The 57,472-nt window shown below is 66.9% G+C and carries 46 protein-coding genes and 1 tRNA gene (2 of these 47 only partly in view); 22 read left to right on the top strand and 25 right to left on the bottom strand.

The features are described from left to right. Nucleotides 1–1,317: the 5' portion of an ABC-F family ATP-binding cassette domain-containing protein gene (locus BIZ42_RS05320; protein ID WP_070425778.1), read on the bottom strand. The gene continues 540 nt to the left of window position 1, outside the view; only the first 1,317 of its 1,857 coding nucleotides appear in the window; its start codon is at nt 1,315–1,317; the stop codon falls past the left edge of the window. A 344-nt stretch (nt 1,318–1,661) separates the two neighbouring features. Between BIZ42_RS05320 and BIZ42_RS05325 the strand changes: the two genes are divergently transcribed. Together BIZ42_RS05325 and ybaL are read left to right on the top strand one after the other, a co-directional pair. Continuing rightward, nucleotides 1,662–4,055: a TonB-dependent receptor gene (locus BIZ42_RS05325; protein WP_026070238.1), complete on the top strand. Its 2,394-nt coding sequence runs from the start codon at nt 1,662–1,664 to the stop codon at nt 4,053–4,055. A 259-nt stretch (nt 4,056–4,314) separates the two neighbouring features. Next, a complete protein-coding gene (gene ybaL / locus BIZ42_RS05330) occupies nt 4,315–6,018 on the top strand; it encodes a YbaL family putative K(+) efflux transporter (RefSeq protein WP_019186130.1) in 1,704 nt (567 codons plus the stop codon). Nucleotides 6,019–6,024: 6 nt separating this feature from the next. Here the strand turns inward: ybaL and BIZ42_RS05335 are convergent, their stop codons facing one another. The 4 genes from BIZ42_RS05335 to BIZ42_RS05350 form a co-directional block, all read right to left on the bottom strand. Continuing rightward, on the bottom strand, nt 6,025–6,906 hold the full coding sequence (locus BIZ42_RS05335; RefSeq protein ID WP_070425779.1) for an AraC family transcriptional regulator: 882 nt from the start codon (nt 6,904–6,906) through the stop codon (nt 6,025–6,027). Between the two features lie 249 nt (nt 6,907–7,155). Beyond that, nucleotides 7,156–8,457 (bottom strand): aminotransferase class I/II-fold pyridoxal phosphate-dependent enzyme, encoded by a 1,302-nt coding sequence (locus BIZ42_RS05340; protein ID WP_070425780.1) that lies wholly within the window; start codon nt 8,455–8,457, stop codon nt 7,156–7,158. A 124-nt stretch (nt 8,458–8,581) separates the two neighbouring features. Next, nucleotides 8,582–11,167: an ATP-dependent chaperone ClpB gene (clpB, locus tag BIZ42_RS05345; RefSeq protein WP_046273851.1), complete on the bottom strand. Its 2,586-nt coding sequence runs from the start codon at nt 11,165–11,167 to the stop codon at nt 8,582–8,584. Nucleotides 11,168–11,272: 105 nt separating this feature from the next. Beyond that, nucleotides 11,273–12,589: a retropepsin-like aspartic protease gene (locus BIZ42_RS05350; RefSeq protein WP_083279793.1), complete on the bottom strand. Its 1,317-nt coding sequence runs from the start codon at nt 12,587–12,589 to the stop codon at nt 11,273–11,275. Between the two features lie 114 nt (nt 12,590–12,703). On the opposite strand from BIZ42_RS05350, the gene BIZ42_RS05355 reads away from it, so the two are divergent. Beyond that, a complete protein-coding gene (locus tag BIZ42_RS05355; protein ID WP_070425782.1) occupies nt 12,704–13,414 on the top strand; it encodes a glutathione S-transferase in 711 nt (236 codons plus the stop codon). A 187-nt stretch (nt 13,415–13,601) separates the two neighbouring features. Here BIZ42_RS05355 and BIZ42_RS05360 read toward each other — a convergent pair whose 3' ends face one another. The 4 genes from BIZ42_RS05360 to BIZ42_RS05375 form a co-directional block, all read right to left on the bottom strand. Continuing rightward, nucleotides 13,602–15,200, bottom strand: a complete 1,599-nt coding sequence (locus tag BIZ42_RS05360) for a hypothetical protein (RefSeq protein WP_070425783.1) — start codon at nt 15,198–15,200, stop codon at nt 13,602–13,604. A 204-nt stretch (nt 15,201–15,404) separates the two neighbouring features. Continuing rightward, nucleotides 15,405–17,126, bottom strand: a complete 1,722-nt coding sequence (locus tag BIZ42_RS05365) for a thiamine pyrophosphate-dependent enzyme (RefSeq protein ID WP_070425784.1) — start codon at nt 17,124–17,126, stop codon at nt 15,405–15,407. An 84-nt stretch (nt 17,127–17,210) separates the two neighbouring features. Further along, nucleotides 17,211–18,071, bottom strand: a complete 861-nt coding sequence (locus tag BIZ42_RS05370; RefSeq protein ID WP_070425785.1) for a hypothetical protein — start codon at nt 18,069–18,071, stop codon at nt 17,211–17,213. A 35-nt stretch (nt 18,072–18,106) separates the two neighbouring features. After that, on the bottom strand, nt 18,107–18,589 hold the full coding sequence (locus BIZ42_RS05375) for a DUF3574 domain-containing protein (protein WP_070425786.1): 483 nt from the start codon (nt 18,587–18,589) through the stop codon (nt 18,107–18,109). A 255-nt stretch (nt 18,590–18,844) separates the two neighbouring features. Between BIZ42_RS05375 and BIZ42_RS05380 the strand changes: the two genes are divergently transcribed. The 4 genes from BIZ42_RS05380 (at nt 18,845) to otsA (ending at nt 25,455) form a co-directional block, all read left to right on the top strand. Beyond that, nucleotides 18,845–21,295: a TonB-dependent receptor gene (locus BIZ42_RS05380; protein ID WP_070425787.1), complete on the top strand. Its 2,451-nt coding sequence runs from the start codon at nt 18,845–18,847 to the stop codon at nt 21,293–21,295. 172 nt (nt 21,296–21,467) lie between these two features. Further along, nucleotides 21,468–22,226, top strand: a complete 759-nt coding sequence (gene otsB / locus BIZ42_RS05385) for a trehalose-phosphatase (protein WP_070427450.1) — start codon at nt 21,468–21,470, stop codon at nt 22,224–22,226. A gap of 86 nt (nt 22,227–22,312) precedes the next feature. Beyond that, the gene (locus tag BIZ42_RS05390) at nt 22,313–24,094 is read left to right on the top strand and encodes a glycoside hydrolase family 15 protein (protein WP_019183950.1); all 1,782 of its coding nucleotides are present in this window, start codon (nt 22,313–22,315) and stop codon (nt 24,092–24,094) included. Continuing rightward, nucleotides 24,091–25,455, top strand: a complete 1,365-nt coding sequence (otsA, locus tag BIZ42_RS05395) for an alpha,alpha-trehalose-phosphate synthase (UDP-forming) (protein WP_019183949.1) — start codon at nt 24,091–24,093, stop codon at nt 25,453–25,455. Before BIZ42_RS05390 ends, otsA begins: the two co-directional genes overlap by 4 nt. A gap of 71 nt (nt 25,456–25,526) precedes the next feature. Here otsA and pgeF read toward each other — a convergent pair whose 3' ends face one another. Together pgeF and rluD are read right to left on the bottom strand one after the other, a co-directional pair. Next, the gene (gene pgeF / locus BIZ42_RS05400; protein WP_070425788.1) at nt 25,527–26,306 is read right to left on the bottom strand and encodes a peptidoglycan editing factor PgeF; all 780 of its coding nucleotides are present in this window, start codon (nt 26,304–26,306) and stop codon (nt 25,527–25,529) included. Then, on the bottom strand, nt 26,306–27,301 hold the full coding sequence (rluD, locus tag BIZ42_RS05405) for a 23S rRNA pseudouridine(1911/1915/1917) synthase RluD (RefSeq protein ID WP_019183947.1): 996 nt from the start codon (nt 27,299–27,301) through the stop codon (nt 26,306–26,308). Before rluD ends, pgeF begins: the two co-directional genes overlap by 1 nt. Nucleotides 27,302–27,417: 116 nt before the next feature. Here rluD and BIZ42_RS05410 point away from each other — a divergent pair, with 116 nt between their 5' ends. Next, nucleotides 27,418–28,302 (top strand): outer membrane protein assembly factor BamD, encoded by an 885-nt coding sequence (locus BIZ42_RS05410; protein WP_026069896.1) that lies wholly within the window; start codon nt 27,418–27,420, stop codon nt 28,300–28,302. A gap of 140 nt (nt 28,303–28,442) precedes the next feature. After that, a complete protein-coding gene (locus BIZ42_RS05415; RefSeq protein ID WP_070425789.1) occupies nt 28,443–29,654 on the top strand; it encodes a lipase family protein in 1,212 nt (403 codons plus the stop codon). 26 nt (nt 29,655–29,680) lie between these two features. Here BIZ42_RS05415 and BIZ42_RS05420 read toward each other — a convergent pair whose 3' ends face one another. The 3 genes from BIZ42_RS05420 to sucC all read right to left on the bottom strand — a co-directional run bounded on the left by BIZ42_RS05420 (nt 29,681) and on the right by sucC (nt 33,719). Further along, on the bottom strand, nt 29,681–31,315 hold the full coding sequence (locus tag BIZ42_RS05420) for an NAD+ synthase (protein ID WP_019183944.1): 1,635 nt from the start codon (nt 31,313–31,315) through the stop codon (nt 29,681–29,683). 337 nt (nt 31,316–31,652) lie between these two features. Next, nucleotides 31,653–32,528, bottom strand: a complete 876-nt coding sequence (gene sucD, locus BIZ42_RS05425) for a succinate--CoA ligase subunit alpha (protein ID WP_019183943.1) — start codon at nt 32,526–32,528, stop codon at nt 31,653–31,655. A 21-nt stretch (nt 32,529–32,549) separates the two neighbouring features. After that, nucleotides 32,550–33,719: an ADP-forming succinate--CoA ligase subunit beta gene (gene sucC / locus BIZ42_RS05430; RefSeq protein WP_070425790.1), complete on the bottom strand. Its 1,170-nt coding sequence runs from the start codon at nt 33,717–33,719 to the stop codon at nt 32,550–32,552. Between the two features lie 333 nt (nt 33,720–34,052). On the opposite strand from sucC, the gene BIZ42_RS05435 reads away from it, so the two are divergent. Then, a complete protein-coding gene (locus tag BIZ42_RS05435) occupies nt 34,053–35,666 on the top strand; it encodes an ATP-binding protein (RefSeq protein WP_070425791.1) in 1,614 nt (537 codons plus the stop codon). Between the two features lie 70 nt (nt 35,667–35,736). Beyond that, nucleotides 35,737–37,122, top strand: coding sequence for a sigma-54 dependent transcriptional regulator (locus tag BIZ42_RS05440; protein WP_046273839.1), 1,386 nt, complete (start codon nt 35,737–35,739; stop codon nt 37,120–37,122). Nucleotides 37,123–37,214: 92 nt separating this feature from the next. Here the strand turns inward: BIZ42_RS05440 and pilB are convergent, their stop codons facing one another. Both pilB and BIZ42_RS19975 read right to left on the bottom strand, forming a co-directional pair. Beyond that, a complete protein-coding gene (gene pilB, locus BIZ42_RS05445; RefSeq protein ID WP_019183939.1) occupies nt 37,215–38,945 on the bottom strand; it encodes a type IV-A pilus assembly ATPase PilB in 1,731 nt (576 codons plus the stop codon). Between the two features lie 136 nt (nt 38,946–39,081). Next, complete coding sequence (locus BIZ42_RS19975) at nt 39,082–39,459, bottom strand: prepilin-type N-terminal cleavage/methylation domain-containing protein (protein WP_070425792.1); 378 nt, start codon at nt 39,457–39,459, stop codon at nt 39,082–39,084. Between the two features lie 361 nt (nt 39,460–39,820). Here BIZ42_RS19975 and BIZ42_RS05455 point away from each other — a divergent pair, with 361 nt between their 5' ends. Genes BIZ42_RS05455 through coaE form a run of 3 tightly spaced genes read left to right on the top strand, consistent with a single transcriptional unit; the run spans nt 39,821 to nt 42,573 of the window. Further along, complete coding sequence (locus BIZ42_RS05455; RefSeq protein ID WP_070427451.1) at nt 39,821–41,080, top strand: type II secretion system F family protein; 1,260 nt, start codon at nt 39,821–39,823, stop codon at nt 41,078–41,080. Between the two features lie 7 nt (nt 41,081–41,087). Then, nucleotides 41,088–41,951: an A24 family peptidase gene (locus BIZ42_RS05460; RefSeq protein WP_046273837.1), complete on the top strand. Its 864-nt coding sequence runs from the start codon at nt 41,088–41,090 to the stop codon at nt 41,949–41,951. 10 nt (nt 41,952–41,961) lie between these two features. Continuing rightward, nucleotides 41,962–42,573, top strand: a complete 612-nt coding sequence (gene coaE / locus BIZ42_RS05465; RefSeq protein ID WP_070425793.1) for a dephospho-CoA kinase — start codon at nt 41,962–41,964, stop codon at nt 42,571–42,573. A gap of 58 nt (nt 42,574–42,631) precedes the next feature. On the opposite strand, the gene BIZ42_RS05470 is transcribed toward coaE, so the two are convergent. The 7 genes from BIZ42_RS05470 to BIZ42_RS05500 all read right to left on the bottom strand — a co-directional run bounded on the left by BIZ42_RS05470 (nt 42,632) and on the right by BIZ42_RS05500 (nt 49,284). Next, complete coding sequence (locus BIZ42_RS05470; protein WP_172838036.1) at nt 42,632–43,954, bottom strand: HAMP domain-containing sensor histidine kinase; 1,323 nt, start codon at nt 43,952–43,954, stop codon at nt 42,632–42,634. A 4-nt stretch (nt 43,955–43,958) separates the two neighbouring features. Further along, entirely contained in the window at nt 43,959–44,636 is a 678-nt protein-coding gene (locus BIZ42_RS05475) for a response regulator transcription factor (RefSeq protein WP_019183933.1), read from the bottom strand. A 153-nt stretch (nt 44,637–44,789) separates the two neighbouring features. Beyond that, a complete protein-coding gene (locus BIZ42_RS05480) occupies nt 44,790–45,278 on the bottom strand; it encodes a hypothetical protein (RefSeq protein WP_237393560.1) in 489 nt (162 codons plus the stop codon). A gap of 250 nt (nt 45,279–45,528) precedes the next feature. Then, entirely contained in the window at nt 45,529–46,422 is an 894-nt protein-coding gene (rimK, locus tag BIZ42_RS05485) for a 30S ribosomal protein S6--L-glutamate ligase (RefSeq protein ID WP_019183931.1), read from the bottom strand. Between the two features lie 146 nt (nt 46,423–46,568). Beyond that, a complete protein-coding gene (locus tag BIZ42_RS05490; protein ID WP_070425795.1) occupies nt 46,569–46,964 on the bottom strand; it encodes an SgcJ/EcaC family oxidoreductase in 396 nt (131 codons plus the stop codon). 292 nt (nt 46,965–47,256) lie between these two features. Further along, nucleotides 47,257–47,330: transfer RNA gene (locus tag BIZ42_RS05495), tRNA-Gly, on the bottom strand. Between the two features lie 124 nt (nt 47,331–47,454). Further along, on the bottom strand, nt 47,455–49,284 hold the full coding sequence (locus BIZ42_RS05500; RefSeq protein WP_019183929.1) for an autotransporter domain-containing esterase: 1,830 nt from the start codon (nt 49,282–49,284) through the stop codon (nt 47,455–47,457). Between the two features lie 206 nt (nt 49,285–49,490). Between BIZ42_RS05500 and thiS the strand changes: the two genes are divergently transcribed. Genes thiS through BIZ42_RS05520 form a run of 4 tightly spaced genes read left to right on the top strand, consistent with a single transcriptional unit; the run spans nt 49,491 to nt 53,130 of the window. Then, nucleotides 49,491–49,691, top strand: a complete 201-nt coding sequence (gene thiS, locus BIZ42_RS05505) for a sulfur carrier protein ThiS (protein ID WP_019183928.1) — start codon at nt 49,491–49,493, stop codon at nt 49,689–49,691. A gap of 38 nt (nt 49,692–49,729) precedes the next feature. After that, entirely contained in the window at nt 49,730–50,524 is a 795-nt protein-coding gene (locus BIZ42_RS05510; RefSeq protein WP_070425796.1) for a thiazole synthase, read from the top strand. Next, the gene (gene trmB, locus BIZ42_RS05515) at nt 50,524–51,258 is read left to right on the top strand and encodes a tRNA (guanosine(46)-N7)-methyltransferase TrmB (RefSeq protein WP_070425797.1); all 735 of its coding nucleotides are present in this window, start codon (nt 50,524–50,526) and stop codon (nt 51,256–51,258) included. Before BIZ42_RS05510 ends, trmB begins: the two co-directional genes overlap by 1 nt. 24 nt (nt 51,259–51,282) lie before the next feature. Then, a complete protein-coding gene (locus tag BIZ42_RS05520) occupies nt 51,283–53,130 on the top strand; it encodes an SLC13 family permease (RefSeq protein ID WP_019183925.1) in 1,848 nt (615 codons plus the stop codon). Between the two features lie 42 nt (nt 53,131–53,172). Here BIZ42_RS05520 and BIZ42_RS05525 read toward each other — a convergent pair whose 3' ends face one another. Then, a complete protein-coding gene (locus BIZ42_RS05525; protein WP_070427453.1) occupies nt 53,173–53,520 on the bottom strand; it encodes a Rieske (2Fe-2S) protein in 348 nt (115 codons plus the stop codon). A gap of 179 nt (nt 53,521–53,699) precedes the next feature. On the opposite strand from BIZ42_RS05525, the gene BIZ42_RS05530 reads away from it, so the two are divergent. The 4 genes from BIZ42_RS05530 to BIZ42_RS05545 all read left to right on the top strand — a co-directional run bounded on the left by BIZ42_RS05530 (nt 53,700) and on the right by BIZ42_RS05545 (nt 56,850). Next, on the top strand, nt 53,700–53,975 hold the full coding sequence (locus BIZ42_RS05530; RefSeq protein ID WP_019183923.1) for a hypothetical protein: 276 nt from the start codon (nt 53,700–53,702) through the stop codon (nt 53,973–53,975). Nucleotides 53,976–54,092: 117 nt separating this feature from the next. Beyond that, nucleotides 54,093–54,800, top strand: a complete 708-nt coding sequence (locus BIZ42_RS05535) for a fumarylacetoacetate hydrolase family protein (protein ID WP_070425798.1) — start codon at nt 54,093–54,095, stop codon at nt 54,798–54,800. A gap of 57 nt (nt 54,801–54,857) precedes the next feature. Further along, a complete protein-coding gene (gene mscL, locus BIZ42_RS05540; protein WP_019183921.1) occupies nt 54,858–55,271 on the top strand; it encodes a large-conductance mechanosensitive channel protein MscL in 414 nt (137 codons plus the stop codon). 157 nt (nt 55,272–55,428) lie between these two features. Then, on the top strand, nt 55,429–56,850 hold the full coding sequence (locus BIZ42_RS05545) for a M28 family peptidase (RefSeq protein ID WP_070425799.1): 1,422 nt from the start codon (nt 55,429–55,431) through the stop codon (nt 56,848–56,850). A 52-nt stretch (nt 56,851–56,902) separates the two neighbouring features. Here the strand turns inward: BIZ42_RS05545 and BIZ42_RS05550 are convergent, their stop codons facing one another. Continuing rightward, nucleotides 56,903–57,472: the 3' portion of an alanine/glycine:cation symporter family protein gene (locus BIZ42_RS05550; protein ID WP_070425800.1), read on the bottom strand. 915 nt of this gene lie beyond the right edge of the window; 570 of the gene's 1,485 nt are visible here — the last part of the coding sequence; the start codon falls outside the window, past its right edge; it ends in the stop codon at nt 56,903–56,905.

The following is a 57,472-nucleotide window of genomic DNA, read 5'->3' on the forward strand; positions in this document are numbered from 1 at the left end:
GCGCGCGCGTTCGCCACCGGAGAAGCCATCCACCGGTTCGAAGGCGCGGTCACCGGCGAAGTTCCACTTGCCGAGGAAATCGCGGAAGGACTGGTTCGGCGCGTCCGGGGCAAGGTCGCGGAAGTGCTCCATCGGCGACTGCCCTTCGTGCAGCGATTCCACCGTGTGCTGGGCGAAGTAACCGATGCGCAGGTCCGGATGCGCGGCACGCTCACCACTGATCGGGTCCAGCTCACCCACCAGGGTCTTCACCAGCGTGGTCTTGCCGGCGCCGTTCGGGCCGAGCAGACCGATGCGCTGGCCCGCCTCCAGGCCGAAGCCCACGTTGTGCAGGATCACCGAATCGGCGCCGTAACCGGCCTCGACATGGTTCAGGCGGATCAGCGAGAACGGCAGCTTGGCCGGCGGGGCGAATTCGATGCGGAATTCGCGCTCGGCGCGCACGGCCTCGGTGCCGGCCAGCTTGGCCAGGCGCTTCATGCGGCTCTGCGCCTGGGCGGCCTTGCTGGCCTGCGCCTTGAAGCGGTCGATGAAGCTCTGCAGATGCGCGCGCTCGGCCTGTTCCTTCTCGTGGGCGAGCTGCTGCTGGCGCAGCTGTTCGGCGCGCTGGCGCTCGAAATCGGTGTAACCGCCAACGTACAGCTTGGCGCCGCCACCGTGCAGGTGCAGGGTGTGGGTGGCCACGTTGTCCAGGAACTCGCGGTCATGCGAGATCAGCAGCAGGGTGCCCGGGTACTTGAGCAGCCACTGCTCCAGCCAGAACACCGCGTCCAGATCCAGATGGTTGGTCGGTTCGTCCAGCAGCAGCAGGTCGCTGGGCATCATCAGCGCGCGTGCCAGGTTCAGGCGCACGCGCCAGCCGCCGGAGAACGAGGAGACCGCACGCGAGTGCGTCTCGGCCGGGAAGCCCAGGCCATGCAGCAGCTTGCCGGCGCGCGCTTCGGCGTCATAGGCGCCGATCTCGGCCATGCGCTGGTGGGCGGTGGCAACGGCTTCCCAGTCTTCACGTGCCGCGGCCGCAGCCTCTTCACGCATGACGGCGGCCACCTCGGTGTCGCCTTCCAGCACGAACTGCAGCGCCGGGTCGGGCAGCGACGGGGTTTCCTGGGCCACGCTGGCGATGCGGATCTTGCCGGGCAGATCGACGTCGCCCTTGTCCGCCTCCAGCTCACCCTTCACGGCGGCGAACAGGCTGGACTTGCCGGCCCCGTTGCGGCCGACCACGCCCACGCGGTACCCCGCGTGCAGGGTCAGGTCGACATTGGACAACAGCAGCCGCTCGCCACGGCGCAAGGCGAAGTTACGAAGGGAGATCATCTTGGGGGTCCATATAACGGAATGGAATGTGCTCGTGAGCACCTTTCCTGCGACGTAATTCTAGCGTTAACGAATACTTGACGGGCCCCGGGATGCGCGGCAGGCCTCGTTTCTCTCTCCCACGACCCTGCCCGCGCTTCCCCGGGACCCTCCTGTCGAATCCCCTGCCTCACGTAAATGGTTGCTGCTGCAACGTTTTTTGCGAAAACGGCAAACATTTGACAAGCGATGAATATCCCGTTAATCCGTCTATTGCGCACCGCAACAACCGCCTTCGCAGACCCGATCCTCGATGTCGTGATGTCGCTTTGGTGCAGCACCGCCACTACCGGAGCCACATCCTGATGAACCGCAAGACCAGTACGCTCGCCGCCGCCGTAGCTGTCGCGCTCGGTATGTCCAGCTTCGCCGCTACCGCCCAGGATGCACCCGCCCGCACGGCGGCCAACACCCTGGACACCATCATCGTCACCGGCACCCGCGTGGCCGACCGCACCGTGGCCGAGTCGCAGTCGCCGATCGACATCATCACCCCCGAGGCGCTGCAGTCCACCGGCACCACCGAACTGGCCACGGCCCTGGCCCGCGCCCTGCCCTCGCTGAACTTCCCGCGCCCGGCCCTGACCGACGGCACCAGCGGCATCCGCCCGGCGCAGCTGCGCGGCCTCTCCCCTGACCAGGTGCTGGTGCTGGTCAACGGCAAGCGCCGCCACACCTCGGCCCAGATCAACGTCAACGGCAGCATCGGCCGCGGCTCCTCGGCGGTGGACATCAACGCGATTCCGATCGCCTCGATCGAACGCGTGGAAGTGCTGCGCGACGGCGCCTCGGCGCAGTACGGCTCGGACGCCATCGCCGGCGTGATCAACATCGTGCTCAAGGGATCGTCCTCCGGCGGCAGTCTGGCGCTGGATGCCGGCCAGTACTCGGCCGGTGACGGCAACAAGTACCAGCTCTCCGGCGATACCGGCATCGGCTTCGCCGACGGCCGTGGCAGCGTGCACGTGGCCGGCCAGATCATCCAGCAGGACGAAAGCAACCGCGCCGGTCCCTACCAGGGCACCACGCCGAACACGAGCAACTTCCCCAGCATCGGCCAGACCACCTTCGTGGTCGGCGATCCGCAGGTGGATGCGACCGCCGCCTCGGCCAACGCCAGCTTCCAGTTCAGCGACCACGTCTCGGCCTACGCCACGGCGATGGCCAGCAACCGTGACATCACCTCGTTCGCGTTCTACCGCTCGCGCAACCACCTCAGCCAGGGCGCGCTGCTGGCGCAGACCTACCCGGACGGGTTCGTGCCGGAGATCAACCAGTACTCCAAGGACCGCTCGCTGGTCGCCGGCGTCAAGGGCGATACGGACAGCGGCTGGAACTGGGATGTCAGCTACAACTACGGCGCCAACAAGATCGATTTCCACACCCGCAACAGCATCAACTACGCGCTCGGCGTAAACAGCCCGCGCTCGTTCTACGACGGCGCGCTGGAGTACACCCAGAACATCGTCAATGCCGATGTGACCAAGACCCTGGACTGGGGCCTGGCCTACCCGGTCACGCTGTCCTTCGGCGGTGAGTACCGCAAGGAGAAGTGGGAGCAATCGGCCGGTGAACTGAATTCCTACACCGGCAGCGGTGCGCAGGGCTTCGGCGGCTTCACCCCGCTCAACGCCGTGGACGCCGACCGCGACAACTACGCCGTCTACGCCGGCCTGGAAGCCGACCTCAGCGACAAGTTCTCCGCCGGTGTCACCGGCCGCTACGAGGACTACTCGGACTTCGGCGACAAGTTCTCCGGCAAGCTCTCCGCCCGCTATGCCTTCACCGACAAGGTTGCCCTGCGCGCCACGGCGTCCAGCGGCTTCCGCGCGCCGTCGCTGGCCCAGCAGAGCTACCAGGCGGTGACCAGCACGATCGTCAACGGCGTGTTCGTCGAACGCGGCACCTTCCCGACCACCAGCCCGGCCGCGCAGGCGCTGGGCGCCAGCCCGCTGAAGGCCGAGAGCTCGACCTCCTACAGCCTGGGCCTGGTGCTGCAGCCGGTGGACCGGCTGTACCTGACCGTGGATGCGTACCAGATCGACATCGATGACCGCATCGTGCTGTCCACCAACATCACCACCAATGACGCCGCCAATGCGCTGCTGTCCAACCTGGGGCTGCCGGGCGTCACGGCGTTCTCTTACTTCACCAACGGCGTGGACACCCGCACCCGCGGCGTGGATGCGGTCTCCAGCTACACCATCCCCTTCGCGGCCAGTTCGCTGGAACTGACCGCGGCCTACAGCTACAACGAGACCGAGGTGAAGAAGTTCATCGCCTCGCCGGCGGTGTTCGGCGCGCTGGGCATCACCCAGTCGCTGATCGGCCGCGATGAGATCGGCCGCATCGAAGACAGCTACCCGCGCGACAAGACCATCCTCAGCGGCACGTGGCGTTCGGACCGCTGGGACCTCAACCTGGCCGCCACGCGCTACGGCTCGTTCACCGTGCGCAACTCGGCCACCGCCCTGCGTGACCAGACCTACGACGCCTCGTGGGTGCTCGATGCCTCGGCCAGCTACAAGCCCAGCGAGAACTGGACCCTGACCCTGGGTGCGGACAACATCCTGGACGAGTACCCCGACCGCACCGTGGACCTGCAGAACTCCACCTGGGGCATGCTGCCGTACAGCAACTACTCGCCCTACGGGTTCAATGGTGCCTACGTGTACGGCCGCGTGACCTACAAGTGGTAACAGGGTAGTGCCGGCCGCTGGCCGGCACCACCGAACATCGCGGTCACCGCCTGAAAAACGCACATGCCCCGGTCCCCCGGGGCATGTGCGTTTGGGCCGCCGAAATGCCGGGATCTGCGCATTCATCGCAGCGCGCCTTCGCTGTCCCGGACAGCACATGACCTGACCACGGGGACATAGCAGCATTGCGAGCAAGGATGTTTGCCCGGACCGGCCGCATCGGTGAAAATCGGGGCACCCCCCATCTTTGCGAGCCCCGATGCACCATGACACCGACCTGATCAACATCGTTGCCGTTGGCCTTGGGCTCGCCTTCATCTTCGGCGCGCTGGCCAACAAGCTGCGTTTGTCTCCCCTGGTCGGTTATCTGATTGCAGGCATCTGCGTAGGCCCGTTCACCCCCGGCTTCGTTGCCGACCAGGCCCTGGCCAACCAGCTGGCCGAGATCGGCGTGATGCTGCTGATGTTCGGGGTCGGTCTGCATTTCTCGCTGAAAGACCTGATGGAGGTCAAAGCGATCGCCATCCCGGGTGCGATCGGCCAGATCCTGGTCGCCACGCTGCTCGGCTGGGGCCTGGCCGCGTTGATGGGCTGGCCGGTGATCTACGGCGTGGTGTTCGGTTTCTCGCTGGCCACCGCCAGTACCGTGGTGCTGCTGCGCGCGATGGAAGAACGGCGCCTGCTGGAAACCACGCGCGGCAAGATCGCGATCGGCTGGCTGATCGTGGAAGACCTGGCCTGCGTCCTGGCCCTGGTGATGATGCCGGTGCTGGCTGGCGTGTTCGGCCCCGATGCGGCCAATGAAACCCATACCGTCGGCAGCGTGCTGGCCAGCATCGGCTGGACCTTCGTGCAGTTGGGCCTGTTCGTGGCGGTGATGCTGGTGGTCGGGCGCCGGGTGATCCCATGGATCCTGGAACGCATCGCCGGTACCGGCTCGCGCGAGCTGTTCACCCTGGCGGTGCTGGCGATCGCGCTGGGCGTGGCGTTCGGCTCGGCGATGCTGTTCGGCGTCTCCTTCGCGCTGGGCGCGTTCTTCGCCGGCATGCTGCTCAACGAATCGGAGCTGAGCCACAAGGCCGCCAACGATTCCCTGCCGCTGCGCGATGCGTTCGCGGTGCTGTTCTTCGTTTCGGTCGGCATGCTGTTCAACCCGGCCATCCTGATCGAGCACCCGTGGCAGGTGCTGGCCACCGCCGCGATCATCATGTTCGGCAAGTCTGCCGCCGCGTTCGTGATCGTGCGTGCCTTCGGCCACCCGACCGGTACCGCGCTGACCATCTCGGCCAGCCTGGCGCAGATCGGCGAGTTCGCCTTCATCATCGCCGGCCTCGGCGTGACCCTGAAGATCCTGCCGCCGACCGGCCAGGCCCTGGTACTGGCCGGCGCGCTGATCTCGATCATGCTCAACCCGCTGGTGTTCGGCCTGCTCGACCGCTGGCTGCTGAAGAACCAGGAAACCACCCCCACTGCGGTGGAGACCGAGCTGCCGCCCGGCCCCTCGCTGGACCTGCACGACCATGCCATCGTGATCGGCTACGGCCGCGTCGGCAGCGCGCTGGCGCAGGTCCTGCGCGACCGTGGCGTGCCAGTGATGATCATCGACGACAACAAGGAGCACGTCGCCGAGGCGCATGCGGCCGGCCTGCCGGGCATCCGTGGCAGCGCGGCCTCTGATCGCGTGCTGGCCGAAGCACACCCCGAGCGCGCCAAGATCGCCGTGCTGGCGATTCCGCAGCCGCTGGAAGCCGGTGAGACCCTGGCCAAGCTGCGCGCGCTCAATCCCGGCCTGACCCTGCTGGCACGCGCACACAGCGATGCCGAGGTGAAGCACCTGCTCGCCCACGGCGCAGATGGCACGGTCATGGCCGAGCGCGAGCTGGCCTACTCGCTGGCCGAGATGGTGATGTCCACCCCGCCGTACCGCACGATGGGGCAGCAGCACAGCATTCCGGTGGTCTGACCGCCGCTACCCCACCGGCACGCAGATATCGGCGCGCAGGATGGCCTCGGGCACCTGTTCGGGGTCATCCAGGTAGTGGTAGTACAGCTCTGCATCGCGCAGCGTGTGACCACTGTCGGGCAGCCAGGCGCGTAGCAGGGCATCAGTGGCCGCTTCCAGGCCCGCGTAACTGCCCACATGGCGCAGCACGGCATACGTGCCACCGCCCAGCGTCAGCGCACGCAGCGGGGTCGGTAGCGCCTGCGGCGTGCGCCCGAAGCCCATTGCGCAATCGAATACGCATTCCTGCGCCGGCGCATCGCGGTGGTCCGTCCGGGCGATGCCGATCAGCTGCTGCAGCTGTTCGACCCAGCCCTGCTCGGCGGCCCAGGTGAAGATCTCGCCGAACGCCTGATCCAGATCATCGAAGACCCCTTGCGTGCGCAGCGCTACCACATCGAAGGGTTCCAGCGTGGTCACCGTGACCTGCAACGGCACCGTCCCGTCGGCGTGATCGCCCGCCGGCAGCGCCAGCCGCTGCTGCCAGTGGCTGCGCAGCCCGGCATTCTCGCGCAGGCTGCTCGGCGTGGCATCCAGCGCCTGGCGACAGGCGCGGGCCAGCGCCTGTGGGCTTTCATAACCGACGTTCAAGGCCACCTCGGTCACCCGGCTGTCCGCCTGGCCGAGCAGCTGCAGCGCCTGCAGCAAGCGCAGGCGCGCCACGGTGCGCCCGGGCGTTTCGCCGGTCAGCGCGCGGTACAGGCGATGGAAATGGAACGGTGACTGGTGCGCGATCGCGGCCAGCGCTTCCAGATCCGACAAGGGATCGCCAGCACGCAGGCAGGCCTGCAGATGGGCGATGACGCGATCGATACCGTGGCGCTGGCGGACCTGGGCGATGCGGCGCATGGCGGGCTCCCTCTCTAGGTGACGCTCAGCGTGCGTCGTTCCACAGGCGGCCGCGTGGCCGATCTTGCGCAGTTGGGCGATCGTCAGCCGATCCTAACCCTGCAGGTAGAGCCACGCCATGCGTGGCTGCGGCGCCGGAAGAAGAAGCAGCCACGCATGGCGTGGCTCTACCCCATGGCGGAGAATCCCATGGCCGCATGGAAAAACCCCACGGCGGCCGGCCCGCACCGGCCGCCATGGGTCCTGCCCTTACGCCTTGGCCAACGCCTGCTCCAGATCGGCGAGCAGGTCGTCGATGTGTTCGATGCCCACCGACAGCCGCACCGTGTCTTCGCTGACGCCCGCCTTCTCCCGCTCGGCCGCATCCAGCTGCCGGTGGGTGGTCGAGGCCGGATGCGTGGCTAGGGATTTGGCATCGCCCAGGTTCACCAGGCGGGTGAACAGCTGCAGCGCGTCCAGGAAGCGCGCGCCGGCCGCGCGGCCACCGGGCAGGCCGAAGGTCAGCACGCCGGAACCGTGGCCGCGCAGGTACTTCTGCACCAACGCGTGCTCGGGATGGTCGGGCAGCGCGGCGTAGTTGACCCACGCCACCTTGGGATGGCGCTGAAGGTGTTCGGCCACCGCCAGCGTGTTGGCGTTGATCCGGTCCAGGCGCAGCGCCAGGGTCTCGATGCCCTGCAGGATCAGGAAGGAATTGAACGGTGAAATGGCCGCCCCGGTGTTGCGCAGCGGCACCACCCGCGCGCGGCCGATGTAGGCGGCCGGCCCGAGGGCGTCGGTGTAGACCACGCCGTGGTAGCTCACGTCCGGCTCGTTCAAGCGGCGGAAGCGCTGCTTGTGCTCCGCCCAGGGGAAGCGCCCGGAATCCACGATCGCCCCGCCGAGGCTGGTGCCATGACCACCGAGGTACTTGGTCAACGAATGCACCACGATGTCCGCGCCGAAATCGAACGAGCGCTGCAGGTAGGGCGTGGCGACCGTGTTGTCCACGATCAGCGGCACGCCATGCGCATGCGCGATCTTTGCCACCGCCTCGATGTCGGTGATGTTGCCGCGCGGGTTGCCGATGGATTCGACGAACACCGCCTTGGTGCGCTCATCGATCAGCGCGCCGAACGCCTGCGGATCGCGGTAGTCGGCAAAGCGCGTTTCGATCCCGAACTGCGGCAGCGTGTGCGCGAACAGGTTGTAGGTGCCGCCGTACAGGGCACTGGCCGAGACGATGTTGTCGCCCGCCTCGGCGATGGTCTGGATCGCGTAGGTGATCGCGGCCTGGCCCGAAGCCAGTGCCAGTGCACCGATCCCGCCCTCCAGCGCGGCGATGCGCTGCTCGAGCACGTCCGTGGTCGGGTTCATGATGCGGGTGTAGATGTTGCCCGGCACTTTCAGGTCGAACAGGTCCGCGCCGTGCTGGGTGTCATCGAAGGCGTAGGCCACGGTCTGGTAGATCGGCACCGCCACCGCGCGCGTGGTGGGGTCGGGCCGGTAACCGCCATGCACCGCGATCGTCTCCGCGCGCCACTGTGATTCGGGACTGCATTGTTCGGACATAGCGCATCGCCTCCAGGTGAATGCCGACGATACCGAACAAAAAACCCCCGCCGAGGCGGGGGTTCATGCCGAACATGCATGGTGTGAGGCCCAGCGGTTATCAGGCCGCCGGTGCGCGCGGGGCTCAGCCCTTCACGAACACCAGCTTGCCCTCGGCCGCATCGACCCGGATCACATCGCCGTTGAGGAACTCGCCGGACAGGATCTTCTGCGCCAGCGGGTTCTCCAGCTGCGACTGGATCGCACGCTTGAGCGGACGCGCACCATAAACCGGATCGAAGCCGACGTTGCCCAGCAGCTGGAAGGCCTCGTCGCTGACCTCGATGCGCAGGCCGCGTTCGGCCAGGCGCTTTTCCAGGCCCTGCATCTGGATGCGGGCGATCTGCTTGATCTGCACCTTGTCCAGCGGGTGGAACACCACGATGTCGTCCAGGCGGTTGATGAATTCCGGGCGGAAGTGCGCCTGCACCACGCCCATCACCGCGGCCTTCATCTGCGTGTAGGCCTCCGGGCTGTCATCGCTGCTCATGTCCTGGATCTGGTGCGAGCCCAGGTTGGAGGTCATCACGATGACGGTATTGCGGAAGTCCACCGTGCGGCCCTGGCCATCGGTCAGGCGGCCATCGTCCAGCACCTGCAGCAGGATGTTGAACACGTCCGGATGCGCCTTCTCCACCTCATCGAGCAGGATCAGCGAATACGGGCGACGACGCACCGCCTCGGTCAGGTAGCCACCTTCTTCGTAGCCCACGTAGCCCGGGGGCGCACCGATCAGGCGCGCGACGCTGTGCTTCTCCATGAACTCGCTCATGTCGATGCGGATCATCGCGTCGGCGCTGTCGAACAGGAACTCGGCCAACGACTTGCACAGCTCGGTCTTGCCCACGCCGGTCGGCCCCAGGAACAGGAACGAGCCGCTGGGACGGTCCGGATCGGACAAGCCCGCACGCGAACGCCGCACCGCATCGGAGACCACCTTGATCGCCTCCTCCTGGCCGACCACGCGGTTGTGCAGCACCTCTTCCATGCGCAGCAGCTTGTCGCGCTCGCCTTCGAGCATGCGGTTGACCGGGATGCCGGTCCAGCGCGAGACCACTTCGGCGATCTCCTCGGCGGTCACCCGGTCCTGGACCAGCTTGAACTCACTGGTTTCCACTTCCTGCGCGGCGGCCAGCTGCTTTTCCAGCTGCGGCAGCTGCCCGTACTGGATCTCGCTCATGCGGCCGAAATCCTGGCGGCGCTGCGCCGATTCCAGTTCCAGCTTGGCCTGTTCGATCTGCTCCTTGATCCGGGTGGCACCCTGCAGCGTCGCCTTCTCCGACTTCCAGATTTCATTGAGGTCGGAGAATTCGCGCTCCAGTGCATCGATGTCGGTTTCCAGATCGGCCAGGCGCTGGCGCGAGGCGTCGTCCTTTTCTTTCTTGAGCATTTCGCGCTGGATCTTGAGCTGGATCACGCGGCGTTCCAGGCGATCCAGTTCCTCCGGCTTGGAGTCGATCTCCATGCGGATGCGCGAGGCGGCCTCGTCCATCAGGTCGATGGCCTTGTCCGGCAGCTGGCGGTCGGCGATGTAGCGGTGCGACAGCGTGGCCGCTGCGACGATCGCCGGGTCGGTGATTTCCACGCCATGGTGCACGGCGTACTTTTCCTTCAGCCCGCGCAGGATGGCAATCGTGTCTTCGACGCTCGGCTCGCCCACCAGCACCTTCTGGAAGCGGCGCTCCAGCGCGGCATCTTTCTCGATGTACTTGCGGTATTCGTCCAGCGTGGTCGCACCGACGCAGTGCAGTTCACCGCGCGCCAGCGCTGGCTTGAGCATGTTGCCCGCGTCCATCGCGCCGTCGGCCTTGCCGGCGCCGACCATCGTGTGCAGTTCGTCGATGAACAGGATCACCTGCCCTTCGCTCTTGGCCAGGTCGTTGAGCACGCCCTTCAGGCGCTCTTCGAACTCGCCGCGGAACTTGGCACCGGCGATCAGCGCGCCCATGTCCAGCGACAGCACGCGCTTGCCGCGCAGGCCCTCGGGCACTTCGTCGTTGATGATGCGCTGGGCCAGGCCCTCCACGATGGCGGTCTTGCCCACGCCGGGTTCACCGATCAGCACCGGGTTGTTCTTGGTGCGGCGCTGCAGGACCTGGATGGTGCGACGGATCTCCTCATCGCGGCCGATTACCGGATCCAGCTTGCCGCTCTCTGCGCGCGCGGTCAGGTCGATGGTGTATTTCTCCAGCGCCTGGCGCTGGTCTTCCGCATTTTCCGACTGCACGGTCTCGCCGCCGCGCACCTTGTCGATGGCGGTTTCGATCTTCTTCCTGTCGGCACCGGCGGCGCGCAGCGCCATGCCCAGGGTGCCGCCATCGTCGACCGCGGCCAGCACGAACCACTCACTGGCGATGAAGGCATCGCCGTGCTGCTGGGCCAGCTTGTCGGTGTTGTTGAGCAGCCGGTTCAGATCGTTGCCGATCGACAGGTTGCCTTCCTGCCCGGAGACCTTGGGCAGGGCCTCCAGGGTTTCATTCAAACGTTCGCGCAGTACCGGCACGTTGACGCCGGCCTGGGCCAGCAGCGGGCGCGTGCTGCCACCCTGCTGGTCCAGCAGCGCGCTGAACACATGTACCGGTTCGATGATGTTGTGGTCGCGGCCCACGGCCAACGACTGCGCGTCGGCCAGCGCCTGCTGGAAACGCGAGGTGAGCTTGTCCATCCGCATGATCTTGTCCTCGATGTAAACGGGGCTGGCCGTGCCAGCACTGTCCCTGAGATGCGGTTACGGGGGCGTGTTTCAAGGGTGGATGAGATGCCGATTCAGGCTTCGTCAGGCCCCTGGCGGGCGGCCCAGCAGGGGCGGTTCGGGCGGCAATGGCACCAGGCAGCCGATGCCGGCCGGCAGGTCCAGCGCCACGTCGTAGCCGCCGGTGACGCCGTAGCCGACCCGCCACGACGAGGGAAACAGATCCGGCGACTGGAAGGCGATATCCACCGGAATGTTCGCCAAGGTATCGGCCACCTGCAATGGCGTGCTGGCCGGCGCGTACTCGATGTCCTCCGCCCCGCGCGTGGTGATGACATTCTTGCGCTGGATTGCGGCGGCCGGCACCGACGAGCGTGGCGCACCACGCATCTGGAATGCCCCATTGAAGCCGGTGTCGACCAGCATGAGCGTGTTTTCGCGACCGCGGATCGGGTAGCGGGCCTGCTGGAACGGCCCCCACAACGAGGAGGTGAACACCATCCGCCGTGTGCAGGCGGCTGGAGTCTGCGTCCCGAGCAGGGTCAGCGTGTCACGGGAAAGGCGGACCCGTCCCAGCGCGCGCAGCACATCCAGGCCGATCAGGTTGAGCTCGCGCGTGGCTTCGCTGTTGAACGAGACATCGCGCACCCGCTGCCCGCCCAGCTCGATATCGATCGGTGCAGCCAGCCCCGCCTGCTGGATGTCGCCGTCGATGATGCGTGAGACCACGAAGTTTTCGGTCACTGTCAGGCCCAGCGTTTCGGCCAGCGCGCGCGTGATGTGCGAACGCGGGGCGCCGGTATCGACGATGAAGGCCGCCTCCTGGCTGACGGGATGGCCGTCGCGCGTGCCGTGCAGGGTAAGCGTGACCGAGGGCAGCTCGTTGCTGAACTGGATCGGCACCGCCACCTCCTGCTCGCGCTCGGCAACGGGCGGCGCACTGCGCGGCCAGGCGGTGAACGCCGCGAATGCCGGGCGGGTGACATCGGGCACTTCGTCGCCGGGCTTGAGCATCGGCACGATGGTGCGCTGGTAGTCCTCGCGCACGCGCAGCATCAGGCTCGCCCATCCAGCGATATCGCCCTCGATCAGCGCATTGCCGGCCAAGGTGGATTCACACAGGAAGGCCAGCCCCTGCAGCGCAGGCGGCGCATCACGGGTTTCGTCCAGGCACTGGCGTGCAGCCCGATTGGAGGCGGCCAGCTCACCACGGACGCGGTGATAGCCTGCCGCACCCAGGTGCCGGCGTGCACCGGATACCCCGCTCATCTCGCGCAGCGTCGTCAGTTCCGCACGCAGCACTGCATCGCTGTAGCCGAAGCCATCGTGCAGGGCCACCGGGTCGGCCGCTACGGCAGCCGGCAACATCGCCACGCACACGCCCATCGCCCACATCCGCATCGCCTGCTCCGATCGACATCCCCGCTCGACCCTAGCACGGGAACCACGCTGCGCTCACGCCTGCTTTCGGCTGCGCGGGCCATGCTGGCCACCGGTTCCGCACGGAGTGGCTGCATGCATTACGAACTGTATTACTGGACCGGCATCCAGGGCCGCGGCGAGTTCGTGCGGCTGGCGCTGGAGGATGCGGGCGCGGGCTACACGGATATGGCGCGGGTCCACGGCGATGCCGTGATGCAGCCGTATCTGGACGGCAAGGTCGAGGGCCTGCAGCCGTTTGCCCCACCATTCCTGCGCACCGGCCGGCAGGTGATCGCCCAGGTCGGCGCGATCCTGGATCATCTGGGACCCGAACTCGGCCTGGTGCCCGATGCCAGTTCACGGCGGCAGCAGGCCCTGCAGTTGCAGCTGACCATCGCCGATCTGGTGGCCGAGGTGCATGACACCCACCACCCGATCGCGGCCTCGAAGTACTACGACGACCAGAAACACGAAGCCAAGGCGCGCGCGGCGTCGATGCGCGGCGAGCGCATGCCCAAGTTCCTCGGTTACTTCGAAAACGTGCTCAAGCACAACGGTGGGCGTCATCCGCTGCGCGAGCACTCCTATGTCGATCTGTCGCTGTTCCAGCTGCTGAGCGGGCTGGAGTACATGTTCCCGCGCCGCATGCAGGCCCTTTGGCCGACGCTGCCGCAGCTACGCGCCCTGAAGGACCGGGTGGAAACCCGGCCCAACATCGCCGCCTATCTCGCCTCGGAACGGCGCCTGGCGTTCAACACCAACGGCATTTTCCGGCATTACCCGGAGCTGGATGGCGAGCAATGATGCCGCGCCGGCCGCTGGCCGGCTCCGCAGCAGGCCTGCCCCCATTCGGTAGCTCACGACCGCTGGTCGTGAGCAGGTAGTGCCGGCCGCTGGCCGGCTCCGCAGCAGACCTACCCCATTCGGTAGCTCACGACCGTTGGTCGTGAGCACAATGAAACGCAGCCGGCCAGCGGCCGGCACTACAGCGCTACGCGCGTTCCGAAGGCTGCTTCTGCAGCGACAACAGCGCCAGCAACCCGGCCAGCGCCACGTACGCGCCGGTGAACTGCCAGCTGATGATCTTCGGCAGGCCCTCCAGCTGCCACGGCAGATAGATGCCACCGCGCGGATCCACCGAGTGGATCAGGCCGAACAGGGTCAGCACCGCAGCCACCAGCAGGAACCCGGAGGCGCGCAGCAGCTTCCCATCGATCATCGCCACCACCGCCGCGATCCACAGCATCGAGGTGATGATGAAGCCGTTGCCCAGGGTGAAGATCACCGCCAGCTCCGGCAGGCCATGCCCGTCCAGCGTAGTGGTCATCGCCACGAGCTGTTCCGGGGCGATCCAGCCCGGGGCCTTGATCGCCAGCAGGTAGGCCACCGAAGGCAGGAAGCCGAGCACCATCGCGCCGGCGTGCTCGCGCGGCGTGGCCTGGAAGGCCTGGGTGGTGATGTCGATCGCCACGTACACGATGATCGGCGCGAGCACGGCCAGCGGCAGCCACTGCACCAGCCCGGAAATCACCCCGAGCATGCCGCCGATGCCCACGAACAGGCCGGTCAGCAACGTGTAACCGCTGCGCGCGCCCATGTGCTTGTAGGCGGGCTGGCCGATGTACGGCGTGGTCTGCGCGACGCCGCCGCAGAACCCGGCCACCAGCGTGGCGACGGCCTCCACCAGCAGGATGTCGCGGGTGCGGTAATCATCGCCGGCCGCACGCGCGCTTTCGGAAACGTTGATGCCACCGACCACCATCAGCAGGCCGAACGGCAGCAGCAGCGGCAGGTAGGTGATCGCGGTCGGCAGGCCGTCGATGAACCCCAGTGTCGGCCAGGGCAGCACCACCTGCGGCGGTACCCACTCGGGCACCTTGAAGCCCGGCGCACCCAGGCCGGCCAGGCCGAGTCCGTAATACAGGATCGTGCCGAAGACGAAGGCGACCAGCACGCCGGGCGCGCGGATCGGCAGTTTGCGCTTGGCGATCAGCACGTACAGCAGCAGGCCGAGGGTGACGAAGCCGACGACCGGCGAGCGCAGCGTTTCCAGCAGCGGCAGGAAGCCCATCAGCACGATCGCGATGCCGGCGATCGAGCCGAGCAGCGAGGCGCGCGGCAGCGCGCGGGTCACCGCCTCGCCGAAGAACGACAGGATCACCTTGAGCACGCCCATGATCACCAGCGAGGCCATGCCCAGCTGCCAGGTGGCGATGGCTGCATCGTGCGGGGCCAAGCCCTGGCCCTTGAAGGCGAGGAAGGCCGGGCCGAGCACCAGCAGCGCCATGCCGATGCTGGTCGGCGCGTCCAGGCCGAGCGGCATCGCGGTGACATCATCGCGACCGGTGCGCGCGGCCAGCCGGCGCGCCATCCAGGTGTAGAGCACGTTGCCGACCAGCACGCCGAAGGCGGTACCCGGGAACATGCGGCCGAACACCACATCCGCGGGGAACTGGAAGATGCCGACCAGGGCCATCGCGATGAAGCCGAGGATGGACAGGTTGTCGACCACCAGGCCGAAGAAACCGTTGAGATCGCCGGCGACGAACCAGCGGGGGCGTCCGGTGGGGACGGGAGCGGAGGCGGACATGCGCGGGGGCGGCCATGGGGAGGGGGTAGCCGATGGTAGGGCCTCGCCGCCCCCAGTAACAGGCACATCAATGGAACGCCGGGATGTATGGGTCATCGCATACGCGATTGCGTCCGGGTAGAGCCGGCCGCTGGCCGGCTCCTTCAGAATGCTTCGGGCAATGGCGGGAGCCGGCTAGCGGCCGGCACTACCGGAGCGCGGGGATCAGGGCTTGTTGAGGAAGTTGTTCGCCAGCAGGTCCCGTACATCCCCGACCCGCCCGCTCAGCAGCGCCTTGGCCGCGTACAGGGCAGTACCGGCCACCTGCTTGGCTTCCACCTGCGGCGGCATCACCAGCTCGGTCGGGCTGGTGTGCACGTCCAGCAGCGCCGGGCCAGGGTGCGCCAGGAAATCCTTCACCGCCTGCTCCAGGTCCTCCGAGCGGGTCACGGTGCGTCCGTAGAACCCGATCACCTCGGCCAGGCGGCCGAAATCGGGGTTCTTCAGGTCGGTGTAGTTGTCCAGCAGGCCTTCGACCTTCTGCTCCAGCTCGACGAAATTCAGCGAGCTGTTGTTGTAGACCACCACCTTGATCGGCAGGTTCTCCTGCACGGCGGTGAACAGGTCGCCCAGCAGCATCGCCAGGCCACCGTCGCCGGAGAGCGAAATTACCTGGCGGCCCGGGTAGGCCTTCTGCAGGCCCAGCGCCTGCGGCATCGCATTGGCCATCGTGCCGTGCAGCAGGCTGGTCAGCGTGCGGCGGCGCCCATTGACGCGGATATGGCGCAGGATCCAGACCATCGGCGAGCCGCCATCTGCGGTAAAGAGCGCGTCGTCGGCAGCGTGGCGGTCGATCAGGGCGGTGAGATGCTGCGGGTGGATCAGCTCGCCCTCGCCCGGCTGCTCTTCCTTGGCGCGCGTGGCCAGCGCCTTCTCGCGGTGCTCCATGCACTCATCCAGGAAGCTGCGGTCCTCGCGTTCGGGCAGCAGTGGCAGCAGTGCTTCCAGGGTCGGGCCGATATCCCCTACCACGCCCAGATTCACCGGATGCCGGCGGCCCAGATGGCTGCCATCGCGGTCCACCTGGATCAGCATGGCCTTGTCCGGGTAGTACTGGCCCCACGCGAAGTCCGCGCCGAGCAGCAGCAGCGTGTCGCAGGCCATCAGCGTGTGATACCCGGACTCGATGCCGAAGATGCCGGTCATGCCCATGTTGTACGGGTTGTCGTACTCCACGAAGTCCTTCGCGCGCGAGGTATGCGCGATCGGTGCCTTGAGCCGGGCACCCAGCGCAACCAGGGCATCATGCGCATGTTCGCAGCCCGCACCTGCGTAGATGCCGATGCGCTTGCCCTCGCCGATCAGCGCGGCGATGCGCTGCAGTTCATCGTCCGACGGGCGCAGCACCGGCTGGGTGTAATGCACCGAGAACGGCACATCGTGCTTGACCTCCGCTTCGCTGATGTCGGCCGGCAGGATCACCACCGCCACACCGCGGCGGCTGATCGCCGCCTGGCACGCCAACGTCACCACGCGGCGCGCCTGCTCAGCGCTCTGCACCTGCTCGCAGAACACGCTGCAGCTGCCATACACCGCCTTGAAGTCGACTTCCTGCGGGAACTCCATGCCCAGCTCGGCGGTGACCACCTGGCTGGCGATCAGCACCATCGGCGCGCGGTTGCGGTTGGTCTCGAACACGCCATTGATGAAATGCAGCCCGCCCGGGCCGCACGAGCCGGCGCAGGCGGTGAGCTGCCCGCTGATCAGCGACTCGGCACCGGCGGCAAACGCGGCCACTTCCTCATGCCGCATGTGTACCCACTCGATCTCGCTGTGATGGATGGCATCGGTGACGTAGTTGAGGGTATCGCCGACGATGCCGTAACAGTGACGGACACCGGCGGCCTGGAGGGTCTCAACCACGATCTCGGCAACGCGCTTGCTCATGACATGCTTCCACGACGAGGGGGAAGCGTCAGCCTAGTCCCGGGCAAGTGACACTCGTGTGGGTTTACGCGTCCCGGCGCTGGGTCACGGCTGCGTGTTCACCCAGCCCAGCACCGCGCCGCGCGTGGGGTGGTCATAACTTACCTGCACCCAGCCATCGCGCTCATCGAGCAGCTCCACGCGGTCATCGCGCACCAGATACCGCGGGGTCGTGGCATCACCGGGCTGGCGGTACAACGGCAGCCGCGCCACCATCACATGCCCGGAAATCCGCAGCAGCGGCGAGCCGGCGCGCGGCACCTCCAGACCATCGCCGATCGCGGTCTCCAGCACGTTGCCGTCAGGATCGAAGGTGCTCCAGACCGCCAGGGGACCGCTGTCGGCGGTCTGCTTCACGAACACGTAAGGCTCGAGCAGATCGTCGAGCATCAACATGCGCTCGGCGCGGTACAGGTACAGGCGACCGCCGTCGTAGCGGTACTGATCCACGTACCACATCGGCCCGCTGCGGCAGCTGCTGCTCAGGGTGCGGTTGTCTGCCTCCACCGTCAGCCCCATCAGGTCACCGCACTGCGCGCGGTCGTTCGCGATGGGCGCCAGCGCCACCAGTTCCTGTCGCGCCGGAGCGTAGCGGTACACCGCGACCGCTTCGTTGACCATGCCGACCGCGGCGCGCGCGACCAGCTCCGGGTGACCATCGAAATCGACATCCTCGGCGGACAGGCGTGCGTTGCCGTCCGCGTCGGTCACCCCCGGCAGCACCTGACGCTTGCCCGACGGGGCCAGTACGACGGAAATACCGCCGTCGTCCTGCAGCGTCGCCTGCACCTGCACGCCGCCAGCCACCTCGAGCAGAAGCCGGGCCGGGGCGGCGTCCTGCGCGTGCGCGGACGCTGCCGCCACGCCCATCAACACCGCGGCCAGCATCGCATTGCCGTGTTTCATCATCGCTCCGTGCAGCGCCGCTGCGGCGCCCTGGGTCAGAACGATACTTCAACCGCCTGCTGCGCCCACAGCACCGACTGGTGGCCGGTGGCCTGCTTCCATGCCAGGCGGATCGCTTCGATGTCGGCGCGGCGCTGCGGGGTGTTCTCGTGCAGCACCACCAGCACCTTGGTGCGCAGGCGGTTCGGCTCGGGGGCGCCACGGAACAGCCACTGGCCGTAGGCATCGAACACGGTCAGGCCGTCCGGGAAGCGCGGGGTGACTTCCTTGTCGAGGAAGGCGCGCCACTGCGCGTCACTGATGCCCTCGGTCTGCGGGCGGTCGGCCACGCCGGTTTCTTCGCCCACGCCGAAATACAGCTCGCTGCGGACCCAGCCGGCGGCGGCATCCGGGCGCGCGGCGTCACCCTGCAGGGTGGCCGTGGCGGCGGCTGGCGGGGTGGATTTGGCGGCCGGGGCGGCGGTGGCACAGCCGCTGGTGGCCAGGACCAGGGCAATCAGGATGGCGCGGAACGACATGGACAACTCTCCGGAAACTCAGGGACAGGCAGGGGGAAGGAGCGTGCCGGACATCCCGGTCCGGCGCAGATCGCCAATCGCTATCTGCTGATAACCACCCCGATGGGACTTGCGTCACACAGGGACATCACGCGAAGATAATATATCGCTTCATCCGGATGGATTGGTAGTGCCGACCTTGGATCGGCGATGCCGGCTCCTTCCGCCACCCCTCCCCCGCCCCTCCCTCCCCCTCGTCGTCCCGCTGGAGTCCGCATGTCCCGTCCGTCCGCGTCGCGCCTTGGCCTTGCCATCGCGCTCGTCCTTTCCTCCCCCCTGCTGGCCCAGGACGTACTTGCGCAGGACGCGCCGAACACCGCCAAAACGCTGGACACCGTGATCGTCACCGGCACCCGTGCCGTTGACCGGACCGTGCTGGAATCCACCTCGCCGGTGGATGTGCTCACCGCCGAGGACATTCGCAAGGCCGGCGTGGTCAATGGCGAGCTGGGCAGCGCCCTGCAGGCGCTGCTGCCCTCGTTCAACTTCCCGCGCCAGTCCAACTCCGGCGGTGCCGACCACATCCGGGCCGCCCAGCTGCGCGGCCTCTCGCCCGATCAGGTGCTGGTGCTGGTCAACGGCAAGCGCCGCCACAGCAGCGCCCTGGTCAACACCGACAGCAAGATCGGCAAGGGCACCACCCCGGTCGATTTCAACGCCATCCCGGTCAGCGCGATCAAGCGCATCGAAGTGCTGCGCGATGGCGCCGGTGCGCTGTACGGCTCCGATGCGGTGGCCGGCGTGATCAACGTGATCCTGGATGACGCGCCGGAAGGCGGCGCATTCGAAGCGAGCTTCGGCGCCAACCACACCGACCTCAAGCCGATCGACCGCACCCTCACCGACGGCCAGACCAGCTACGCCAGTGCCAAGGTCGGCACCCGGCTGGGTGATGAGGGCGGCTTCCTGCGCGTGGGCCTGGAGCTGAAAAATCACGAAGGCACCAATCGCGCCGGCTTCGACCAGATCCCGCCGTGGGACCAGACCCCGACCAACCTTGCCCTGCAGGGCAAGCGCAACTACGTGCTCGGCGATGGCAAGACCAAGGACCTGAACGCCTGGTACAACGCGCAGCTGCCGTTCGGTGAAACCTCCACGTTCTACAGCTTCGCCACCTTCAACCAGCGCGACAGCGAAGGCGCGAACTACTTCCGCTACCCGGACAGCGACGCCAACTGGGCGCAGGTCTACACGAACGGCTACCGTCCGATCTCCGAGGGCGAAAACCGCGACGTACAGGCCGTGGCCGGCGCGAAGGGCCAGTGGGGCGAGTGGAACTACGATGCGAGCCTGGATTACGGCATCAACACGTTCACTTACCGCCTGCGCAACTCGCTCAACGCCTCGCTGGGCCCGACCAGCCCGACCCGGTTCAAGACCGGTGATTACCGCAATGAGCTGACGGTCGCGAACGTCGACCTCGGCCGTGTGTTCTCGCAGGGCGAGAGCATCACCCACAGCCTTGGCCTGGGCCTGGAAGCGCGCCGCGACCATTACCAGACCCGCCCGGGCGATCCGACCAGCTATGCCGCGGGTTCGTTCACGGATCGCCCGACCGGCTCGCAGGCCGGTGGTGGCCTGACCCCGCAGGATGCGACCTCGCTCTCGCGCGATGTCGCCAGCGCCTACGCCAGCCTGTCCAGCCAGTTCGGTGAGCATTTCTCAAGCGATCTGGCCGCACGCTACGAGCACAGCGATGATTTCGGTGGCGAGCTCACCGGCAAGCTGGGCCTGCGCTACGAATTCACGCCGGCCTTCGCGCTGCGCGGTGCGATCTCAAACAACTTCCGTGCCCCGTCGCTGGCGCAGATCGGCTACGAATCCACGTCCACCGGCTACAACGCGGCCGGCCAGCTGGTGCAGGGCCGCGTGCTGTCGGTGAACAATCCGATCGCGCGTGGCCTGGGCGCCACCGACCTGAAGCCGGAGAAGTCGCTCAACACCAGCCTGGGTTTCACCAGCCGTATCGGCGAGCACTTCGATGTCTCGCTGGACTTCTTCCAGATCGACATCGATGACCGCATCGCACTGTCGGAAAGCATCACCGGTGATGCGCTGACCGACTACGTGCAGCAGCAGTTCGGCGTGGCCGGCCTGCAGAGCGCCAGCTTCTTCGTCAACGCCGCCGATACCCGCACCCGCGGCGCGGAACTGGTGAGCAACTGGCGGCAGTCGCTGGGCGATGGCGAGCTGGTGCTGACCGGCACCTACGCCTACACCAAGACCACGCTGAAGAACGTGCTCGCCACCCCGCCGGGCCTGCTCGCGCTGGATCCGGACTACGTGCTGTTCGGCGTGGAAGAGACCAATACGCTGACCGATGCGACCCCGCGCACCCGCGCCGCGCTGGCCGCCAGCTGGGCCGATGATCGCTGGTCGCTGAGCAGCCGCCTGAGCCGCTATGGCAGCGTCACCCGCGTGTTCAACTTCGGTGATGGCTATATTCCGCGCCAGACCTACGGGGCCGAGTGGCAGCTGGATGCCGAGGTGGAATACAAGATCACCCCGCAGTGGAGCGTGGCGCTGGGCGGGCAGAACCTGACCGACAACTACTCGGATCTGTCCAACGACGATATCTACTACTTCGGCAACCTGCCGTATGACGTGCTGTCACCGATCGGTAGCAATGGTGCGTATTACTACGGGCGCGTGCGGTATACGTTCTGACGGGGTGCAGCCGACCAACGGTCGGCTCTACCGGGTTTGGTGCAGCCGACCGACGGTCGGCTCTACCGGGTTGCTGCAGCCGACCAACCGGCTCTACCGGTGGTGAACGGGGAGGCGGCATGGGGTGATGCCATGACCTGGCAATCACATCCACGCTGGCATGTTGGTCACCATGGCCAACGACTTCCCCCAACGTCCGCCGCCGCCGCTGCTGGACGATGCCTGTGCGCTGTTCCTGGACGTGGATGGCACCCTTATCGAATTCGCGGACGACCCCGAGTCGGTCGCGCTGCTGCCGGATGTGCGTGAAGCGATCGGGCGCATCAGCGACCGCCTGGATGGCGCGGTCGCGCTGATCAGCGGCCGGCCGCTGGCCCAGCTGGACAAACTCTTCGCTCCCCTGAGCCTGCCCGCCGCCGGCCTGCATGGCCATGAGCTGCGCAACCACGAGCAGCGCGCGCAGAGCAGCGATCCCTCCGCCGATACCAGTGAGTGGCTGCACGCCCTGCACCAGCAGGCGATGCGGTTCGCGCATGGCTATCCCGGCGTGCTCGTTGAAGACAAGGGCCGCAGCCTGGCCCTGCATTGGCGTGGTGCTCCGCATGCCGCCAATGACGTGCGTGCGTTTGCCGAACGGCATATCCGCGGGCATGGCGGCTACCGGCTGCAGCCCGGCGACCATGTGATCGAATTCCTGCCTGAAGGCAGCGACAAGGGGCGTGCGATGCGGCAGCTGATGCTGCAGCCGCCGTTCCGTGATCGCATGCCGGTGTTCGTCGGCGATGACCTCACCGATGAATTCGGCTTCGGCGCAGCCAATGATCTGCATGGCTGGAGCGTGCTGGTCGGTGCGCGCGAGCCGAGCGATGCGGTGTTCTCGCTGCCGACGATACGCAGCGTCCACGCCTGGCTTCGCGAGAATGCCTACTGATGCCTTGACCCCAAGGCCCCCTGACGCCGCGCGCAGGTCTCCCCCACCGGTGTGCCGCCGCGGCATGACACGAGACTTCCTGCATCATGAGCGAACCCGATCTGAATCTGGGCGTGGTCGGCAATGGCAGCTTCGGCGCGCTGATCGACAAGCACGCGCGCGTCGTCTGGAGCTGCCTGCCGACCTTCGACGGCGACCCCACCTTCTGCGCCCTGCTTGGCCCCAATCAACAACAGGGCGGTGACTTCGGCATCGAGCTGGAGGACATGGTCGAGAGCGAACAGAGCTACCTGACCAACACCGCCATCCTGCGCACCGTGCTGCGCGACAAGCATGGCGGCGCGCTGGAAATCATCGATTTCGCGCCGCGCTGGCGCCAGAACGACCGCTTCTACCGGCCGGTCAGCCTGATCCGCCAGGTCCGCCCGCTGTCCGGCAACCCGCGCATCATCGTGCGCGCCCGGCCACTAGCCGACTGGGGCGCGCGTGTTCCCGATTCGACCTGGGGCAGCAACCACATCCGCTGGGTGCTGCCCGACCACGTGCTGCGCCTGACCACGGATGTGCCGCTGCGCTTCGTGCGCGACGGCCTGCCGTTCGTGCTCAACCACCCGGTGCACCTGGTACTGGGCGTGGACGAGTCGCTCAACCGTTCGCTCAGCGGCTACGTACAGGAGTCCTTCCAGCGCACGCGCGACTACTGGCGCGAATGGGTGCGCTATCTGTCCATCCCGCTGGAATGGCAGGACGCGGTGATCCGCAGCGCGATCACCCTGAAACTGTGCCAGTACGAAGACAGCGGCGCGATCATCGCCGCGATGACGACCTCCATTCCCGAAGCGCCCGGCAGCATCCGCAACTGGGATTACCGCTATTGCTGGTTGCGCGATGCCGCCTTCGTGGTGCGTACGCTCAACCGCCTCGGCGCCACGCGCACGATGGAGCAGTTCCTGGGCTACATCTTCAACCTGGCCACCGCCGATGGCAGCCTGCAGCCACTGTACGGCATCAGCTTCGAGGCCAAGCTGGAAGAAAGCGAAGTCCCCTCGCTGTCCGGCTACCGCGGCATGGGGCCGGTGCGTCGCGGCAACCTGGCCTGGGTGCAGCGCCAGCACGATGTCTATGGCAGCGTGGTGCTCGCCTCCACGCAGCTGTTCTTCGATCGCCGCCTGCAGGACCCGGGCGATGCACACACCTTCGCGCGGCTGGAGCCGCTCGGCGAGCAGGCCTTCACCCTGCATGACGTGCCCGATGCCGGGCTGTGGGAGTTCCGTGGCCGCACCGAAGTGCATACCTACACCAGCGCGATGTGCTGGGCCGCCTGCGACCGCCTGTGCAAGATCGCGGTGCGGCTGAAGCTGGATGACCGCGCCACCTACTGGCGCGAGCGAGCCGACATCATCCATGCGCGGATCATGCGCGACTCGTGGAGCGAAGCGCTCGGGCACTTCACTGATACCTTCGGTGGCCACCGCCTGGATGCCTCGTTGCTGCTGCTGGCCGACATCGGGTTCATCGATGCCACCGACGCACGCTTTGTCGCCACCGTCGAGGCGATCGGCCGCGATCTCAAACATGGCAACGCGCTGTACCGTTACGTGGCACCGGATGACTTCGGCGAACCGGAAACCAGCTTCACCATCTGCACCTTCTGGTACATCGATGCGCTTGCCGCGATCGGTCGCCTGGACGAAGCGCGCGAGATGTTCGAGATGCTGCTGGAGCGCCGCAATCACCTGGGCCTGCTCTCCGAAGACCTGGCCTTCGACAATGGCGAGGCCTGGGGCAACTTCCCGCAGACCTATTCGCACGTGGGCCTGATCACCGCCGCCATGCGCCTGTCGCGCAGCTGGCAGGAGGCATCATGAGCCGCCTGGTCGTCGTGTCCAACCGGGTCGCCGTTCCCGGTGAATCCCGCGCCGGCGGCCTGGCGGTCGGCCTGCTCGCCGCGCTCAAGGAACGTGGCGGGCTGTGGTTCGGCTGGAGCGGCAAGTCGGTACGCGACAACAGCGGCACGCTGCATGAGCAGGTGGACGGTGACATCCGCTACGTCACCATGGACCTCAACAAGCGCGATGTGGACGGCTACTACAACGGCTTCGCCAATCGCACGCTGTGGCCATTGCTGCACTTCCGGCTGGACCTGGTCGACTACGACCGCGGGACGCGCGAAACGTACCGCCGGGTCAACGCGCTGTTCGCCGAGAAGCTCGCCCCGCTGCTGCGCGAAGACGACATCGTCTGGATCCACGATTACCACCTGATCCCGCTCGCCTCGCTGCTGCGCGAGCGTGGCATCGGCTGCCGGATCGGCTTCTTCCTGCATGTGCCGATGCCCTCGGCGGACCTGCTGCAGGCCATGCCCGACCACCTGCGGTTGTTCTCCAGCCTGTACGCCTATGACCTGGTCGGCTTCCAGACCCAGCGCGATGCGGACCGTTTCCAGTCCTACGTGCGCCTGTTCGGTGGCGGCCGGGTGCTGCCCGATGGCGAGCTGGAAGCACCCGGCGGCCGACGCTTCCGCGCCGCGGCCTTCCCGATCGGCATCGATACCGAGTTCATCGCGCGGCAGGCCAAGGCCGGGGCGAACAAGCCAGCGGTCAAGGACCTGCGCGGCAGCCTGCGCAATCGCCAGCTGGCGATCGGCGTGGACCGGCTGGACTACTCCAAGGGCCTGCCCGAACGCTTCCAGGGCTTCGAGCGCTATCTGGAACGCCACCCGGACCAGCATGGCTCGCTCACGTATCTGCAGATCGCCCCGGTATCCCGTGGCGATGTCACCGAGTACCGGCAGCTGCGCGGCCAGCTGGAACAGATCGCCGGGCACATCAACGGCGGGCATGCCGCGCCGGACTGGACCCCGCTGCGCTACGTCAACCAGAACTTCACCCATGCCACCCTGACCGGCTTCTACCGGGCGGCGGCGGTGGGCCTGGTGACCCCGTTGCGCGACGGCATGAACCTGGTCGCCAAGGAATACGTCGCCTCGCAGGATCCGGAGAATCCGGGCGTACTGGTGCTGTCACTGCTGGCCGGCGCTGCCGATGAACTCAAGCAGGCACTGCTGGTCAATCCACATGACCTCGATGGCGTGGCCGATGCGATCGCCACGGCCGCGACGATGCCGCTGAAGAAGCGCGTGGAGCGCTGGCAGGCGATGATGGACCACCTGCGCACCTACGACATCAATCATTGGCGGCAGACGTATCTTCAAGCCCTGGAAGGGTGACGTCGCCGGGCTACGGGACGCGCGTACGGTAGTGCCGGCCGCTGGCCGGCTCGTCACGATCGTTCAGACGGTCACGGCGCGATCCACGCCAGGGTCGCCATGCGCCCGGTGCGGCGGTCGCGCCGGTGCGAGTAGAACCGCTGCGGATCGGCCAGCGTGCAGTACTGCCCGCCACTGATTCTGGCCGGGTCCAGCCCGGCGGCCTGCAGGCGCCGGCGGGCCAACGCGTACAGGTCGACCTTCCAGTGCCCCGGCCGTGTCGCCACGAATGCCGCCGCAGCGCGCTCGTCGCGCTCCACGAAGGCCTCGAACACGTCCTCGCCGATCTCGTACAGCGCCGGCCCGGCGGCCGGCCCCAGCCACGCCTGCAGCTGCGCGGGCGGGGTCTGCAGGGCGGCCACGGTGGCCTCCAGCATCCCATCGGCCAGCCCGCGCCACCCGGCATGGGCGGCGCCGATCTCACCGCCATCGCGCGCGGCGAACACCACCGGCAGGCAGTCGGCGGTGAGAATCGCCAGCACCACGCCCGGCACCGAGGTCACGGCGGCATCGGCAGTCGGTTCAGCCTCCACACCCGTGGCCGTCGGCGGCGCGGTGAAGCGTCGCACGCCGGTGCCATGCACCTGGCGCAGCCAATGCGGCGCCGAGGGCAGGCCCAGCCCGGGCACCAGCAGGTCACGGTTGCGCTGCACCTGCGCCGGGTCGTCGCCATCGGCCGAGTACCGGTTGCCCATGTTGAACTGGTCGAACGGCGCCACCGAACCGCCCGCGCCGAAACGCAGGGTGGTCAGCGCATGGACCCCGGTCGGGGCCTGCCAGTCGGCGCGCAGCACGGGCACGGTGGCGTCCATCAGCGGCGGTTGCGTTCCTGCTCGGCGAAGCGCTTGCTGTCTTCGCGCAGGGCGTGCAGCAGGGCCTGCATGTCAGCCGGCGGCGGCGCGCTGTTGGTGATCTTCTCACCGGTGATCGGGTGCACGAACTCCAGCGTTTCAGCGTGCAGCGCCTGGCGCTTGAAGCCGCGCAGCTCGGCGACCAGTTCATCGCTGGCGCCCTTGGGCAGCTTCAGCGCACCGCCATACAGCTGATCGCCGATGATCGGGTGACGCAGGTGCGCCATGTGCACGCGGATCTGGTGAGTACGGCCGGTTTCCAGGCGGCACTCCAGCGCGGTGTGCGCACGGAAACGCTCGCGCAGGCGGTAGTGCGTGATCGCTTCCTTGCCGTCTTCGCGCACGGCCATGCGGATGCGGTCGCGCGGGTGGCGGTCGATGCCGGCGGTCGCGGTGCCGCCGGAGACCAGCGCACCCACCACCACGGCCAGGTACTGGCGGTGCACTTCACGGGCGGAGAGCTGCTCCACCAGTGCGGTCTGCGCCTGGATCGTGCGGGCGATCACCATCACGCCGCTGGTGTCCTTGTCCAGGCGGTGCACGATGCCCGCGCGCGGTAGCACCGACAGCGAGGGATCGCGGAACAGCAGCGCATTGACCAGAGTACCGGTCGGGTTGCCCGCGCCGGGATGGACCACCAGGCCGACCGGCTTGTTGATCACGAACACGTGCTCGTCCTCGTACAGGACCTCCAGCGGGATGTCCTCCGGCTCGGCATGGGTCTGGGTGTCGAGCACGACATGCAGGCTGGCCACCTCGCCGCCGCGCACCGGGTCGCGCCCGCGCACGGTGTCGCCGTCCAGCAGGACGTCCCCGGACTTGATCCACTCGGTCAGCTTGGACCGGGAGAATTCGGGGAACAGCTCGGCCAGGACCGCGTCGAAACGCCGGCCGGCGGCGGTATCGGGCACGATGGCCTGGCGGGGGGAATCGGAATCAGCAGGGGTATCGGACATGGGGGAACACCGCAATAGGGACAATTTTGGGGTCCGGCCGACCAGTTTCAGTCGCGGGACAGGCCACTAGGCTATCATCGACCCTTCGTATTCCAGCCGCGTCCCGCCCTGACCCCATGATCCGACGCTCCGTTATGCTGTCCGCGCCCGTCCGCCTCGCCGCCCTGATGCTGGTGCTGCTCTTCGTCGCCACCGGCTGTCACCGCGGCACCAAGGGCAAGAATCCGGATGAAGGCCTGCCGGTCGAAACGCTCTATGAGAAGAGCCACAAGCTCATGGAAGGGGGGAACTGGAGCGGCGCCGAAGCCAGCTTCCGCCGCCTGGTAGCCCAGTACCCGTATGGCCCGTACACCGAGCAGGCCATGATCGAAAGCGCCTACGCGCAGTACAAGGCCGGCAAGCACGATGACGCGGTGTCCAGCGTGGACCGCTTCATCCGTACCTACCCGACCCACCGCAACATCGCCTACATGTACTACCTGCGCGGCCTGGCCAATGGCAACCGCGACACGGTCTTCCTGCGCCGCGTCTGGTCGCTGGACCCGAGCCGCCGCGACCTGTCGAGCCCGCGCCAGGCCTATGCCGATTTCACCATCGTCACCGAGCGCTACCCCAACAGCCGCTACGCCGCCGATGCGCGCCAGCGGATGATCGCCCTGCGCGACGTGTTCGCCCAGTACGAGCTGGACAACGCCCTGTACTACCTGCGCCGCGAGGCCTACGTCTCGGCCGCCGGCCGCGCCAACTTCCTGCTGGAAAACTACCCGCAGAGCGCGTTCCAGTACGACGCCGTGGCCGCGCTGGGCGAGGCCTACACCCGCCTGGGCAACAAGACCCTGGCCGACGATGCCCGCCGCGTCCTCGAGCTGAACCAGCCCGACCACCCGTGGCTGCAGGGCAACTGGCCGAAGTACCCGTGGATGGTCCGCAAGCTGAACCCGTTTGCCGGCGAGAAGTCCGCCAGTACCGGTGAACGCAACGCCACGATGAATCGCAAGTAAGAAAAAAAGGCCCCGAAAGGGGCCTTTTCCGTCAAGGGACGTTTCCCAAGCCGCTCCTTTTGGGACTGGCATCTCAGCGCCAACGATCCGCGCTATTCAGACTGACACCTCACGGCCACACCCGCCCGCAAGGAGTCTGCATGATGCTCAAGATCGTCCATCTGCGCGCCGCATCCCTCGTGTTCGTCTCCGCCACCCTCGGCCTCGCCGCCGGTGCAGCCGGTTCCACTGCGCCGTCGCAGGCAGGCGATCTCATCTCGGCCGAGTCCTATCAGGCCAGTTGGGTGCCTTCCCGTGCCGCCCACGCCTACAAGCTGAGCTATCGCACGCCCGACCACCACGGCCACCTGGCCCAGGGCACGGGGCTTCTGTACCTCCCAGCGGGCACTGCACCCCCCGGTGGCTGGCCGGTCGTCTCCTGGGCGCATGGCACCCAGGGCGTTGCCGATCACTGTGCGCCATCGGTTTCCGGTCCCTTCCAGCCCGAGCGCGATGGCCGCTTCCTCGACCAGTTCCTGGCCCGGGGCTACGCCGTGGCAGCCGCGGACTACCAGGGGCTGGGCAGCCCCGGCGAGCATGCTTATCTCCACGTCGGGACCGCTGCGCGCAACACCATCGACATGATCAAGGCCAGCCGTCAGTACCTCGGCCCGGCGACCCTCGCCCCGCGCTGGGTCTCGGTGGGCCACTCCCAGGGAGGGGCGGCCGCGCTCGCCGCCGGCCATATCGGGCCTGGCTACGGCGGCCCGTCGCTGGAGTACCGGGGTAGTTTCACCACCGGCACCCCCACTGCCGTGGAACTGACCGCACTGGTGATGAAACCTGACAACCTCACAGCCAATCCCGGCGCGCTCAATGCGTACCACGCCTACCTGCTGGACGGTCTGCTGCAGCTTGCGCCACACATCGACCAGGTACTGTCCGAACACGGGCGCGCACGCGTCGCGCTGGCCCGCCAGCACTGCCTGGGTGCCCTGAGCACGCTGCTGGAAGGCGCCAATACCGGCGAGATGTTCAGCGCGCCGCTGTACACCGTGCCTGGCATCTGGACGCTGCTGCACGATTATCTGGGCGTGCCACGGCGCGGCTTCAGCCAGCCATTGATGCTCGGCCACGGGCGCCAGGACCGCGATGTGCCCTATGTCACCACGCTTCTGTATGCCGCTGGCCTGGCGCTGCGCGGGGAACCGGTCGCGTTCCGCGCCTACCCGGTCGATCACCGCGGCACGCTGGACGCAGCGGCAGCCGATGGCCTCGCCTTCGTGCGCGCGCGCCTGGAGGCCGGCGCGCCGGCCTACGACGCGTTGGAAGAAATCACCGCACTGGAAGCGTTGCTGGATACGTCACCGTAGCCGGCAATCGCTCCTCGCCAGGCAGCTCAGCCCTTGTACCCGTTACTGATCGGGTACCGCCGCTCACGCCCGAACGCCCGGCGCGAGACCTTCGGCCCCGGGGCTGCCTGGTGGCGCTTCCACTCGCTGGTGCGCACCAGGCGCAGCACACGGTCCACCACCTCGGCGGCGTAGCCGGCGGCCACGATCTCCTCGCGTGACTGCTCCTGGTCCACGTAGCGGTACAGGATGCCGTCCAGCACGTCATAGGCCGGCAGCGAATCCTGGTCGGTCTGGTTGGCGCGCAGCTCGGCCGAGGGCGGGCGGGAAATCACCGCCGGTGGGATCACCGGCGCACCGCCTACGGTGTTGCGCCACTTGGACAGGCCGAACACCTCGGTCTTGTACAGGTCCTTCAGCGGCGCATAGCCACCGCACATGTCGCCGTAGATGGTGGCGTAGCCGACCGCATACTCGCTCTTGTTGCCGGTGGTCAGCAGCAGCCCGCCGAACTTGTTGGACAGCGCCATCAGGATCACGCCGCGGCTGCGCGACTGCAGGTTCTCTTCGGTCACATCCGCCGCCTGCCCCTCGAACATCGGGCCCAGCGCGGCCATCAGGCCTTCGAACACCGGCTCGATCGAGACCGCTTCCAGCGTCACGCCCAGCGCGCGGCACTGTTCGGCCGCCAGGTCGTTGGACATGTCCGCCGTGTAGCGCGACGGCAGCCGCACCGCGGTGACGTTGGCCGCGCCCAGCGCGTCCACCGCCATCGCCAGCACCAGCGCCGAATCGATGCCGCCGGACAGGCCCAGCCAGACCTTCTTGAAACCGTTCTTGCGGCAGTAATCCTGGATACCGCGGGTCACCGCACGCCAGGCCAGCGCATCCATGCTCTCGTCGCCGTCGTCGATCCACTCGCGCGGCAGGAAGCGGCGCGCACCCGCGTCGTAATCCACGACCAGCCACTGGTCGGTGAAGGCCGCGGCAGCCGGGTGCACCGTGCCATCCCCATCGGCGACCACCGAGGCGCCATCGAACACCAGCGCGTCCTGGCCGCCCACCACGTTGAGGTAGGCGATCGCGGCCCCACTCTCACGGGTACGCTCGGCCAGCAGCGCGTCACGCTGGGCGTGCTTGCCGCGCTCGTAGGGGGAGGCATTGGGCACCACCACCAGCTGCGCGCCGGCACGGACGGTGTCTGCCAGCGGTTCGGCGAACCACAGGTCTTCGCAGACCAGCACGCCGACCGGCACGCCCTTCAGCTCGAACACGCAGCTGCCGCCGTCCGGGTCGACATCGAAATAACGGCGCTCATCGAACACCGCGTAGTTGGGCAGCTCGCGCTTGCGGTAGGTGTGTTCGACCTTGCCGTCGCGCAGCACGCTGGCCGCGTTGTAGACCACCGCGCCGGCTGCCTGGGGCCAACCGACCACGGCGGCGATCCCCGTGGTGGCCGCCGCGATGCGCTCCAGCGCCTGCTGGCAGTCGTACAGGAAGCCCGGGCGCAGCAGCAGATCCTCCGGCGGGTAGCCGCTGATCGCCAGCTCGGGGAACACCACCAGCTCGGCACCGTACTCATCGCGCGCCTCGGCGATCATCGCGATGATGTTGTCGGTGTTCTGCGCCACCGCGCCAACCGGGAAATCGAACTGCGCCAGGGCAATGCGGAGCGACGTCATGGGGTTCCAGCCTGTAGGTGTACTGCGCTCATTGTAGTGCCGGCCGCTGGCCGGCAACCACGCATTCGGCGGCAGCACGATGCGGCGCCGGCCAGCGGCCGGGACTACGTGGCGTGCGTACCGAACAACCGTGGGGACCTATCGGTCCGGGTGTCGCCTTGAACGCAGAAAGGCCGCCCGGAGGCGGCCTTTCTGTTTGATGCAGCCGACCAACGGTCGGCTCTACCGGCGGCTGACCAACGGTCGGCTCTACCGGCGGCTGACCAACGGTCGGCTCTACCGGCGGCTGACCAACGGTCAGCTCTACCTACGCGTCGGCCGCGGTGCGGCCGGCGTTTTATTTCACCAGCTTGGCGATGGCAGCGCCCAGGTCGCCCGGCGAACGGACGGTCACGACGCCAGCAGCTTCCATGGCGGCGAACTTGCCTTCGGCGGTGCCCTTGCCGCCCGATGCGATCGCACCGGCGTGGCCCATGCGCTTGCCGGCCGGAGCCGAGGCGCCCGCGATGAAACCGACGACCGGCTTCTTCACGTGGTTCTTGATGTACTCGGCACCGGCTTCTTCAGCGTCACCGCCGATTTCGCCGACCATGATGATGCCTTCGGTCTGCGGATCTTCGTTGAACAGCTTCAGGCAGTCGACGAAGTTCAGGCCGTTGATCGGATCACCACCGATGCCGATGCAGGTGGACTGGCCCAGGCCGACTTCGGTGGTCTGCTTGACCGCTTCATAGGTCAGGGTGCCCGAACGCGACACGATGCCGATCTTGCCCGGCTGGTGGATGTGGCCCGGCATGATGCCGATCTTGCACTCACCCGGGGTGATGACGCCCGGGCAGTTCGGCCCGATCAGCACGGTGTCCGGATGCGAACGGGTCAGCACGTTCTTGACGCGCAGCATGTCCAGCACCGGGATGCCTTCGGTGATGCACACGATGACCTGGATGCCGGCAGCAGCGGCTTCCAGGATCGCATCAGCCGCGTACGGCGGCGGCACGTAGATGACCGAGGCGTTCGCGCCGGTGCTCTGCACGGCGTCGGCAACGGTGTTGAAGACCGGCAGGTCGATGTGGGTGGTGCCGCCCTTGCCGGGGGTCACGCCGCCAACAACCTGGGTGCCGTACTCGATCATCTGAGTGGCGTGGAAGGTGCCCTGCTGGCCGGTGAAGCCCTGCACGATCACCTTGGTGTTCTTGTTAATCAAAACAGACATGGGAATTCCTTGGTGTCGGGATCAGGCGGCGTTCTTGACAGCTTCAACGATCTTCTTGGCGCCATCGTTGATGTTGTCAGCCGGGATGATGGCCATGCCGCTGTCACGCAGCAGCTGCTTGCCTTCTTCCACGTTGGTGCCTTCCAGGCGCACCACGACCGGAACCTTGACGCCCACTTCCTTCACAGCGGCGATGATGCCTTCGGCAATCATGTCGCAGCGGACGATGCCGCCGAAGATGTTGACGAAGATGCCTTCGACCTTGTCCGAGGACAGGATCAGCTTGAAGGCTTCGATGACGCGCTGCTTGTTGGCACCGCCGCCCACGTCCAGGAAGTTCGCCGGCTCGCCGCCGTTGAGCTTGATGACGTCCATGGTGGCCATGGCCAGGCCGGCGCCGTTGACCATGCAGCCGATGTTGCCGTCCATGGTGACGTAGTTGATGTCCAGCTCCGAAGCGATCACTTCGGTCGGATCTTCCTGGGTCTTGTCGCGCATGGCGACCAGGGCCTTCTGGCGGAACGCGGCGTTGTCGTCGCTGTCGAACTTGCCGTCCAGCGCGTACAGGTTGCCGTCGTCCAGGATGGCCAGCGGGTTGATTTCAACCAGGGCCAGGTCCTTTTCGTTGAACAGCTTGTACAGGTTCACCATGATGTTGGCGAACTGGCCGGCCTGCTTGGCGGTCAGGCCCAGCTTGAAGCCGAAATCACGCCCGTGGTAACCCTGCACGCCTTCAACGAAATCAACGTTGAGCGAGTGGATCAGCTCCGGGGTTTCAGCAGCGACCTGCTCGATCTCCACGCCGCCTTCCGAAGAGGCGATGTAGGTGATGGTCTTGGTGCCACGGTCAACCAGCACCGACAGGTACAGTTCCTTGACGATCTCGCCAGCGGTGGTCACCAGCACCAGGTTGACCGGCAGTTCAACGCCGGCGGTCTGGTAGGTGGCCATCTTGGTGCCGAGCATCTTGGCCGCAGCGGCCTTCACGTCGTCGGTGGTCTTGCAGAACTTGACGCCGCCAGCCTTGCCGCGGCCGCCAGCGTGGATCTGCGCCTTGACCATCCAGGGGCCCTGGCCCAGGGCGTTGGCAGCGTCAACCGCTTCGTCCGGGGTAGCCGCGACCTTGCCGGCCGGAACGGGAATGCCGTACTCGGCAAGCAGCTGTTTTGACTGGTATTCGTGGAAATTCATGCGTCACCGTGGGAATAGGAACGACCGCACGCATCTCCAAGGCTCCCTCACGGGGGCGCCGGTAAGGACCGCGGCGGGCCCACTATTGTGGACGACCCGGCGCGCAGGCGCAAAGAAGTCAGTGGCAACACACCGGCCAGGCACCGTTTCCGGCGCAATTTCAGACAGTTGCGGCAGGTGCCGGAAACAGCCACCCGGGTCGCCCGCGGCACGCCCGCGCAGCGTGCGGGCACCCGCACGCGGTCCGGCCTTCACACACCCCGCCCCGGCCACCGGCCCCCAAACCCGGCCGGACCCCCTACACTGCCCCCATGCCAGAAGGGGAGTTCCGGCGTGTCACCCAGTGCTTCATTGATCGACCGCATCGAATCGATACCGCGGCGCGAGCTGTATTTCTTCGCGCTGTACCGCCTGCTGATGGCCACCGTCATCGGCGCGCTGCTGTTCAGCCCGCTGAGCGGCCTGGTGGGAACCGCCGACCACCCCCGGCTGGCGACGTTCGTGGCCAGCGGCTATCTGGCGGTGGCCGTGCTGGTGCTGCTGTTCGGCCGCAACGAGCGCTGGCTGCGCACCATCGTGGTGTGGAGCGTGGCCGCCGACATCATCGCCGCCACCCTGCTCGCCCATGCCCTGCCCGGGGCCAGCGCGGGCATCTCGATGTCGTTGCTGTTCAATATCGCCGCCGCCGCGACGCTGCTCCCATTGAGCATGGGGCTGGGCCTGGCCGCGGCCGCCAGTGCCGCCACCGCCGGCGAGTATCTCTGGAAACAGATCGAAGGCGGCGACCCGACCCGCACGCTGGCCGAACTGGCCATGTTCGTCACCAGCTACCTGGCCATCGCCTTCATCAGTTACCAGGTCGGCAACCGCGCCCGCATGAACCAGCAACTGGCCAACCAGCGCGGCGATGAAGTGGCCAACCTGTTCCAGATCAACGAACTGATCATCCGTCGCATGCGCACCGGCGTGATCGTGGTGGACGGGGCCAATCGCATCACGCTGGCCAACGAAGCGGCCTCCACCCTGCTCGGCGATGCCGACGGCAACAGTGGCAGCGGCCGGCTGGAACTGGGCAGCGCCGCGCCCGAGCTGAGCCGCCGGCTGCTGCGCTGGCGCAATGGCTGGACCAATGAAGAGATGCCCCTGCAGCTCTCGCCGGACCAACCCGAAGTGCAGCCACGCTTCGCCCGCCTGCTGGCCGGCAGCGACCTCACCCTGGTGTTCCTGGATGACTCCACCGTGGTCTCGCGGCGTGCCGAGTCCTTGACCCTCTCGGCGATGGGACGGTTCTCGGCCAGCCTGGCCCATGAGATCCGCAACCCGCTGGCGGCGATCAACTACGCCGCGCAGCTGCTGGAAGAATCCACCGATATCGGCGACACCGACCGCCGCCTGCTGCAGATCATCAACCAGCAATGCCAGCGCACCAACGGCATCGTCGAAAGCGTGCTCGGGCTGGCACGGCGCGAACGCGCCAACCCGGAGAACGTGGACCTGGCCGCGTTCGTGCGCCGCTTCGTACTGGAGTACAAGCAGGGCCTGTCGCTGGAAACCGACAGCGTGGAACCGATCATCAGCGAGACCTCGGTGCACGCGCTGGTCGACCCGCGCCACCTGCACCAGATCCTCACCGTGCTGGTCCACAACGCGCTCAAGTACGGCCGCGTGGCCGATGAGCCGGCGCGCGTGCGGCTGCGCGTGGCGCGCCAGGAGCGCACCGCCATCATCGATGTGATGGACCGTGGCCCGGGCATTCCCGAGACGGTCGCCAGCCAGTTGTTCCGTCCCTTCTTCACCACCTCCGAGCACGGCACCGGGCTGGGCCTGTATATCGCCCGCGAGCTGTGCCGCGCCAACCAGGCACGGCTGGAGTACGTCTCGGTGCCTGCCGGTGGCGCCTGTTTCCGGCTCGTGCTGGCCGGCCCGCACACGATGATGGCCGGATGAGCGGCGCATACCTGGTCGCCTCCGTCAAACATTTGTCGCCAATGACCGCCCTCGGCTATCTTCCCTCCTTATGAATGACACCCGCAGCGCCCTCGTCGTCGATGACGAGCGTGACATCCGCGAACTGCTGGTACTGACCCTGGGCCGCATGGGCCTGCGCATCAGCACCGCGGCCAACCTCGCCGAAGCCCGTGAACTGCTGGCCAGCAACCCGTACGACCTGTGCATCACCGACATGCGCCTGCCCGACGGCAACGGCATCGAGCTGGTCACCGAGATCGCGCAGCACTACCCGCGCACGCCGGTGGCGATGATCACCGCCTTCGGCAGCATGGACCTGGCGGTGGAAGCCCTGAAGGCCGGCGCCTTCGATTTCGTCAGCAAGCCGGTCGACATCTCGGTGCTGCGCGGCCTGGTCAAGCACGCGCTGGAACTCAACAACACCGAGCGCCCCGCCCCCGCACCGCTCGCGCCGGAACAGGCCGCACGCCTGCTCGGCGACTCACCTTCGATGGATGTGCTGCGCGCCACCATCGGCAAGGTCGCGCGCAGCCAGGCGCCGGTCTACATCCTTGGCGAATCCGGCGTCGGCAAGGAACTGGTCGCACGCACGATCCACGCGCAGAGCGCCCGCGCGCCCGGCGCCTTCGTGCCGGTCAACTGCGGCGCCATTCCGTCGGAACTGATGGAAAGTGAGTTCTTCGGCCACAAGAAGGGCAGCTTCAGCGGCGCGCATGCCGACAAACCTGGCTTGTTCCAGGCGGCGCATGGCGGCACCCTGTTCCTGGATGAAGTGGCCGAACTGCCGCTGCAGATGCAGGTCAAGCTGCTGCGCGCGATCCAGGAGAAATCGATCCGTCCGGTCGGCGCCGCCACCGAGGTGCCGGTGGACGTGCGCATCCTCTCGGCCACGCACAAGGACCTGGGCGAACTGGTCGAAGATGGGCGGTTCCGCCACGACCTGTACTACCGCATCAACGTGATCGAACTGCGCGTGCCGCCACTGCGCGAACGCCGCAGCGACCTGCCCGCGCTGGCCGCCTCGATCCTGGCCCGGCTGGCCCGGACCCACGGCCGCCCGACCCCGCTGCTGGCGCCCTCGGCGCTGGACGCCCTGGCCCAGTACCACTTCCCCGGCAACGTGCGCGAACTGGAGAACATCCTCGAGCGTGCCCTGGCGCTTGCCGAGGAAGACCGCATCGGTGCCAGCGACCTGCGCCTGCCCCAGCACGCGCCGCGCTTCGGGGCCGGCAGCGCGCCCGCCACCCAGGAAGAAGCCGTGGTCGACCTGCCGGCCGGCAATGGCGCCCTGCCCTCCTACATCGAGCAGATGGAGCGCACCGCGATCCAGAAGGCGCTGGAAGAAAACCGCTGGAACAAGACCCGCACCGCGGCCCAGCTGGGCATCACCTTCCGCGCGCTGCGCTACAAGCTGAAAAAGCTCGGCATGGAGTAGCGCCACCCCATGGGTGGCGGCCCAGCATCCACCAGCCCAGAACCAGAAAGGCCCGCTTGCGCGGGCCTTTCCGTATCAGCCAACCGCGCTGATCAATCCTTGGTGACCCGGTTGATCTCCGCCAGACCGGTCACCCCGGCGGCGGCCTTGGCCAACGCGGACTGGCGCAGATCGTTCACCCCGGCCTGCTGCGCGGCCTCGGCGATCTGCAGCGCATTGCCACCGGCCAGCACGATCGTGGAGATCTCGTCGGTCATCGGCATCACCTGGTAGATACCGGTACGGCCCTTGTAGCCTTCGGTGCACTCATCGCAGCCGACCGGCTCGAACAGCTTGATGCCCGCGTCCAGCTGGGCCTGGGTGAAGCCCTCGGCCAGCAGCGCGTTGGCCGGCAGCTCCACCGGGCGCTTGCAGTGGTTGCACAGCCGGCGCGCCAGGCGCTGGGCGATCACCAGGGTCACCGAGCTGGTGATGTTGTACGGCGCGATACCCATGTTCATCAGGCGCGCGATGGTCTGCGGCGCATCGTTGGTATGCAGCGTGGAGAGCACCATGTGGCCCGTCTGCGCCGCCTTGATCGCAATCTCGGCCGTTTCCAGATCGCGGATTTCGCCGACCATGATGATGTCCGGATCCTGGCGCAGGAACGAGCGCAGCGCCGCGGCGAAGGTCATGCCGCGCTTGACGTTCTGCTGCACCTGGTTGACGCCGGGCAGGCGGATTTCCACCGGATCTTCGGCGGTGGAAATGTTGCGCGTCTCATCGTTGAGGATGCCCAGCGCGGTATACAGCGACACCGTCTTGCCCGAGCCGGTCGGGCCGGTGACCAGCACCATGCCGTAGGGCTTGTGAATCGCATCCAGGAACAGTTTCTGCTGCGCCGGCTCATACCCGAGCTTGTCGATGCCCAGTTTGGCAGCGCTGCCATCGAGGATACGCAGCACCACCTTCTCGCCGAACAGGGTCGGCAGCGTGCTGACGCGGAAGTCGATCTGGCGGGTCTTGGAGAGGTTGAGCTTGATGCGCCCATCCTGCGGCACGCGCTTCTCGGCGATATCCAGCTGCGCCATCACCTTCAGGCGCGCGGCGATGCGCTGGTTGAGCTTGACCGGGGCCTTGGCCACGTTCTTGAGCAGACCATCGATGCGCAGGCGCACGCGATAGTCGTCTTCGTAGGGTTCGAAATGGATGTCCGAGGCGCCCTTTCGGATGGCGTCGATCAGGACCTTGTTGATGAATTTGACGACCGGGGTGTCATCGCCCTTGGCGTCGATCCCCGCATCGGTGGTACCGCCTTCCTCGTCGCCGGCCGAGACATCCAGGTCGCCCATGTCATCGTCGCCGCCGCCCAGCGCCGAGCCCAGGGTGTCCTGGCTGGTCTGCCACTGCTCCAGCGTGCGGCGGATCTGTTCCTCGTCCACCAGGATCGGCTCGACCACCAGGTTGGTGTGGAACTTGATCTCATCCAGCGAATGGGTCGGGTTGCTGGTGCCCACGAACAGCCTGCCACCGCGCTTGAACAGTGGCAGCACGTGGTGCTTGCGCAGCAACTCCTCGCTCACCAGCTTCATGGCGTTGTGGCTGCTGTCGAACGCGGACACGTCCAGCAGCGGCATGCCGAACTCCAGCGCGTTGGCGGCCGCCAGCTGTGCGGCGGTGACGAGCTTCTTCTCCGCGAACCACTGCGGCAGCGGCTGCCGGGCGGCGGTGGCGTCGGCCATGGCGGTGCGGGCGGCGGCCTCGTCCAGCGCGCCGTCCTGGACCAGGCGGCGGGCGATGCCGGTGATGCCGACGAGGTTGGCGGTGGCGGCGACAGTGTTCATGGGGTGGGCTCGATCAGGTCGGATCTAGAGTAGCAACACAGCAACCTCGATGGTCGCAAATAAAAATGCCCGCGATTACTCGCGGGCATCTCAGGGTCACGTAGCGATCACATCGCGATACGCGGTGCCGAATCCCTTACGGCGCCTCGAGCTTATCGCATTCCTTGCCTTCGTAGACGGCTGACTTGGTCACAGTGCAAGCCCAAGCAATCGGATTAACGCCGGTTTCGTCGATATCCGGAACCAGCGTAATCTCGGTGCCTTCATCATTCGAGGTACCGGTCAGCGTGCCAGCATCACAGATGTCCTCATTGACGTTGGTGCACAGATCACGCTCGGCGCTATGGTTCTCAGCGACCTTGATCTTCTCACCAGCAACATTGCCGATGGCCTGGGTGACCTTCGACTTGGCGGTGTAGTTGCGGTACTGCGGCAGCGCGATGGCGGCCAGGATCGCGATGATCGCCACGACGATCATCAGTTCGATCAGGGTAAAGCCCTTCTGGTTCTTCATGTGTACATCCCCTAGAGATAGATAAGGTGTAGGGCACTGGGCCGTCGCCATGCCGGCAAGCCGGTTGAGCGGGGCGGGCGCCCTGTGCGGGTGGATCGAAGCAGGTTGCATGCCAACTGGGTCGGCAATGCTCCCCAGCATTCCCCGGCGCAATGATGGCAGCAATCCTCCGGATTGGAACCCCCCGCACAACAAATTGCGACGGACCCGGCAATGTGACCGGCTGCGTCACCTTCTGACCCACCCGGTCCCGCCAGCCCATCGCTTCGGGGCACCCCGAAGGACTGCCCAGCGCCAACGGAACCGGCTACCATGCCGCGAGATAGCCCGCCTGGGGATGGCGTGGCTGGGGAGCCAGAAAATGTCTGTCAGCCGTAGTGCGATCAAGAAAGAGCCCGTGGTCCGCAACACCATGGAGCTGCAACCGTTTGTCTGGGTGGGGACCGACAAACGCGGCGTCAAGATGAAAGGCGAGACGCCGGCCAAGAATGCGAACCTGCTGCGCGCCGAACTGCGCCGCCAGGGCATCACGCCCAACGTCGTCAAGCCCAAACCCAAGCCCCTGTTCGGGGCCGCCGGCAGTGCGATCAGCACCAAGGACATCGCCTTCTTCAGCCGCCAGATGGCGATCATGATGAAGTCCGGCGTGCCGATCGTCAGCTCGCTGGAGATCATCGGCACGGGACATAAGAACCCACGCATGCGCAAGATGGTGGAGAGCATCCGCACCGATATCGAGGGCGGCTCCTCGCTGTACGAGGCGATCAGCAAGCACCCGGTGCAGTTCGACGAGCTCTACCGCAACCTGGTCCGGGCCGGCGAAGGCGCCGGTGTGCTGGAAACCGTGCTCGACACGGTGGCCAACTACAAAGAGAACATCGAGGCCCTGAAGGGCAAGATCAAGAAGGCCCTGTTCTACCCGACCATGGTCATCGCAGTGGCGCTGATCGTCAGCGCGGTCCTGCTGATTTTCGTGGTGCCGCAGTTCGAAGACGTGTTCAAGAGCTTCGGTGCGGACCTGCCCGCCTTCACCCAGCTGATCGTGGCGGCGTCGCGCTTCATGGTGGCGTGGTGGTGGTTGATCCTCTTCATCGTCATCGGCGCGGTCGTGGGGTTCTTCTTCGCCTACAAACGCTCGCCCTCCATGCAGCACGGCATGGACCGCTTCATCCTGAAGGTGCCGGTGATCGGCCAGATCATGCACAACAGCTCGATCGCCCGGTTCGCCCGGACCACGGCGGTGACCTTCAAGGCCGGCGTGCCGCTGGTGGAGGCGCTGGGCATCGTGGCCGGCGCCACCGGCAACAAGGTCTACGAGGAAGCCGTGCTGCGCATGCGTGACGATGTCTCGGTCGGCTACCCGGTCAACATGGCCATGAAGCAGGTCAACATCTTCCCGCACATGGTGGTGCAGATGACCGCCATCGGCGAAGAGGCCGGCGCCCTGGACACCATGCTGTTCAAGGTGGCCGAGTACTTCGAGCAGGAGGTCAACAATGCGGTCGATGCCTTGAGCAGCCTGCTCGAACCGATGATCATGGTCTTCATCGGTGTGGTCGTCGGCGGTATGGTGGTCGGCATGTACCTGCCCATCTTCAAACTCGCCTCCGTGGTTGGATAATCAATAAATGGCATTTCTCGACCAGCATCCCGGCCTCGGCTACCCCGCCGCGGTCGGGCTGGGGCTGCTCCTTGGCAGCTTCCTCAACGTCGTCATCCTGCGCCTGCCCAAGCGGCTGGAGTGGGAGTGGAAGCGCGATGCGCGCGAAGTGCTGGAAGAGCCGGACATCTACGAGCCACCACCACCGGGCATCGTGGTGGAGCCCTCGCACTGCCCGCACTGCAAGCACAAGCTGTCCTGGTACGAGAACATCCCGCTGTTCAGCTGGCTGGTCCTGCGCGGCAAGTGTCGCCATTGCCATGCCCCGATCTCGATCCAGTACCCGCTGGTGGAGCTGCTGACCGCCGTGCTGGTGGCCGCCAGCGTCTGGCAGTTCGGGTTCGGCTGGCAGGGCTTCGGCGCGATCGTACTGAGCTGCTTCCTGGTGGCGCTGTCGGGTATCGACCTGCGCACCCAGCTGTTACCGGATCAATTGACCCTGCCCCTGATGTGGCTGGGCCTGATCGCGGCCAGCGACAACCTGTACATGCCCGCCAAACCGGCCCTGCTGGGTGCCTTGGCGGGGTATCTGTCGCTGTGGTCGGTGTGGTGGCTGTTCAAGCAGCTCACCGGCAAGGAAGGCATGGGCCACGGCGATTTCAAGCTGCTGGCCGCGCTGGGCGCCTGGTGTGGGCTCAAGGGCATCCTGCCGATCATCCTGCTGTCGTCCATCGTGGGCGCCATCGTCGGCTCGATCTGGCTGTACTCGCGCGGCCGCGACCGGGCCACGCCGATTCCGTTCGGGCCCTATCTGGCCATTGCCGGCTGGATCGTCTTCATGTGGGGCGAGCCGTTGATCAACGGCTACCTGAGCTACGCCGGCCTGCGTTGAGGGCCGCGCGATGAGCCGCTTCGTGATCGGGCTGACCGGCGGCATTGCCGCCGGCAAGAGCGAGGTCAGCCGCCGCTTCGAGGCGCTGGGCATCACCGTGGCCGACGCCGACCTGGCCGCACGCGCGGTGGTGGCGCCGGGCAGCGAGGGGTTGGCGCGGATCGCCGCCCACTTCGGAGACACCATCCTGCAGGCCGACGGCCAGCTGGACCGTGCCGCGCTGCGAGCCCGCATCTTCGATTCGGCGCAGGCGCGCCAGGCGCTGGAGGCGATCACCCACCCGGCGATCCGCCAGCTGCTGCGCGAGACCTGCGAGCAGGCCGAGGGACCGTACGCGATTGCCGCCATTCCCCTGCTCACCGAGGCTGGCGGCCGCCAGCAGTACCCCTGGCTGGACCGCATCCTGGTAGTGGACGTGCCGGTGGCCGTGCAGCACGCGCGGCTGATGCAGCGCGACGGCATCGATGCCGCGCTGGCCGATCGGATGATTGCCGCCCAGGCCAGCCGCGAGGCGCGCCTGGCGCTGGCCGACGACGTGGTGGTCAATGATGGGCACCCGGACCACCTGCAGGCACATGTGGAGCGGCTGGATCGGGCCTATCGGGAGTTGGCGGCGCGGTAGACCGACAGGAGCCGACCAACATCCGTGGGGGAGCCGACCAACGGTCGGCTCTACCGTTTCAGGCGGGGGAGAAGGTCAGCGTGGCGATGACGCCGCGCCCGGCGCCTGGCCGCACGTTGACCTGCCAGCCGTAGAGATCGCACAGGCGGCTGACGATGGACAGGCCGATACCCCCACCCTGCGAATGACCCGCATGCGTGCCGCGGTAGCCGCGCTGGAACAGCTTGGCGGCATCTTCCTCGCTCAGGCCGGGGCCGCTGTCGATCACCTCGACCGCGTTGTTGCCCACCCGCACGCGCACCGCGCCTTCCTTCGAATACTTCACGGCATTGCCGATCAGGTTGCCCAACGCGACCGAGAGCGCCGATTCCGGTGCATCGATCACCAGATCGTGGTTGCCTTCCAGGATCAGTTCGAGCGGCTTGCCGCCGAGCTGGGCACGGTGCGAATCCAGCAGCTGCTCGGAGACCCGCGCGACATTGCTGCTGCCCTGCCCGCGCTCGTTGCGCGAGAGCAGCAGCAGCGCGCCAATCAGATCGGTACATTGCTGCTCGGCGCGCTGGATGCGCTGCAGGCGCTGCAACACCTTGGGATCGAGATCCGGGCGGGTCAACAGCAGCTCCGTAGCACCGCGGATCACGGCCAGCGGCGTGCGCAGCTCATGGCTGACGTCCGCGTTGAACTCGCGGTCGCGCTGCACTACTTCGGTCAGCCGCGCGGAGTAGTCATCCAGCGCTTGGGCCAGCTGGCCCACTTCATCGTCCGGGAAGCGCGGTGCCAGCGGTTCGGGCTCACTGGTGCCACCGCGATACGCACGCAGGCGGGCGGCCAGATCGGAGACCGGCTTCATCACCTTGGAGGCGGACCACCAGCCCAGCACCAGGGACAGGGCGCTGAACACCAGCACGGAGAAGAACAGCGCGCGCTTGAGCTGCTCCTCGCCGCGGATGCTCTCGGTCATGTCATAGGCGAGGAAGAACCATGCATCCGGCGCTTTGCGGACGGCCAGCTTGTAGGAGAACGGTTCGTTGTGCTCGTCCACGCCGCTGAGCTTGTAGTTGCCTGTGGCAAACGCCGCCCACTCAGGACGCTCTTCGCGCACGCGGTCGAACTTGTCGCTTGGATAGGCGAAAGCACGGATCTGCTGCACGGGGACGGCGGGATTGCGCCCCGGGCTCTCGTAGAACCGGCGCGCGAACTCATCGATGTTGCGGTTCATCACGTCTTCGACGAGCTGGTTCTCCACCCGGGCCCGCGCCCAGTTGGTGGCAAACGCAAACAGCGTGGTCAGGCAGAAGCCCAACAGCACGAACGAGACGATGATGCGGCTGCGCAGCCGCCGCCGGTATGGCGCGCGGCGACGCTCCCCCTTCCCCGTCACCGGATCAGGCTTCCGGCGCGGCGATGCGGTATCCGATGCCATGGCGGGTCTGGATCATCGGGACTTCGAAGGGCTTGTCGACCACGGCGCGCAGGCCGTGGATGTGCACGCGCAGGGAATCCGAATCCGGCAGCTCTTCGCCCCAGACCCGGGTTTCCAGTTCCTGGCGGGTGACGACGGCCGGGGAGGCTTCCATCAGTGCCTGCAGGATCTTCAGCGCGGTCGGGTTGAGCTGCAGCAGCTTGCCCTGGCGGCGCACTTCCAGCGTGTCCAGGTTGTATTCCAGATCGCCGGTTTCCAGCACGCGGGTCTGCACGCCCTTGCCGCGACGCGACAGGGCGTTCAGACGCACCTCGACTTCCTGCAGCGCGAACGGCTTGATCAGGTAGTCGTCGGCGCCGGAGTCGAAGCCGGCCAGCTTGTTGTCCAGCGAATCGCGGGCCGTCAGCATCAGCACCGGGGTCTGCTTGCGCGCCTCGTTGCGGAGCTTGCGACAGACCTCGATCCCATCCATGCCGGGCAGGTTGAGGTCCAGCACGATCGCGTCGAACTCATGGACGACCGCCAGGTGCAGGCCGGTGACGCCATCGGCGGCGAAGTCGACGGTGTGACCGCGGTCTTCGAGGTAATCGCCGAGGTTGGCGGCAATGTCGCTGTTGTCTTCGATGACGAGAATTCGCACTGGGACCTCTGATTCGTGGGGGTTCAACGGAAAGAACGGAGCCGCAGGGCAGCGATGGGAACGGGACTGCGCGACCTCACGCTGACCATACAGCGTCGATTCTTAACATTAGACACCGTCGAATGCTGGCGCAGCGTCAAAACCCAGCGGTGATCACCTGGCATCTTTGGGTTCGGAAATCCGAAGCTCGCGCTTCATCTGCCGGGCGTCTTCCGTGGCCTGGCGGCGCTGGGCCACCGTCATGCAGGTGCGCTGGGGGCGGTTGCTGCCGATCGGACGTTCGCTGCGGCAGACCATGCGACTGTCTTCCTTGGCGTTGGTCATCAAGGTATTGACCACTTCCTGGTCGTTGAAGACCTCTACTTTCTGCGGCGGGGTGAGCTGATCGAATCGCTCACGGCCCGCCATCTTGGTGCGGATACGGTCCAGAGCGGCCTGGACGCGGCTCTTGTCGGCCACGCTCAGCTCACTGTAATCCTCACTGTGCAGCGCGCGCTCGACCTTGGCCAGCTGCTCGGCAACCGGCGCATCGTCGGCAAGCGCCATCGCGGCCTCATCGGGGTTCGCCGGCGGCTTGGCATGGGCACCCAGCGAAAGACAGCCGAGCAGCGCGACAGCGATGATTCGATGCATCTGTGACATCTGCGACTTCCTTATCCACATGAATGAACGCCAACTCTACGAGGATGCACTGGGCCCGACAAGTTACTCATGGCAGGGGCCGCAGGCCCTGCGCGGGCAGAAAAAGGCCCGGACAGACGAAGCTGGCCGGGCCTGAAGGTGTTTCCCGATTACCGATCCTGCTGAGGAGGGCAGAGCTGCGGTTCGACAGAGCCTACGCCGGGGTCGATTAAACCGATGTTAAGACCTCGATCGGCATTGAAAAACCCGATCAACCCTTTGTATTTGAAGGCTTTTTCAACGAAGCGACGTGATCAATGATGCGCCCGGCCAGGTCGGCCTGGCAGATCGCCTCGATCCCCTCCAGGCCGGGGGTGGAGTTGACCTCCAGCACCAGCGGGCCGCGGCTGGAGCGGATCAGATCCACGCCGGCCACACCCAGCCCGAGCGCCTTGGCCGAGCGCACCGCCACCAGCTGCTCGGCCCGGCTGGCCTTGGCGGCGCGGGCACTGCCGCCGGCATGCAGGTTGGAGCGGAAGTCTCCCTCCGGCGCCTGCCGCTGCATCGCCCCGACCACCTGATCACCCACCACCAGGCAGCGCAGGTCGGCGCCCTGCGCCTCGCCGATGAACTCCTGCATCAGGAAGTTGGCGTAGAGCCCGCGCAGCGCCTCCACGATGCCGCGTGAGGCGCTGGCCTTCTCGGTCAGGATCACGCCACGGCCCTGGGTGCCCTCGTTGAGCTTCACCACGTGCGGCGGCGGGCCGAGCATCGAGAGCAGATCGACGGTGTCGTCCGGGTTGTCGCCGAACACCGTGACCGGCATGTCGATGCCCTTGGAGGCCAGGATCTGGTGCGCGCGCAGCTTGTCCCGCGCGCGCAGGATCGCGTCGGAGGGGTTGGGCGTGCGGGCGCCCATCATCTCGAACTGGCGCAGCACGGCCGTCCCGTAGCGGGTGACCGAAGCACCGATGCGCGGGATCACCGCGTCCACCCCGGTGATCGGCCGGCCCTTGTAATGCATGGTGAAGCCATCCGCGGCGATGCGCATGTAACAGCGCAACGGATCGAGGATGCGCACGGTATGGCCCCGCGCACGCGCGGCCTCCACCAGGCGACGCGTGGAGTACAGCTTGCTGTTGCGGGACAGGATGGCGAGTTTCATCGCGGCGCAGGGGCTGGAAAGCGCGAAGCATAGCGCGTGGCGTGTAGGCCGCGATGACGGACCGCGCTCGCGATCCAGCTGCCCGCATCCGGCACTTTCCCGCTGTTAATGGGCTGGGTGCACGCCGCGAGACCGGGGCGCCGTCTTCAACTATCAAGCAGAGCAGTGCCGTACGAGTTGTCTACAGCGCAAAGCCAGCTGCCGTCCGTTTCCCGACGAAACACGTAGGTGGCCCGGCGATCCGTCGAGATCGGAGCGCCCTCTTCATCAGTGGTATCCAGCCAGGTTTCCATGACAACCAGCGCCGTTTCCCCGCCCTCAATCACTTCCATCTTGCCTTGGCGGACCTTCAGTTTGCCGTCGAAGTAAGAAGAGATTGCCTCGAATGCGCTTTTGATCTGGTCCTTGCCCCTGGCGTACATGCCCGGCTTCACCACCAGGGTGGCGTCATCTGTGTAGAACCGCATCAGGCCATCGAAGTCCTTCGCCGATATGGATCGGTCTGCGGCTTCGATAAGGGTCTTCAGGGGATGATCGGACATTCTTGACTCCAAAAATGGCCGCGGCGGAAAAACAAAACCCGCCTCGCGGCGGGTTGCGTTGTCTGATCACAAGACGCGCTCTACCCACCCTTATGGAGGGTGGCAATAATCAACGTGCGGGCGCGTACAAGTGGCATGCAGTGACCGTATCACTGGCGTCGAAAACTGGCAAACCCGCCAGCAAGCCCCAGCTGAAGGCTGGATCGAGACACAGGCCTGACCTGAGCACAAAAATTGCGGAGGGGATCGGAGGGTGCGGAGCGGCCGGCATCCCCCAAAGCACAGGAGGATATGGAGCGGGTGAAGGGAATCGAACCCTCGTCAGTAGCTTGGGAAGCTACAGCTCTACCATTGAGCTACACCCGCAAGGCGCGGCGTAAGTCTATTCGGGCGGGGCCCTCAAACGCAACGGGCGGCACTGGGCCGCCCGTTGTTTCACGCTTTCCGGCGCCGTGCGCGGCGCCCGCGAACGGGCACTGCGCACGTTGGATCAGAAGCTGCCGCCGAAGCTGGCGAACAGCGACACGTCACGTGCACGCTTCTGCATCGTGGTGGTGCTCATGCCGATATTGCTGCTCAGGCCCCACAGGTTCAGGCGCGCACCCAGCACGGCGGTGGCGTAGTTCTTGTCGAACTCCAGGCCCGGCACCTTGTACATGCCCACGTCCGGCATGGACTGCAGCCAGGCGCTGGCCTGCTTGGTGTCCTCGAACTCATGGTCGTAGGTGACCTGCACATACGGCTTGACGTTGCCGCCGTCGAAGCGGGCCTGCCAGCCGACGCGGCCGACGGTGGAATCCGTGTCCTGGTCGCCATAGCCCAGCGCCGAGGCGCTCGGGTTGGACTCGGTGTAGCCGTCCAGCTTGACCTTCTGCCAGATCACGGCGGCGACCGGACCGTGGCGGAAGCCGCCCTCGGTGCCGAACTCGTAGCCGGCGTTCAACGCGGCGGTCAGGTTGCTGCCTTCCGGCGAGCCCTTGTGGATGCGCGTGGCCGGGCCGAGCTGCAGCTTGCGGGTCACGTCGTAATCCAGCCAGCTGTAGCTGAGCTGGCCGTTGACCCAGGCGCGGTCGCCGTACCAGCCGGCGAACAGGCCCAGGGTGGTGTCGGACTGGGTGAAGTCACCCTTGTTGTTGCCGAAATCGGCGTCCATGCGGCCATAGCCGGCGAAGCCGCCGACCACCATGCCGTCACGCGCCCAATCCACGCCGAACAGGCCGGCCGGGGCCATGCCGTCGTACAGATCGGCGTGGGCGTAGCGCTGCATGTCGCCGCGCAGGTTGCCCCACCAGCTCAGGCCGTCGGCCGGACGGCCATCGACGTGCCAGCTGACCTGGTCGGCGCGCGAGCGGCCGATGGTCTGCGCCGAGTGGGTCAGGACCTGCTGGTTGCGCGGGGCCTCCAGGATCGACAGGGTGTACTGGCCCAGCATCTCGTGGGTGGCGGTGGTCGGGTGCACGCCGTCGGCGAACACATAGCTGTTGGCCGCGTTGGGGGTGACGTAGCTGGTCGGGTTGCAGGTCAGCGAGGCGGCCGTGGTGCAGGCCGGGCTGGTCGCGTTGACGAAGCCGTACTGGCCCGGGTTGGCGACGATTTCCTGCAGGATGTGGAAGGTATCGACCGGGATCACCTGCAGGCCGGCGGCCTTCAGGCCACCGAACAGGGCGTCGTTGTACGCCTTGGCCAGCGCGGTGCCGGCCGCCATGCCTGCCGGGCCACCGGCGCGGGCGCCCGGGGTCAGGCCGACGTCGGGGATGGTCGGCACCACGATGTACTCGGCGCCGGCCGCCTTCAGCGTGCCGACGATGCCGACCTGGTCGGTGACGGCACCGGTCAGGGTCGGGACCAGAGGTGCGCCGGCCTGGATTGCGAACAGGTCGTTGGCGCCGCCCCACACGGTGTACAGCGCCTTCGGGTCGGCCTTGCCGCCGTTGGCCGCCAGGTACTGCGCGGTCTGGGTCTTGAGCGAGTACACCGGCACGGCCGGGGTACCCGGGATGAGCACCTGGCTGGTGTCCACGCCGACACGGGCGCCGCCGATGGCGTAGTTGTCACCGTTCTGGCCGTTGCCGTGGGCACCGGCGTTGGTGCCGTAGTAGTTGGCGACATGCTCGGCCCAGGTCCAGCCGGGGTTGGTGGTGGACTTGCCGGTCACCGCCTGCACCGCCGCCGGCAGCAGCGGGCGGAAGTAGCCGGAGTCGGTCAGGCTGTCGCCGATGAAGACGGTCTTGGTATACGGCGACTGCGCCATGGCCGGCGCTGCCGCCAGGGCGATGGCCACGGCCATGAGGGAACGGATCGGGCGTTTGCTGAGCAACATGGAAACTCCTTGCAGGTGGGGAAGACGGCGGGACGTACGCCGGCGCACGGTGCCATGTTTCCACTGCACCCGGCCCGCATCACGCTGCGCTGCGGCATGAACGCCCCAGCCCCGCCGCCCGGCCATCGTTGGCCTGGCGCTCGCGGCACTGTTGCCGCGCGGCGCACAGGGTACGCACTGACGGGTGATTGAAGGACAATAGCGTCATGAACATCCAGCTCAACGGCGAAAACCGCCAGCTTCCGCACACCGCGACCGTCCATGACCTGCTGCTCAGCGAGCAGCTGCTCGAGCGCCGCGTGGCGGTCGAGGTCAACGGCGAGATCGTGACCCGCAGCCAGCACGCCAGCCATGGGCTGTGCGATGGCGACGTGGTGGAGATCGTGCATGCGCTGGGCGGTGGCTGAGGCAGCATCGTGACGCGCGATAGGCGATAATTCGGGGCATGAACGCACCTGTCCCCACTGATTCGCTGGTGATCGCCGGCAAGACCTATGCTTCCCGCCTGCTCACCGGCACCGGCAAGTTCAAGGATCTGGAAGAAACCCGCCTGGCCACCGAGGCCGCGGGCGCCCGGATCGTCACCGTGGCGATCCGCCGCACCAACATCGGGCAGAACCCGGGCGAGCCGAACCTGCTCGACGTGCTGCCGCCGGACCGTTACACCATCCTGCCCAACACCGCCGGCTGCTACACCGCCGAGGACGCCGTGCGCACCTGCCGGCTGGCCCGCGAGCTGCTGGACGGCCACAACCTGACCAAGCTGGAAGTGCTGGGCGACCAGAAGAGCCTGTACCCGGATGTGGTGCAGACCCTCAAGGCGGCCGAGCAGCTGGTCAAGGATGGCTTCGAGGTGATGGTCTATACCTCCGATGATCCGATCCTGGCCAAGCGCCTGGAAGAGATCGGCTGCGCCGCGGTGATGCCGCTGGCCGCGCCGATCGGCTCGGGCCTGGGCATCCAGAACAAGTACAACCTGCTGCAGATCATCGAAGACGCCAAGGTGCCGATCATCGTCGATGCCGGCGTGGGCACGGCCTCCGATGCGGCGATCGCGATGGAGCTGGGCTGCGATGGCGTGCTGATGAACACCGCCATCGCCGGTGCACGCAACCCGGTGCTGATGGCCAGCGCGATGCGCAAGGCCGTGGAAGCGGGCCGCGAGGCTTTCCTGGCCGGCCGCATTCCGCGCAAGCGCTACGCCAGTGCGTCCTCGCCGGTCGACGGGTTGATCGGCTGATGACCAATCCTTTTGACAGCGCCGGTGCCAAGGCACCGCCCAAGCCCTTCACCATCACCGAAGGCCGCCGCGAGGTCCGCAGTTTCGTGCTGCGCCAGGGCCGCTTCACCCCCGCGCAGCAGCGTGCGTTCGACGACCGCTGGCCGCGTTTCGGGCTGGACTTCACCGGTGAGCCGCGCGATCTGGATGCCACCTTCGGGCGCGATGCGCACAAGGTGCTGGAGATCGGTTTCGGCAACGGCGCGGCGCTGCGTTTCGCCGCCCAGCAGGACCCGAGCCGCGATTACATCGGCCTGGAAGTCCACGCGCCCGGCGTCGGCCGCCTGCTCAACGCGCTGGCCGACGACAACGCCGACCACGTGCGCCTGTACCACCACGATGCCGTGGAAGTACTGGAGAAGGAAATCGCCGATGGCGCGCTGGATGAAGTGCGCATCTATTTCCCGGACCCGTGGCACAAGAAGCGCCACAACAAGCGCCGCCTGATCCAGCCCGGCTTTGCCGAGCTGCTGGTACGCAAGCTGCGCGTCGGTGGCCGCCTGCACTGCGCCACGGACTGGGAAGACTATGCCGAGCAGATGTGGGAGGTGCTCGACGCCACCGCCGGGCTGACCAACCGGGCCGGCCCGCGTGGGCAGGTGGAGCGGCCGGAATGGCGCCCGCAGACCCATTTCGAAACCCGTGGCCAGAAGCTCGGCCATGGTGTGTGGGACCTGTTGTACGACCGCACCTGATCCGACTAGGAACCGCGCCACCCCATGGATACCGCGCTGACGCTGACTACCGACATGAAGCTCGTCCTCGGGCTGGTCGGCTTCACGATGGCGATGTTCCTGTTCGAGCGCATCCGCGCCGATGTGGTGGCGCTGGTGGTGCTGGTGGTGCTCGGCGTCACCGGCCTGATCGCCCCGGAAGAAATCTTCGGGGGCTTCTCCGGTAACGCGGTGATGAGCATCATCGCCACCACCATCCTCGGCGCAGGCCTGGACCGCACCGGGGCGTTGAACCGGTTGGCGGCGTGGCTGCTGCGGCGCGGGCATGGCGTGGAGACGCGCCTGCTGATGATGACCACCGCGATCGCCGGCTTGAACTCCTCGTTCATGCAGAACCCCTCGGTGATGGCGCTGTACCTGCCGGTCGCCTCGCGCCTGGCCGCGCGCACCGGGCTGACCCTGCAGCGCCTGCTGCTGCCGATCGCCGCGGCCATCGTGATGGGCGGCGCACTGACCATGGTCGGCAACTCGCCGCTGATCCTGCTCAACGATCTGCTGGCCTCGGCCAACAACAACCTGCCCTCCGGCCTGGCCACCATCGAACCGCTGCGCATGTTCGCCCCGCTGCCGATCGGCGTGGCGCTGCTGATCGCCTCGCTGCTGTACTTCCGCTACTTCGGCGACCGCAAGCTGGTGGAGGAAGAGACGCTGGCCAACGATGGCGTCACCCCCTCGCGCACCGAAAGCTACTTCGCCAAGACCTACGGCATCGAAGGTGATGTATTCGAGCTGGTGGTCACCGCCGAAAGCCCGCTGGTCGGCATGACCCTGGGCGAAGCGGAGAACGTGCACGACGCGCCGCTGCTGCTGGCACTCAAGACCGGCAACGACACCCGTCTGGCGCCGCCGGCGGAGATGCGCATCTGGGTGGGCAGCGTGCTCGGCGTGATGGGCGCGCGCCAGCAGGTCAGCGATTTCGCGCAGAACCAGTTCCTGCGGATGTCCTCGCGCCTGAAGCACCTGGGCGACCTGTTCAACCCGAGCCGCGCCGGCATTTCCGAAGCGGTGGTGCCGCCGACCTCCGATGTGATCGGCAAGAGCGCCTCGGACCTGCGCCTGCGCAAGCAGCGCGGCATCAGCCTGCTGGCGATCAACCGCGACAAGCAGGTGATCCGCGAGGACGTGCGCAACGTGGCGCTGCGCGCCGGTGACATGCTGGTCTTCCACAGCATCTGGACCGACCTGGCGCAGGCGGCCAAGAGCCGCGACTTCGTGGTGGTCACCGACTACCCCAAGGGCGAACAGCGCCCGCACAAGTTCAAGATCGCGATGAGCATTTTCGCCATCACCATCCTGATCGCGCTGACCTCCAAGCTGCCGGTGGCGCTGACCCTGATGACCGGCGTGGCCGGCATGCTGCTGACCGGCGTGCTGCGCATGGACGAGGCCTATGCCTCGATCAACTGGAAGACGGTGTTCATGATGGCCGGGCTGATTCCGCTCGGCTGGGCGATGGACAGCAGTGGCGCGGCGGCGTGGATCGCCGGCCACACCATCGACCGCCTGCCGACCGGCATCCCGGTCTGGGTGCTGGAAATCGCGTTGGCGTTGTTGACCACGATGTTCTCGCTGGTGATCAGCCATGTAGGCGCGACGATCGTGATGGTGCCCATCGCGGTGAACCTGGCACTGGCGGCCGGGGGCAGCCCGACCGCGTTCGCGCTGATCGTGGCGTTGTCGGCCTCCAACAATCTGATGACGGCCTCCAACCCGGTGATTTCGATGATCACCGGCCCGGCCAATTACACCCCGCGCGAGCTGTGGCGCGTCGGCGCCCCGCTGTCGTTGATCTATACGGTGGTCGTGGTGCTGATGATCAACCTGATGTTCTAGGGAGTGCCGGCCGTCAGGTAATGGGTGGCCGGCCGTTCGTCGTCATCCCAACCAGACCTGCCCATCGCGCACCTGCACGGGCACCGCGCGCAGGCGATCACCGCGGCACGGTCCAGCTACGCAGTCGCCGTTGTCCAGGGAGAACGAGGCCCCGTGCGCCGCGCAGACGAGGTGGCCTTCCCTGCTTTTCAGGAACTGGCCCGGGGCCCAGTCCAGCCGGCGGCCGGCGTGCGGGCAGATATTCAGCCACGCACGCACCTGGTCGCCCTGGCGGTACAGCACCACCGACTCGCTGTCGCCCTCGATGCTGGCGTCGACCTCGGCAAAACCCCCGTCGGCAATGGCCTGCAGGGTGATCAGGGCGGTGGCGGTGGTCTCGGGCAGGGACATGGCATCCAGCAGCAGGCAACGGAAACCGTAGTGTCTCACGCGCTCATGTCACTGGCTCCCGGATGAATACAAGTCATTGATTTGCAATGTGTGCGGGGTACGTTTAACGCTTTTTTCACTCAGTCACAAAGGCCAGCACGGATACTCATCCACTGCTGACCTCAGCCAAAAAGAGTGCCATGTACAGCCGCATCTTCCAGTTCAACCAGTTCCGCACCCTGTTCGCGCCGCGCAAGCCGCGCCACCCGCTGGTGCGCGTCGCGGTCGGTCTGTTGGGCCTGGCGATCCTGGCCGCGCTGGTGTTCGTTGGTGTATTCGTGGGCGCGGCGATGATCATCGCCGGCCTGGCATGGAAGCTGCTCGCCCAGCGCAAGAATGCGCGCACCGCTCCGTCGCAGGTCGTGGACGGTGAATACCGCGTGGTCCGCAAGCAGGCCTTGCCGATGTCGCGTTGATCGACGCGCTTCCCTCCTGATGACGGCCGCGCCCTGCGCGGCCGTTTCTGTTGTGGGAGCGGAAAGGAGCGGGAAAACGCTCTAGACTGCGGCGAAACCTCTCCACAGGACGCGCGCATGACCGATGTAATCCCCACGCCCGAGCAGCCCCGCATTCCGGTCGCCGGTGGCGGTACTTTCCCGGTGCGCCGGATCTACTGTGTGGGCCGCAACTTCGCCGATCACGCGCGCGAAATGGGCGCGGCCGTGCCCGCCGCCGATGATCGCGGCCGCCCGATGTTCTTCAGCAAGCCGGCCGATGCGATCGTGGTCGGGCATGACGATGTGATCCCCTACCCGCGCGCCACCCAGGACCTGCACCACGAAGTGGAGCTGGTGGTGGCGATCGGCAGGGACGCGCCTGCCGGGGAACTGCCGGTCGACCAGGCCGAAGCGCTGGTGTTCGGTTACGGCGTCGGCCTGGACCTGACCCGCCGCGATCTGCAGGCGCAGGCCAAGGCCAAGGGCCACCCGTGGGACCCGGCCAAGGGCTTCGATCAGTCCGCCCCGGTGAGCGAGCTGGTGCCGGCCGGCGAAGTCGGCGATCTGGCCGCGCTCAACCTCTCGCTGGAGATCAATGGCGAAGTGCGCCAGCAGTCGCTGCTGGACCAGATGATCTGGAACGTGCCGGAAATCCTGCACGAGCTCTCCAAGCTGTGGGCGCTGCGCGCGGGCGATCTGGTCTTCATGGGGACGCCGTCGGGCGTGGCCGCATTGAAGCCGGGCGACCGTTTCAGCGCACGTCTGGAAAACGTGGCCGAGCGCCACGGCATCATCGCCGGATGACAATCGCTGCGTTACGCTGCGGCGTCATTTGATTCCCCACTACGACAGGAGAGCCCGATGGGTGTACTGACTGAGTTCAAAGAATTCGCCATGCGTGGCAACGTCATCGACCTGGCGGTCGGTGTGGTCATCGGTGCGGCGTTCGGCAAGATCGTCACCGCGCTGGTGGACAAGATCATCATGCCGCCGCTGGGCTGGGTGATCGGCCGCGTGGACTTCTCCGAACTGGCGTGGACCCTGGCCCCGGCGCGCATTGCGCCCGATGGCAAGGAGATCCCGGCGGTGGTGATCGGCTACGGCGACTTCCTCAATACCGTGGTGCAGTTCGTGATCGTGGCCTTTGCGATCTTCATGGTCGTGAAGTTCATCAACCGCCTGGCCCGCAAGAAGCAGGCCGAGCCGGCCGCCCCGGCGGCACCGAGCGAAGAAGTGCTGCTGCTGCGCGAGATCCGCGACAACCTCAAGCAGTAAGACCCCACCCCCGGTAGTGCCGGCCTGAAAACCCCGCTCCGGCGGGGTTTTCGCGTTTGGAAAACAGCATTCGCCGGAGCATGACCTCCCGCCCATGTACGCGCCGGACAGACTGGTAAGCTCGGACGCTTCCGCCCCGTTTCCCGGAGTTCGTCCCATGCGTCGCCGCGTCCTTGCCATCGCATCTTCCCTCGCCCTGCTGGCCGCGCCCGCGTTCGCGGCGACCGGTATCACCACGCTGCCCCCCACATCGCTGGCCACCGCCGCCGAGCTGCGCGAGCAGGCCCTGAAGGATGACACCGGCTGGAAGGTGGTCGAGTCACTGACCACCGAGATCGGCCCGCGCATCGCCGGCAGTGAAGCCGACGCGCGCGCCGTCGCGTGGGCGGTGGCCAAGTTCAAGTCACTGGGCTTTGACAAGGTCTGGACCGAGCCGGTCACCTTCCCCAAGTGGGAGCGCCGCAGTGAGCACGCCGAGGTGATCGGCAAGCACGCCCAGCCGCTGACCATCACCGCGCTCGGCGGCAGCCCCGGTGGCACGGTGGAGGCGGAAGTGGTGCGCTTCGCTGACCTGGCCGCGCTGCAGGCCGCGCCCGAGGGGTCGCTGAAGGGCAAGATCGCCTTCGTCGATTACCAGATGACCGCCTACCGCGATGGCCGCGACTACGGCAACGGCGGCGCGGTGCGCAGCAAAGGCCCCTCCGAGGCCATCCGCAAGGGCGCGATCGGCTTCGTGATGCGCTCGGCCGGCACCGATTCGCACCGCGTGCCGCATACCGGCATCACCCGCTTTGATGACGGCCTGACCCCGGTACCCGCCGCGGCGCTGTCGGTGCCCGATGCCAACCAGCTGGCGCGCCTGGTCGCGCTGGGCAGCACCACGCTCAAGCTCAGCCTGGATTGCGGCTGGGACGGCAAGGCAACCTCGTACAACGTGATCGGCGAGATCACCGGGCGCAGCCTGCCCAAGGAAGTGGTGGTGATCGGCGGTCACCTGGACTCCTGGGACCTGGGCACCGGCGCGGTGGATGATGGGGCCGGCGTTGGCATCACCATGGCCGCCGGCCACCTGATCGGCCAGCTCAAGCAGGCGCCCAAGCGCACCATCCGCGTGGTCGCCTTCGCCAATGAAGAGCAGGGCCTGTATGGCGGCAAGGCATATGCCGAGGCGCACGCCAAGGACGTGGTGCTGCACCAGCTCGCGGCCGAGAGCGATTTCGGCGCCGGCCGCATCTACGCCTTCAATACCGGCTCGCCGAATCCGGCCAGTTCGCGCGAGGCGACCCGCCAGATCGCCGAGGTGCTCAAGCCGCTCGGCATCGAGTACGCCGCCGACAAGGGCGGCCCGGGCCCGGACGTGGGCCCGCTGGCCGCCAAGGGCGGCGCGTGGGCGTGGTTGGCGCAGGACGGCAGTGACTACTTCCACCTGCACCACACCGCCGACGACACCCTGGACAAGATCGACCCCGCCGCCCTGGCGCAGAACGTGGCCGCTTACACCGTGTTCGCTTACCTGGCGGCCGAGGCCGATGGCAGCTTCGGCAGCGAAGCCAAGCCGACCACGCCGCCGAGCGAGTAATCCCGGGCAACGGGCGTGGCCATCCCGGCCACGCCCGTTGCTGCCGCGATCATCAGCCAGGCATGCGTTTTGCCGCCGCGATGTCTTTCCACAAAGCTGCGTTGCGGATGCCGATCCGCTCGGGATCGAAACACGGATCCAGGCCGGCCCGCTGCTGTTGTTCGTAGTCGCGCAGTGCCAACAACGCCGGCCGGTGCATCAACAGCAACGCGATGATGTTCAACCACGCCATCATGCCAACCCCGATATCACCCAATGACCAGGCGACGGTCGCGGTGTTGAGCGCCGAATAGGTGACCGCGCCCAGGAACGCAAGCCTGAACAGCAGCAGCGCCAGCGGCGATCGATGGTTGCGACGCAGATACACCACGTTGGTCTCGGAGATGTAATACAGCGCCAGCAGCGTGGTGAAGGCGAACGGCAGAATCGCCAGGGCAACGAAGGCGGACCCGAAGCCGGGGAGCACCGATTCGACCGCATGCTGGACGAAGCTCGGCCCCGCTTCCAGTCCCGGCACATGGGCCACGATCATCCGCATCCCACCGCCTGCCACCTCTGCCTGGGCGGGGTCATGCACGTTGTACGCACCCGTGACAAGGATCAGGAAGGCCGTCGCACTGCA

It is taken from the genome of Stenotrophomonas sp. LM091, from assembly GCF_001806305.1.
Taxonomy (GTDB): domain Bacteria; phylum Pseudomonadota; class Gammaproteobacteria; order Xanthomonadales; family Xanthomonadaceae; genus Stenotrophomonas; species Stenotrophomonas bentonitica_A.

Bases quoted from the DNA above. Each gene is read 5' to 3' on its own strand.
- BIZ42_RS05420 (WP_019183944.1), bottom strand. From the start codon at position 31,315: ATGACGTCGCTCCGCATTGCCCTGGCGCAGTTCGATTTCCCGGTTGGC.
- thiS (WP_019183928.1), top strand. From the start codon at position 49,491: ATGAACATCCAGCTCAACGGCGAAAACCGCCAGCTTCCGCACACCGCG.
- BIZ42_RS05370 (WP_070425785.1), bottom strand. From the start codon at position 18,071: ATGAAACACGGCAATGCGATGCTGGCCGCGGTGTTGATGGGCGTGGCG.
- BIZ42_RS05350 (WP_083279793.1), bottom strand. From the start codon at position 12,589: ATGCGGATGTGGGCGATGGGCGTGTGCGTGGCGATGTTGCCGGCTGCC.
- pilB (WP_019183939.1), bottom strand. From the start codon at position 38,945: ATGAACACTGTCGCCGCCACCGCCAACCTCGTCGGCATCACCGGCATC.
- otsB (WP_070427450.1), top strand. From the start codon at position 21,468: ATGGCCAACGACTTCCCCCAACGTCCGCCGCCGCCGCTGCTGGACGAT.
- BIZ42_RS05455 (WP_070427451.1), top strand. From the start codon at position 39,821: ATGTCTGTCAGCCGTAGTGCGATCAAGAAAGAGCCCGTGGTCCGCAAC.
- pgeF (WP_070425788.1), bottom strand. From the start codon at position 26,306: ATGGACGCCACCGTGCCCGTGCTGCGCGCCGACTGGCAGGCCCCGACC.
- BIZ42_RS05335 (WP_070425779.1), bottom strand. From the start codon at position 6,906: ATGCGCCGCATCGCCCAGGTCCGCCAGCGCCACGGTATCGATCGCGTC.
- trmB (WP_070425797.1), top strand. From the start codon at position 50,524: ATGACCAATCCTTTTGACAGCGCCGGTGCCAAGGCACCGCCCAAGCCC.
- BIZ42_RS05525 (WP_070427453.1), bottom strand. From the start codon at position 53,520: ATGTCCCTGCCCGAGACCACCGCCACCGCCCTGATCACCCTGCAGGCC.
- clpB (WP_046273851.1), bottom strand. From the start codon at position 11,167: ATGCGGATGGACAAGCTCACCTCGCGTTTCCAGCAGGCGCTGGCCGAC.
- BIZ42_RS19975 (WP_070425792.1), bottom strand. From the start codon at position 39,459: ATGAAGAACCAGAAGGGCTTTACCCTGATCGAACTGATGATCGTCGTG.
- BIZ42_RS05530 (WP_019183923.1), top strand. From the start codon at position 53,700: ATGTACAGCCGCATCTTCCAGTTCAACCAGTTCCGCACCCTGTTCGCG.
- sucC (WP_070425790.1), bottom strand. From the start codon at position 33,719: ATGAATTTCCACGAATACCAGTCAAAACAGCTGCTTGCCGAGTACGGC.
- BIZ42_RS05325 (WP_026070238.1), top strand. From the start codon at position 1,662: ATGAACCGCAAGACCAGTACGCTCGCCGCCGCCGTAGCTGTCGCGCTC.
- BIZ42_RS05440 (WP_046273839.1), top strand. From the start codon at position 35,737: ATGAATGACACCCGCAGCGCCCTCGTCGTCGATGACGAGCGTGACATC.
- BIZ42_RS05510 (WP_070425796.1), top strand. From the start codon at position 49,730: ATGAACGCACCTGTCCCCACTGATTCGCTGGTGATCGCCGGCAAGACC.
- BIZ42_RS05490 (WP_070425795.1), bottom strand. From the start codon at position 46,964: ATGTCCGATCATCCCCTGAAGACCCTTATCGAAGCCGCAGACCGATCC.
- BIZ42_RS05340 (WP_070425780.1), bottom strand. From the start codon at position 8,457: ATGTCCGAACAATGCAGTCCCGAATCACAGTGGCGCGCGGAGACGATC.
- BIZ42_RS05390 (WP_019183950.1), top strand. From the start codon at position 22,313: ATGAGCGAACCCGATCTGAATCTGGGCGTGGTCGGCAATGGCAGCTTC.
- BIZ42_RS05545 (WP_070425799.1), top strand. From the start codon at position 55,429: ATGCGTCGCCGCGTCCTTGCCATCGCATCTTCCCTCGCCCTGCTGGCC.
- otsA (WP_019183949.1), top strand. From the start codon at position 24,091: ATGAGCCGCCTGGTCGTCGTGTCCAACCGGGTCGCCGTTCCCGGTGAA.
- BIZ42_RS05360 (WP_070425783.1), bottom strand. From the start codon at position 15,200: ATGTCCGCCTCCGCTCCCGTCCCCACCGGACGCCCCCGCTGGTTCGTC.
- coaE (WP_070425793.1), top strand. From the start codon at position 41,962: ATGAGCCGCTTCGTGATCGGGCTGACCGGCGGCATTGCCGCCGGCAAG.
- BIZ42_RS05415 (WP_070425789.1), top strand. From the start codon at position 28,443: ATGATGCTCAAGATCGTCCATCTGCGCGCCGCATCCCTCGTGTTCGTC.
- mscL (WP_019183921.1), top strand. From the start codon at position 54,858: ATGGGTGTACTGACTGAGTTCAAAGAATTCGCCATGCGTGGCAACGTC.
- BIZ42_RS05480 (WP_237393560.1), bottom strand. From the start codon at position 45,278: ATGTCACAGATGCATCGAATCATCGCTGTCGCGCTGCTCGGCTGTCTT.
- BIZ42_RS05520 (WP_019183925.1), top strand. From the start codon at position 51,283: ATGGATACCGCGCTGACGCTGACTACCGACATGAAGCTCGTCCTCGGG.
- BIZ42_RS05535 (WP_070425798.1), top strand. From the start codon at position 54,093: ATGACCGATGTAATCCCCACGCCCGAGCAGCCCCGCATTCCGGTCGCC.
- BIZ42_RS05500 (WP_019183929.1), bottom strand. From the start codon at position 49,284: ATGTTGCTCAGCAAACGCCCGATCCGTTCCCTCATGGCCGTGGCCATC.
- BIZ42_RS05380 (WP_070425787.1), top strand. From the start codon at position 18,845: ATGTCCCGTCCGTCCGCGTCGCGCCTTGGCCTTGCCATCGCGCTCGTC.
- BIZ42_RS05355 (WP_070425782.1), top strand. From the start codon at position 12,704: ATGCATTACGAACTGTATTACTGGACCGGCATCCAGGGCCGCGGCGAG.
- BIZ42_RS05365 (WP_070425784.1), bottom strand. From the start codon at position 17,126: ATGAGCAAGCGCGTTGCCGAGATCGTGGTTGAGACCCTCCAGGCCGCC.
- BIZ42_RS05460 (WP_046273837.1), top strand. From the start codon at position 41,088: ATGGCATTTCTCGACCAGCATCCCGGCCTCGGCTACCCCGCCGCGGTC.
- BIZ42_RS05375 (WP_070425786.1), bottom strand. From the start codon at position 18,589: ATGTCGTTCCGCGCCATCCTGATTGCCCTGGTCCTGGCCACCAGCGGC.
- sucD (WP_019183943.1), bottom strand. From the start codon at position 32,528: ATGTCTGTTTTGATTAACAAGAACACCAAGGTGATCGTGCAGGGCTTC.
- ybaL (WP_019186130.1), top strand. From the start codon at position 4,315: ATGCACCATGACACCGACCTGATCAACATCGTTGCCGTTGGCCTTGGG.
- rluD (WP_019183947.1), bottom strand. From the start codon at position 27,301: ATGTCCGATACCCCTGCTGATTCCGATTCCCCCCGCCAGGCCATCGTG.
- BIZ42_RS05410 (WP_026069896.1), top strand. From the start codon at position 27,418: ATGATCCGACGCTCCGTTATGCTGTCCGCGCCCGTCCGCCTCGCCGCC.
- rimK (WP_019183931.1), bottom strand. From the start codon at position 46,422: ATGAAACTCGCCATCCTGTCCCGCAACAGCAAGCTGTACTCCACGCGT.